General features: G+C 46.4%; 59 protein-coding genes, 1 other RNA gene and 1 pseudogene (1 of these 61 only partly in view). 15 read left to right on the forward strand and 46 right to left on the reverse strand.

The genetic code is table 11. The features are described from left to right. Positions 1–93, forward strand: a 93-nt coding sequence (locus ICN30_RS07685) for an IS3 family transposase (RefSeq protein WP_216217838.1), incomplete at its 5' end; no start/stop codon positions are given. Positions 94–154: 61 nt separating this feature from the next. On the opposite strand, the gene ICN30_RS07690 is transcribed toward ICN30_RS07685, so the two are convergent. The 15 genes from ICN30_RS07690 to ndk form a co-directional block, all read right to left on the reverse strand. Next, complete coding sequence (locus ICN30_RS07690; protein ID WP_216274547.1) at positions 155–658, reverse strand: hypothetical protein; 504 nt, start codon at positions 656–658, stop codon at positions 155–157. 93 nt (positions 659–751) lie between these two features. Then, positions 752–2,965: a malate synthase G gene (locus tag ICN30_RS07695; RefSeq protein WP_216274549.1), complete on the reverse strand. Its 2,214-nt coding sequence runs from the start codon at positions 2,963–2,965 to the stop codon at positions 752–754. A 62-nt stretch (positions 2,966–3,027) separates the two neighbouring features. After that, on the reverse strand, positions 3,028–4,368 hold the full coding sequence (locus tag ICN30_RS07700) for an adenylosuccinate synthase (protein WP_216274551.1): 1,341 nt from the start codon (positions 4,366–4,368) through the stop codon (positions 3,028–3,030). 51 nt (positions 4,369–4,419) lie between these two features. Further along, complete coding sequence (locus ICN30_RS07705) at positions 4,420–5,583, reverse strand: ATP phosphoribosyltransferase regulatory subunit (RefSeq protein ID WP_216274553.1); 1,164 nt, start codon at positions 5,581–5,583, stop codon at positions 4,420–4,422. 18 nt (positions 5,584–5,601) lie between these two features. Next, on the reverse strand, positions 5,602–6,474 hold the full coding sequence (gene hflC, locus ICN30_RS07710; protein WP_216274554.1) for a protease modulator HflC: 873 nt from the start codon (positions 6,472–6,474) through the stop codon (positions 5,602–5,604). Then, complete coding sequence (gene hflK, locus ICN30_RS07715; protein ID WP_255533167.1) at positions 6,474–7,982, reverse strand: FtsH protease activity modulator HflK; 1,509 nt, start codon at positions 7,980–7,982, stop codon at positions 6,474–6,476. Before hflK ends, hflC begins: the two co-directional genes overlap by 1 nt. Next, entirely contained in the window at positions 7,975–9,249 is a 1,275-nt protein-coding gene (hflX, locus tag ICN30_RS07720) for a GTPase HflX (RefSeq protein ID WP_370623586.1), read from the reverse strand. Before hflX ends, hflK begins: the two co-directional genes overlap by 8 nt. Beyond that, the gene (gene hfq / locus ICN30_RS07725; RefSeq protein ID WP_114653200.1) at positions 9,209–9,451 is read right to left on the reverse strand and encodes an RNA chaperone Hfq; all 243 of its coding nucleotides are present in this window, start codon (positions 9,449–9,451) and stop codon (positions 9,209–9,211) included. The genes hflX and hfq overlap by 41 nt, the downstream gene beginning before the upstream one ends. 194 nt (positions 9,452–9,645) lie before the next feature. Continuing rightward, positions 9,646–11,010 carry a ribosome biogenesis GTPase Der gene (der, locus tag ICN30_RS07730; protein ID WP_216133455.1) on the reverse strand — a complete coding sequence of 455 codons (1,365 nt, stop codon included), beginning with the start codon at positions 11,008–11,010 and terminating at the stop codon, positions 9,646–9,648. After that, complete coding sequence (gene bamB, locus ICN30_RS07735) at positions 11,007–12,161, reverse strand: outer membrane protein assembly factor BamB (RefSeq protein ID WP_216274556.1); 1,155 nt, start codon at positions 12,159–12,161, stop codon at positions 11,007–11,009. Before bamB ends, der begins: the two co-directional genes overlap by 4 nt. Further along, positions 12,161–12,820, reverse strand: coding sequence for a tetratricopeptide repeat protein (locus ICN30_RS07740; RefSeq protein ID WP_216274558.1), 660 nt, complete (start codon positions 12,818–12,820; stop codon positions 12,161–12,163). Before ICN30_RS07740 ends, bamB begins: the two co-directional genes overlap by 1 nt. Positions 12,821–12,867: 47 nt before the next feature. Continuing rightward, complete coding sequence (gene hisS / locus ICN30_RS07745) at positions 12,868–14,205, reverse strand: histidine--tRNA ligase (RefSeq protein ID WP_216274560.1); 1,338 nt, start codon at positions 14,203–14,205, stop codon at positions 12,868–12,870. Positions 14,206–14,249: 44 nt separating this feature from the next. After that, positions 14,250–15,518: a flavodoxin-dependent (E)-4-hydroxy-3-methylbut-2-enyl-diphosphate synthase gene (gene ispG, locus ICN30_RS07750; RefSeq protein WP_216274562.1), complete on the reverse strand. Its 1,269-nt coding sequence runs from the start codon at positions 15,516–15,518 to the stop codon at positions 14,250–14,252. An 18-nt stretch (positions 15,519–15,536) separates the two neighbouring features. Continuing rightward, positions 15,537–16,775 (reverse strand): 23S rRNA (adenine(2503)-C(2))-methyltransferase RlmN, encoded by a 1,239-nt coding sequence (gene rlmN, locus ICN30_RS07755; RefSeq protein WP_255533168.1) that lies wholly within the window; start codon positions 16,773–16,775, stop codon positions 15,537–15,539. Between the two features lie 46 nt (positions 16,776–16,821). Continuing rightward, positions 16,822–17,247, reverse strand: coding sequence for a nucleoside-diphosphate kinase (gene ndk, locus ICN30_RS07760; RefSeq protein WP_046330292.1), 426 nt, complete (start codon positions 17,245–17,247; stop codon positions 16,822–16,824). Positions 17,248–17,541: 294 nt separating this feature from the next. On the opposite strand from ndk, the gene ICN30_RS07765 reads away from it, so the two are divergent. Then, on the forward strand, positions 17,542–18,243 hold the full coding sequence (locus ICN30_RS07765) for a Bax inhibitor-1 family protein (RefSeq protein WP_216274565.1): 702 nt from the start codon (positions 17,542–17,544) through the stop codon (positions 18,241–18,243). 76 nt (positions 18,244–18,319) lie between these two features. On the opposite strand, the gene rlmD is transcribed toward ICN30_RS07765, so the two are convergent. The 12 genes and pseudogenes from rlmD to dnaX all read right to left on the reverse strand — a co-directional run bounded on the left by rlmD (position 18,320) and on the right by dnaX (position 28,147). Continuing rightward, positions 18,320–19,747 (reverse strand): 23S rRNA (uracil(1939)-C(5))-methyltransferase RlmD, encoded by a 1,428-nt coding sequence (gene rlmD, locus ICN30_RS07770; RefSeq protein WP_216274675.1) that lies wholly within the window; start codon positions 19,745–19,747, stop codon positions 18,320–18,322. Then, complete coding sequence (locus tag ICN30_RS07775; RefSeq protein ID WP_216274567.1) at positions 19,740–20,561, reverse strand: 3'-5' exonuclease; 822 nt, start codon at positions 20,559–20,561, stop codon at positions 19,740–19,742. The genes rlmD and ICN30_RS07775 overlap by 8 nt, the downstream gene beginning before the upstream one ends. An 8-nt stretch (positions 20,562–20,569) precedes the next feature. After that, a complete protein-coding gene (locus tag ICN30_RS07780; protein ID WP_216274571.1) occupies positions 20,570–21,340 on the reverse strand; it encodes a peptidoglycan DD-metalloendopeptidase family protein in 771 nt (256 codons plus the stop codon). Continuing rightward, positions 21,337–21,960, reverse strand: a pseudogene (locus ICN30_RS07785) (protein-L-isoaspartate(D-aspartate) O-methyltransferase); the annotation flags it as partial. The pseudogene ICN30_RS07785 and the gene ICN30_RS07780, both read right to left, overlap by 4 nt. Before the next feature lie 29 nt (positions 21,961–21,989). Next, complete coding sequence (gene surE / locus ICN30_RS07790; protein ID WP_216274572.1) at positions 21,990–22,784, reverse strand: 5'/3'-nucleotidase SurE; 795 nt, start codon at positions 22,782–22,784, stop codon at positions 21,990–21,992. A 222-nt stretch (positions 22,785–23,006) separates the two neighbouring features. Next, the gene (locus ICN30_RS07795) at positions 23,007–24,425 is read right to left on the reverse strand and encodes a carbohydrate porin (RefSeq protein WP_216274575.1); all 1,419 of its coding nucleotides are present in this window, start codon (positions 24,423–24,425) and stop codon (positions 23,007–23,009) included. A 169-nt stretch (positions 24,426–24,594) separates the two neighbouring features. After that, positions 24,595–24,792 (reverse strand): ParD-like family protein, encoded by a 198-nt coding sequence (locus ICN30_RS07800; RefSeq protein ID WP_216274577.1) that lies wholly within the window; start codon positions 24,790–24,792, stop codon positions 24,595–24,597. Then, complete coding sequence (locus ICN30_RS07805) at positions 24,792–25,061, reverse strand: type II toxin-antitoxin system RelE/ParE family toxin (protein WP_216274580.1); 270 nt, start codon at positions 25,059–25,061, stop codon at positions 24,792–24,794. The genes ICN30_RS07800 and ICN30_RS07805 overlap by 1 nt, the downstream gene beginning before the upstream one ends. Continuing rightward, the gene (locus tag ICN30_RS07810) at positions 25,045–25,269 is read right to left on the reverse strand and encodes a DUF6290 family protein (RefSeq protein ID WP_216274582.1); all 225 of its coding nucleotides are present in this window, start codon (positions 25,267–25,269) and stop codon (positions 25,045–25,047) included. The genes ICN30_RS07805 and ICN30_RS07810 overlap by 17 nt, the downstream gene beginning before the upstream one ends. 200 nt (positions 25,270–25,469) lie before the next feature. Further along, entirely contained in the window at positions 25,470–26,093 is a 624-nt protein-coding gene (recR, locus tag ICN30_RS07815) for a recombination mediator RecR (protein ID WP_216133499.1), read from the reverse strand. Between the two features lie 25 nt (positions 26,094–26,118). After that, positions 26,119–26,442, reverse strand: coding sequence for a YbaB/EbfC family nucleoid-associated protein (locus ICN30_RS07820; protein ID WP_046330302.1), 324 nt, complete (start codon positions 26,440–26,442; stop codon positions 26,119–26,121). A 40-nt stretch (positions 26,443–26,482) separates the two neighbouring features. Then, complete coding sequence (dnaX, locus tag ICN30_RS07825) at positions 26,483–28,147, reverse strand: DNA polymerase III subunit gamma/tau (RefSeq protein ID WP_216274584.1); 1,665 nt, start codon at positions 28,145–28,147, stop codon at positions 26,483–26,485. Positions 28,148–28,179: 32 nt separating this feature from the next. On the opposite strand from dnaX, the gene ffs reads away from it, so the two are divergent. The 3 genes from ffs (at position 28,180) to ICN30_RS07840 (ending at position 29,207) form a co-directional block, all read left to right on the forward strand. Then, positions 28,180–28,277: signal recognition particle sRNA small type (gene ffs / locus ICN30_RS07830), an RNA gene on the forward strand. A gap of 290 nt (positions 28,278–28,567) precedes the next feature. Then, on the forward strand, positions 28,568–28,900 hold the full coding sequence (locus tag ICN30_RS07835) for a type II toxin-antitoxin system RelE/ParE family toxin (protein WP_216863412.1): 333 nt from the start codon (positions 28,568–28,570) through the stop codon (positions 28,898–28,900). Beyond that, the gene (locus ICN30_RS07840) at positions 28,893–29,207 is read left to right on the forward strand and encodes a helix-turn-helix domain-containing protein (RefSeq protein WP_370626614.1); all 315 of its coding nucleotides are present in this window, start codon (positions 28,893–28,895) and stop codon (positions 29,205–29,207) included. The genes ICN30_RS07835 and ICN30_RS07840 overlap by 8 nt, the downstream gene beginning before the upstream one ends. A gap of 1 nt (position 29,208) precedes the next feature. On the opposite strand, the gene ICN30_RS07845 is transcribed toward ICN30_RS07840, so the two are convergent. Further along, positions 29,209–29,793: a hypothetical protein gene (locus ICN30_RS07845; protein ID WP_216274588.1), complete on the reverse strand. Its 585-nt coding sequence runs from the start codon at positions 29,791–29,793 to the stop codon at positions 29,209–29,211. After that, on the reverse strand, positions 29,762–30,391 hold the full coding sequence (locus tag ICN30_RS07850; protein ID WP_216274589.1) for a nucleotidyltransferase domain-containing protein: 630 nt from the start codon (positions 30,389–30,391) through the stop codon (positions 29,762–29,764). The genes ICN30_RS07845 and ICN30_RS07850 overlap by 32 nt, the downstream gene beginning before the upstream one ends. Before the next feature lie 395 nt (positions 30,392–30,786). On the opposite strand from ICN30_RS07850, the gene ICN30_RS07855 reads away from it, so the two are divergent. From ICN30_RS07855 to ICN30_RS07870, 4 genes are read left to right on the forward strand one after another with little or no spacing between them, the layout of a single operon-like run. Further along, a complete protein-coding gene (locus tag ICN30_RS07855) occupies positions 30,787–31,161 on the forward strand; it encodes a type II toxin-antitoxin system RelE/ParE family toxin (protein WP_255533169.1) in 375 nt (124 codons plus the stop codon). After that, positions 31,158–31,445: an XRE family transcriptional regulator gene (locus ICN30_RS07860; RefSeq protein WP_216274591.1), complete on the forward strand. Its 288-nt coding sequence runs from the start codon at positions 31,158–31,160 to the stop codon at positions 31,443–31,445. The genes ICN30_RS07855 and ICN30_RS07860 overlap by 4 nt, the downstream gene beginning before the upstream one ends. Positions 31,446–31,472: 27 nt before the next feature. Next, positions 31,473–31,736 (forward strand): HigA family addiction module antitoxin, encoded by a 264-nt coding sequence (locus tag ICN30_RS07865; RefSeq protein ID WP_216274594.1) that lies wholly within the window; start codon positions 31,473–31,475, stop codon positions 31,734–31,736. Between the two features lie 30 nt (positions 31,737–31,766). Beyond that, entirely contained in the window at positions 31,767–32,423 is a 657-nt protein-coding gene (locus ICN30_RS07870) for a putative quorum-sensing-regulated virulence factor (RefSeq protein ID WP_216274596.1), read from the forward strand. A 27-nt stretch (positions 32,424–32,450) separates the two neighbouring features. On the opposite strand, the gene ICN30_RS07875 is transcribed toward ICN30_RS07870, so the two are convergent. The 10 genes from ICN30_RS07875 to ICN30_RS07920 form a co-directional block, all read right to left on the reverse strand. Further along, the gene (locus tag ICN30_RS07875) at positions 32,451–32,993 is read right to left on the reverse strand and encodes a TIGR00645 family protein (protein ID WP_216274598.1); all 543 of its coding nucleotides are present in this window, start codon (positions 32,991–32,993) and stop codon (positions 32,451–32,453) included. A gap of 86 nt (positions 32,994–33,079) precedes the next feature. Then, a complete protein-coding gene (locus ICN30_RS07880) occupies positions 33,080–34,072 on the reverse strand; it encodes a hypothetical protein (protein WP_216274600.1) in 993 nt (330 codons plus the stop codon). Between the two features lie 48 nt (positions 34,073–34,120). Next, positions 34,121–35,269 (reverse strand): hypothetical protein, encoded by a 1,149-nt coding sequence (locus tag ICN30_RS07885; RefSeq protein ID WP_216274602.1) that lies wholly within the window; start codon positions 35,267–35,269, stop codon positions 34,121–34,123. Between the two features lie 9 nt (positions 35,270–35,278). Further along, positions 35,279–35,959: a hypothetical protein gene (locus ICN30_RS07890; protein WP_216274604.1), complete on the reverse strand. Its 681-nt coding sequence runs from the start codon at positions 35,957–35,959 to the stop codon at positions 35,279–35,281. 73 nt (positions 35,960–36,032) lie between these two features. Further along, complete coding sequence (locus ICN30_RS07895) at positions 36,033–36,527, reverse strand: hypothetical protein (RefSeq protein WP_216274606.1); 495 nt, start codon at positions 36,525–36,527, stop codon at positions 36,033–36,035. Positions 36,528–36,645: 118 nt separating this feature from the next. Continuing rightward, complete coding sequence (locus ICN30_RS07900; protein ID WP_216274608.1) at positions 36,646–38,886, reverse strand: AAA family ATPase; 2,241 nt, start codon at positions 38,884–38,886, stop codon at positions 36,646–36,648. 80 nt (positions 38,887–38,966) lie between these two features. Then, positions 38,967–39,119 (reverse strand): hypothetical protein, encoded by a 153-nt coding sequence (locus tag ICN30_RS07905; RefSeq protein WP_216274610.1) that lies wholly within the window; start codon positions 39,117–39,119, stop codon positions 38,967–38,969. Between the two features lie 244 nt (positions 39,120–39,363). Continuing rightward, positions 39,364–40,569 (reverse strand): YafY family protein, encoded by a 1,206-nt coding sequence (locus tag ICN30_RS07910; protein WP_216274612.1) that lies wholly within the window; start codon positions 40,567–40,569, stop codon positions 39,364–39,366. 5 nt (positions 40,570–40,574) lie between these two features. Then, a complete protein-coding gene (locus ICN30_RS07915; protein WP_216274613.1) occupies positions 40,575–41,315 on the reverse strand; it encodes a hypothetical protein in 741 nt (246 codons plus the stop codon). Positions 41,316–41,326: 11 nt separating this feature from the next. After that, positions 41,327–41,587, reverse strand: a complete 261-nt coding sequence (locus tag ICN30_RS07920) for a hypothetical protein (RefSeq protein WP_216274615.1) — start codon at positions 41,585–41,587, stop codon at positions 41,327–41,329. Between the two features lie 114 nt (positions 41,588–41,701). On the opposite strand from ICN30_RS07920, the gene ICN30_RS07925 reads away from it, so the two are divergent. Then, positions 41,702–43,201 carry a DUF2779 domain-containing protein gene (locus tag ICN30_RS07925; RefSeq protein ID WP_216274617.1) on the forward strand — a complete coding sequence of 500 codons (1,500 nt, stop codon included), beginning with the start codon at positions 41,702–41,704 and terminating at the stop codon, positions 43,199–43,201. Between the two features lie 149 nt (positions 43,202–43,350). On the opposite strand, the gene ICN30_RS11655 is transcribed toward ICN30_RS07925, so the two are convergent. The 5 genes from ICN30_RS11655 to ICN30_RS07945 all read right to left on the reverse strand — a co-directional run bounded on the left by ICN30_RS11655 (position 43,351) and on the right by ICN30_RS07945 (position 47,064). Continuing rightward, positions 43,351–43,482 (reverse strand): hypothetical protein, encoded by a 132-nt coding sequence (locus tag ICN30_RS11655; protein WP_255533170.1) that lies wholly within the window; start codon positions 43,480–43,482, stop codon positions 43,351–43,353. 194 nt (positions 43,483–43,676) lie between these two features. After that, entirely contained in the window at positions 43,677–44,978 is a 1,302-nt protein-coding gene (locus tag ICN30_RS07930) for a Y-family DNA polymerase (protein ID WP_216274620.1), read from the reverse strand. Beyond that, entirely contained in the window at positions 44,975–45,463 is a 489-nt protein-coding gene (locus ICN30_RS07935) for a LexA family transcriptional regulator (protein ID WP_216274622.1), read from the reverse strand. The genes ICN30_RS07930 and ICN30_RS07935 overlap by 4 nt, the downstream gene beginning before the upstream one ends. A gap of 243 nt (positions 45,464–45,706) precedes the next feature. Further along, entirely contained in the window at positions 45,707–46,207 is a 501-nt protein-coding gene (locus tag ICN30_RS07940; RefSeq protein WP_216274624.1) for a DUF1993 family protein, read from the reverse strand. 38 nt (positions 46,208–46,245) lie between these two features. Further along, positions 46,246–47,064 carry a tetratricopeptide repeat protein gene (locus ICN30_RS07945; protein WP_216274626.1) on the reverse strand — a complete coding sequence of 273 codons (819 nt, stop codon included), beginning with the start codon at positions 47,062–47,064 and terminating at the stop codon, positions 46,246–46,248. Between the two features lie 133 nt (positions 47,065–47,197). Between ICN30_RS07945 and ICN30_RS07950 the strand changes: the two genes are divergently transcribed. Further along, positions 47,198–47,398 (forward strand): hypothetical protein, encoded by a 201-nt coding sequence (locus tag ICN30_RS07950; protein WP_216274628.1) that lies wholly within the window; start codon positions 47,198–47,200, stop codon positions 47,396–47,398. Here the strand turns inward: ICN30_RS07950 and ICN30_RS07955 are convergent. Together ICN30_RS07955 and ICN30_RS07960 are read right to left on the reverse strand one after the other, a co-directional pair. Further along, positions 47,391–50,897 carry a UvrD-helicase domain-containing protein gene (locus ICN30_RS07955; RefSeq protein ID WP_370626615.1) on the reverse strand — a complete coding sequence of 1,169 codons (3,507 nt, stop codon included), beginning with the start codon at positions 50,895–50,897 and terminating at the stop codon, positions 47,391–47,393. The genes ICN30_RS07950 and ICN30_RS07955 overlap by 8 nt on opposite strands. Next, complete coding sequence (locus ICN30_RS07960) at positions 50,894–53,878, reverse strand: PD-(D/E)XK nuclease family protein (protein WP_216274631.1); 2,985 nt, start codon at positions 53,876–53,878, stop codon at positions 50,894–50,896. Before ICN30_RS07960 ends, ICN30_RS07955 begins: the two co-directional genes overlap by 4 nt. 119 nt (positions 53,879–53,997) lie before the next feature. Here ICN30_RS07960 and trxA point away from each other — a divergent pair, with 119 nt between their 5' ends. From trxA to ICN30_RS07980, 4 genes are all read left to right on the forward strand, one after another. Beyond that, on the forward strand, positions 53,998–54,324 hold the full coding sequence (gene trxA, locus ICN30_RS07965; RefSeq protein WP_062309025.1) for a thioredoxin TrxA: 327 nt from the start codon (positions 53,998–54,000) through the stop codon (positions 54,322–54,324). Between the two features lie 235 nt (positions 54,325–54,559). Continuing rightward, complete coding sequence (gene rho / locus ICN30_RS07970) at positions 54,560–55,822, forward strand: transcription termination factor Rho (protein ID WP_015421283.1); 1,263 nt, start codon at positions 54,560–54,562, stop codon at positions 55,820–55,822. Between the two features lie 146 nt (positions 55,823–55,968). Next, positions 55,969–56,313 (forward strand): type B 50S ribosomal protein L31, encoded by a 345-nt coding sequence (locus ICN30_RS07975; protein WP_015421284.1) that lies wholly within the window; start codon positions 55,969–55,971, stop codon positions 56,311–56,313. Between the two features lie 104 nt (positions 56,314–56,417). Then, positions 56,418–57,450, forward strand: the 5' portion of a protein-coding gene (locus ICN30_RS07980) for a glycosyltransferase family 39 protein (protein WP_216274633.1). 695 nt of this gene lie beyond the right edge of the window; only the first 1,033 of its 1,728 coding nucleotides appear in the window; the start codon lies at positions 56,418–56,420; its stop codon lies off the right edge, out of view.

A 57,450-nucleotide genomic window follows, 5' to 3' on the forward strand; every position in this document is an offset into this window, starting at 1 on the left:
TATATCCACTACTACAACCATGATCGGATCAAGCAAAAACTAAAGGGATTGAGCCCGGTGCAATACCGAACTCAATCCCTTCTGGTAACCTAATCAAACTGTCCAACTTTTGTGGGTCAGTTCATTTGTATGGAGGCTTTTTCTTTTATAAGAGTTAGCGTTTGATGTAATACCCATAGACACAACGTGAGCCGCCTCGAGACGGGTTGTGGGTATCTTCAATAACTCCATCAATTACCGCACTTAAGTGCTTAGAAACCTTCACAATTAGCCTGCCTGAGGGTAGCTCATTGGCCAGCATATGCACTTGGCAACCAGCTCCAACTTTCATTGTGGGGACCCAATCAAAGCCATGGCTCAGAATATAGTCATGAAAGACATTGCGGTGATTGCCATTACGAGGTGAAGCGCCCTTAGCATTGAGCCTTCTGGCCAACTTATCGTTTCTTTGTTCCGCATAGGCTGCATTAGCGGCACGAAGATCTTCATAGACCTGCATGTACGGCAACTCAGCTGCGATTGCGATAGCACGAACCACGCAGTCACCAGCCCCGCCCTTAAAGCCTGCTGCTTCCCTACCCCCATCATTGAGCCGAAAGCCCAGTGCTTGGCCACGAGCTGTGACCAGCCTGGCAAAAGGATTTAAAAAACTAAACATGGGATGGCTGAGAACTTAAGTAAGTTGCGGGCAAAAGAAAAATGGACTTGCCTCGCGACAAATCCATTTCTTTTGGAAGCAAAGAGCTAAAAATTAAGCGTGTGCTTTCTTCACTTCCAGGCGCCATGCATGAAGCAAAGGCTCGGTATAACCATTCGGCTGCTCTAGACCCTTGAAAATCAGATCGCTAGCTGCTTTATAGGCATAAGAGTCTTTGTAATTCGGCATCATTGGCTTGTACAAAGCATCGCCAGCATTTTGACCATCAACTACTTTAGCCATACGCTGCAAAGTCTCGTTCACTTGAGCTTCAGTCACGATACCGTGTAATAACCAGTTAGCAATGTGCTGACTTGAAATACGCAATGTCGCGCGGTCTTCCATCAAGCCTACGTTATGAATATCAGGCACCTTAGAGCAACCAACGCCTTGATCAATCCAACGCACTACATAACCCAAGATACCTTGGCAGTTGTTATCCAATTCTTGCTGAATTTCTTCCTTAGACCAATTGGCTTTTTCTACCACTGGAATGGTCAACAAATCATCAATCAGGGCTTCAGCTTCAGCAGCTGTATCCAACCGTTCCATCTCTTTTTGCAATTGCGCTACGTTAACTTGATGGTAGTGCAAAGCATGCAGTGTTGCTGCCGTTGGTGAAGGTACCCATGCAGTATTTGCGCCAGCCTTAGGATGAACGATCTTCTGCTCAACCATGGCTTTCATCAAATCTGGCATGGCCCACATTCCTTTACCGATTTGAGCACGGCCACGCAAACCACAATCCAAACCAGCTAGAACGTTACGACGCTCGTAAGCGGATAACCATTTGCTGGTCTTCATATCGCCTTTGCGCATCATTGGGCCTGCATGCATTGCTGTATGCATCTCATCGCCAGTGCGGTCGAGGAAGCCAGTGTTAATAAAGGCAACGCGCGCACCTGCTGCAGCAATCGCAGCTTTAATGTTGGCGCTCATACGACGCTCTTCGTCCATGATGCCCAGCTTTACAGTGTCTGCTGGCAAGCCGAGCAATTTTTCAACACGGCCAAAGAGTTCACCAGCAAAGGCAACTTCTTCAGGGCTATGCATTTTTGGCTTAACGATATAAACAGAGCCTTTACGTGTATTGCCGATTGCCTGAGTTGCAGGACGGTTAATGTCATGCAAGGCGATCAATACAGTAACCACTGCATCCAAGATACCTTCGTAGATTTCTTTACCGTCGCCAGTGATGATCCCTGGGTTAGTCATCAAGTGACCAACGTTACGAAGGAACAACAAAGAGCGGCCATGCAAAGTCACAACGCCGTCTTTAGCATCAACAGCGCCAATGCCGGCAGTGTATTTACGATCTGGATTTAATGTGCGAGTAAAGGTTTTGCCACCCTTACTCACTTCTTCTACTAATGTACCCTTGAGAATACCTAGCCAGTTTTCATAAGCAACAACTTTGTCATCGCCATCAACAGCTGCAATTGAGTCTTCCAAATCCAAAATGGTAGAGAGAGCAGCTTCGAGTACAACATCGTTTACACCGGCAGCATCGCTAGCGCCAATTGTTTTGCTCTTATCGATTTCAATATCAATGTGTACGCCGTTATTACGCAACAGCACTGAGGAAGGCGCAGAAGCATTGCCTTGATAACCAACGAATTGCTTTTCATCAGCAAGACCTGTTTTGCTGCCGTCCTTCAGGCTAACAACTAATTTATTGCCATCCACTGTGTACGCAGTAACATCTGCATGCGAACCTTTAGCCAGCGGTGCAGATTGATCTAAAAATTGGCGGGCAAACGCAACAACTTTTGCACCACGAATCGGGTTATAGCCACCAGCTTTAGTAGCACCGTCATCTTCAGAGATCACGTCTGTGCCGTAGAGGGCATCATACAAAGAGCCCCAACGTGCATTAGCAGCATTTAATGCATAGCGCGCATTGAGAACTGGAACCACTAATTGAGGGCCGGCTTGAAGAGCCAATTCATCATCCACATTCTTGGTAGTGCCCAGAACTTTGCCTGGCACTTCATCTAGGTAACCGATTTCTTTAAGGTGCTTGCGATAAGCAGGCATATCTTTGATTGGACCAGGATTAGCTTGATGCCATTTATCCAGATCCAATTGCAAGCGATCGCGCTTAGCCAACAAAGCTTCGTTCTTGGGACCTAGGTCTTTAACAATTTCGTCAAAACCTTTCCAAAAGTCGGCACTTTTAATACCTGTACCAGGTAGGACCTTATCCTCAATGAAACGATATAACGGTGTAGCCACTTGCAGGCTATTACATTGTGTACGTGCAGTCATCTATAAACCCCAAAACAAATATATAAATTAAATATACAAAAGCTAATTAAGAAAATATCTTATTAACCTTTGAATGGATGTTGCAGAAGAATCGTTTCATCACGTTCAGGTCCTGTTGAGACCATAGCGATCGGCTTTCCTGCAACTTCTTCGATACGACGCAGGAACTTCTGTGCCTCTATAGGGAGTTTGTCCCATTCACGAATACCAAAAGTAGTTCCCTTCCAGCCTGGGAAATCCTCATAAATCGGCTCACAGCGCGCAACAGCTTCAGCGCCACGTGGCAATACATCTAATTTCTGACCGTCAAGGGTGTAACCAACGCAAAGACGAATAGTCTCAAAGCCATCCAACACATCAAGCTTAGTGATGCATAAGCCAGATAGGCCGTTGATCTGAATGGAGCGCTTCAATGCAGCAGCATCTAACCAACCAGTGCGGCGTGGACGGCCGGTAACGGAGCCAAACTCTTTACCTACTTCAGCCAAACGCACGCCAACCGGGTCTTGCTTGGCTGGATTATCAAAGTCATACAACTCACTTGGGAATGGACCTGCACCAACACGTGTGCAATAGGCTTTAGTAATGCCCAAGATATATTGCAATGAATCTGGACCAACGCCAGATCCAGCAGCTGCATTACCAGCTACGCAGTTGCTTGAAGTGACGTAAGGATAGGTACCGTGATCGATATCGAGCAAAGTTCCTTGCGCGCCTTCGAATAATAAGTTTTGACCAGCCTGCTCTGCTGCATATAAAGCGCTAGAGACATCAACTACCATTGGCTTAATGCGTTCTGCATAAGACATGGCTTCTTCTAAAGTCTTTTGGAAATCAACTGGCTCAGCACCGTAGTAGTTTTTGAGCATGAAATTGTGATATTCCAAGTTCTCACGCAATTGCGCGGCAAACTTTTCTGGATAAAACAAATCTTGTACACGTAAGGCGCGACGAGCAACCTTATCTTCATACGCTGGTCCAATACCGCGGCCTGTAGTACCGATCTTGGCATTGCCACGTTTTTTCTCACGCGCATGGTCAATCGCTACGTGATACGGAAGAATTAATGTAGTTGCTTCAGAAATCTTCAAACGAGATTGAACATCCAATCCTGCAGCTTCTAGCTCACCAATTTCTTTAAAGAGCGCTTCTGGAGAAAGTACTACGCCGTTACCAATGTAGCAAATCACGTTCTTATGCATGATTCCAGATGGGATCAAGCGCAGAATTGTTTTCTTGTCGCCAATGATTAAAGTATGGCCAGCATTATGTCCACCCTGAAAACGTACGACTGCTTGAGCATGGTCAGTTAACCAATCTACTACTTTACCCTTGCCCTCGTCACCCCACTGGGTGCCAATGACAACGACGTTACGACCATGAGCTTGTTGCTTTGAAGACATAATGAAATCCAAAAGGTAATTACAGAATTAGTACGTTATTAATAAAGCGAGTTATTTCTTTTTCAGCTCCCATGAGCTGCCCTGCTTTACTAGCTCACGATCACAAATATATTCAGCAGTTTCTACAGCGTCGCCATCCATTGCTTGAATGACTACTTCACCAGCATTGCGCAATTCAGCAATCTTGCTAGCCAGGCTTGCGTCCACAATCCAAGGCGCTACGATGGCAGGCTTCCTTTGCGCTGTAGGTGCAAGATTGGCGAGAGTCAATAAATCCATTGAAAAGCCAGTAGCAGGACGAGGACGTCCAAATGCTTGGCCAACATGATCGTATCTACCGCCACGTGCTATTGGTTGCGGCAACTTATCAACATACGCCGCAAACATCACACCGCTGTGATATTGATATCCACGCAAATCAGCCAAATCAATACTGAGTTCAACCTGATTAGGCAAGGCAGCAGTTGCAGCAGCAAGCTTTTCTAATTGAGCCAGGGCTTCATCAATCAACTTGTGTTTTGGCAAAGACTTTTTAGCGTCAGCCAACACTTGTACGCACGGACCGTTTAATTCTGTGAGAGCCATTAAAGCTTCAGCAGATTTAGTCGGCAGGCATTTAGCCCAAATAGCCAAGCGGGGTCGATCTTTACTCTGTAGCAAGCTATAGAGTGCCTCAATATCGCCCTTCTCAAGACTTTGTCCATCCAGAATTCCGGCGAGCACACCAGCATGAGATAGATCTAGATAAACCTTGTTCAAGCCAGCAACACTTAATGTCTGCAATAACAGGGAGACTGCTTCAAAATCCGCTTCCCAACTTGCGCAGCCATAAATTTCGGCGCCGAGTTGTAATTCTTCGCGAGCGGAACTACCTACTGGGGTACGAGCGTGTGCAATAGAACCTGCGTAGCAAAGACGGGTTACGCCTTTGCGATTCAGTAAATGGGCATCAATGCGAGCAACCTGTGGGGTCATGTCCGCACGAAGGCCTAATGTGCGGCCAGATAATTGATCGACCAATTTGAATGTTTGCAAATTGAGATCAGAGCCAGTGCCAGTAAGTAAAGAGTCGAGGAACTCCAGAATCGGAGGAGCAACCAGCTCATAACCATAGGACTCATACAAATCCAGAATGGCACGACGCAGAGACTCTACCTTACGAGCCTCGGCTGGTAAAACATCAGCAATATCTTCAGGAAGTAACCAACGATTCATGATCTGAAATATTCACTTTCAATTTTTTTTGTGCAAGAACTTAAAGAACTCGCCATTAGGCTCAACCACCATGACATCCTTCTTATCTTTGAAGGAGCTGCGGTAAGCCTCAAGACTTTGATAGAACTGCGCAAACTGTGGATCGCGACCAAACGCTTCTGCATAAAGTGCGGTGGCCTTTGCATCGCCTGAACCTTTAATCTTTTGTGCATCACGATAAGCTTCAGCCAAAATCGTGTCACGTTGACGCTCAGCATTTGCTCGAATCTTGTCGGATTCTGCTGCGCCAGTAGAGCGGAGCTCATTGGCAACGCGCTTGCGCTCTGCTTCCATACGGCGGTAAACAGAGTCACTAATCTCAGCAAGTAAATCTACGCGCTTGAGTCGGACATCCACAATTTCTACGCCGATATCTGAAGCATCATCAGCCACCTTCTTGCGTATGCCCTGCATTACCTCTTCACGTTGATCAGAAATCAACTCACGTACGGTACGTTTGGTGAACTCTTCGTTTAAGGCGGAGCGAACTAACTGGGTTAGGCGATCTTGTGCCAAGCGCTCATCACCCTTAAAGCTGATGAAGAATTTACGCGGATCAACAATGCGCCATTTCACATACGAATCCACTAAGAGATTCTTCTTTTCGGCAGTAATAAAACGCTCTGCCTCAGGGTTATCAATTGTGAGAATACGGCGATCAAAGAAACGCACGCTTTCGAATGGAGCTGGATATTTGATTTGCAAGCCAGGTTGCTCGATTACACGAACGATCTGACCAAAAGCAAACACAACAGCAAAGTTGCGTTGATCAACAATAAAAATGCTGGACGCTAGAACATAGGCAAGAGCTATTAATCCAGCAATGCCAGCTAGGAGACGATTTGCATTCATTATCTTGCCTCCCGATCACGACTACGTAAGCCATCACGTTTATCAGCAGTATTTGCAGATCCAGAACTCGGAGCGGCAACACTAGGAGAGCTTGCAACTGGCGCTGCAGGATTACCTGTTGCCCCACCCACTGTGACAGATCCAGTTGGTGTAGTCGCAGGCGCTTGGCCTGTTGCTACTTGAGTACTTTCAGCGCTCACTTGAGCGACCAACTTATCCAATGGGAGATACAGGAGGCTATTGTTTTTAGTGGTGTCTACCAATACTTTAGTGACGTTGTTATACATCTCGCGCATGCTGTCGATATACATACGATCACGCGTTACGCCAGGAGCTTTTGCGTACTCCACAAACACTTGTTTAAAGCGTGCAGCGTCACCTTCAGCTGTAGCCACTACACGCGCCTTATAACCCTCAGCCTCTTGAATCAAACGAGCTGCTGTACCTTTGGCACGCGGAATAATATCGTTCGCATAAGCCTGACCTTCGCTCTTTAAACGCTCTTGGTCTTGCCCTGCTTTTACAGCATCATCAAACGCGGCTTGTACTTGCTCTGGCGGCTGGACGTTTTGAACGGTCACGCTAGTAACGTAAATACCAGTCTTATAACTGTCCAAGATTTTCTGAATCGAGTTTGCGAGATCAATGCCAATCTTCTCGCGCCCTTCGTACAAGACGGTATCCATCTTGCTACGAGCAACGATTTCACGAACGGAAGTCTCTGCTGCTTGAACCACTGTGGCATCAGGATCGCGATTATTAAATAAATAATCAGTAGGATCTTTTAATCTGTATTGAACAGCAAAGCGCACATCAATAATATTTTCATCTTCGGTCAACATCGAAGAATCTTTTTGATTGGTTGCCTTAATTAATGTTGGGCGACCGACTTCTACAGATCTCACGCCAGATAAATTAACTGTCTCTTGAGATTGAATTGGCCAAGGCATACGCCAGTTAATACCTGGCTTAGCGGTGTAATCGTATTTACCAAAGGTAGAGATCACTCCAGCTTGGCCTTCTTGAATAATGAAGAAGCCACTAAAGATCCAAACTAAGAGTACGCCACCAGCAGCCAATAAGACGGTAGCTTTGGATCCAAATGGATTTGTGAAATTGAAATTAGGTGCACCCATACCGCCACCACCATTACCGCCGTTGTTACCACCACCATTACCACGCTGAGATGGCGGAGGAATGTCAGTGCTATTCGGTTTGTTAGTAGGTTTGCTTGATGTTGCGCCGGGTTTTTTCTTGCCGCCAAAAATACCGCTGAGGCGGTCATTGAAATCACGCCACAATTCATCTAAATCTGGAGGGCCATCTGACTTAGCTGGCTGTTTGTTTGGCTGGACTTCTACCGGCTTTTCAGCATCTGGATTACTCGGTTCAGCTTGAGGGGATTGATCACTACCCTGCCCACCTTTGGCATCTTTGGATCCACTGCCTGGTTGACTATTGCCCCAGCCTGGATCATTGACCGAAAACAGCTCAAGAAATTTACGCATCGTTTGGTGAATATTTTCGGTTGGGAATCGGGTTAAATTCAGAAGTCTCTGGTCGTTCGGGTAAAGGAGCTAAAAACTCGTCTGGGTCCATTTGGACCTTGGCACGATTCTGCTCGACCCTTATTCTATCAGTCATTTGAGAGCATTCGGCGAGGGCTGAACGCAATAAATCCAGGCCTAGGCCAGTCTTGGCAGAGAGGAAAACCTGGCTCGGAATTCCCTCGGAATCGCGGACTAGGACTGCGCCCTCCGTAAAGGTCTGCGGCATCTGGTCAATCTTGTTCATCACCTCAATACGGGGGATGTCATCCGCACCAATTTCCCGTAAAACAGCCTCCACTTCAGCCTTTTGCTCCCTGGCAACCGGGCTACAGGCATCAATAACGTGCAAAATCAGGTCCGCATGGATGGTTTCGTCCAAGGTGGCCCTAAATGCCTCTACCAATTGGTGGGGTAATTCGCGGATAAATCCAACCGTATCGGAGACCACAATGGATCCTACGCCATCTAAATGGACCTTTCGGGAGGTGGTATCCAGGGTCGCAAATAGCTGATCTGCGGCATATGTCCCTGCTTTTGTCAGGGAATTAAACAATGTGGACTTACCAGCATTGGTATACCCAACCAGGGATACTGAAAAGACGTCCTTGCGGTTACGTGCCCTTCTTTGGGTTCTTTGCTGGCGCTGGAGCTTCTCAAGCTCTGTTTCCAGACGCTTGGCTTTAGTTGCCAGCATCCGTCGATCGAGCTCCATCTGGGTTTCACCCGGGCCACCGCGTACACCGATACCGCCACGCTGACGCTCCAAGTGACTCCAAGCGCGCACTAAACGGGACATGCGATAGCGCACCTGAGCGAGCTCAACCTGAGTTTTTCCAATATGACTTTGGGCTCTTTGACTAAAGATATCCAAAATCAGGCCCGTGCGGTCCATGACATGAAAGCCAATGTGGCGCTCGAGATTGCGTTGCTGTGTTGGGGATAGCGGATGGTTAAAGATGACTAATTCGGCACCTTGCTCTTCCATCACTTTTTTGACTTCATTTGCCTTACCTGAACCAATGAATAAAGCTGGATCAGTTTTGCCCTTGCGAGCAATCACACTAGCTGTAGGTATAGAGCCGGCGCTGTCAGCCAAAAGGCTGAGCTCTGCCATGCTGTCCGCAAAATCCTCGCGGCCTGTATCGACGCCTACTAGAACGGCACGAGCCGCATCTACACCTGTTTTATACAGAGCTAACTTCTTCCGTACGGAACTCCACTGCACGAGCGGGAACGATCGTGGAAATGGCGTGTTTGTAAACCATCTGGGTCACGGTATTGCGCAAAAGGACTACGTATTGATCAAAAGATTCAATATTGCCTTGCAGCTTGATGCCGTTAACAAGATAGATGGAGACAGGAACATGCTCTTTGCGCAAGGCATTGAGGAAGGGATCCTGTAGCAATTGGATTTTGCTGTTATTCATACTGCTCCTTATTGATTTTTATAAGCTGCTTCTATTTTGGGAGTCTTGCTTTTTTTATTAAATAATCTACTGCTTACTGCTACTTACTGCTGCTGTCTACCTCCAACATAAGGGGTCTGATATTGATAAATCAAGCCCCTCCGCCTAAAACATAGTTAAAACAGAATTAAAACTGTACCGCCATTTCTATCTTTTTACTTCTTTTTGCCTTTTTTGCCTTTGTCCGCATCAACATAGGGGTTTTTGGCTGTATTCATCTGAATACGCAATGGGGTACCGCGTAACTTGAAGACTTCTCTAAAACGACCTTCCAAGTAACGTTTATAGCTATCAGTAACACCGCTCAATGAGGTTCCATGAATCACCACAATCGGAGGGTTCATACCGCCTTGGTGGGCATAGCGTAATTTTGGACGACCCATACCCACGCGCTTAGGCTGCTGATGCTCAATAGCCTCTTGCAAAATACGGGTGAGTTTAGGTGTTGGTAATTTCGCCATCGCTGCAGCGTAAGCGAGATCAACGTCTTTAAACAACTCTTTGAGGCCGGTGCCCTTTTTGGCTGAAATTGGATGTACGTTTGCAAAATCCAGGAAGCGCAGTTTTTGGGCAATCTCTAAACGCGCACGCTCTTTAACGTAGGCGTCTAAACCATCCCATTTATTAACAGCAACAACCAATGCACGGCCTGCTTCCACAATAAAGCCAGCGATGTGTGCATCTTGCTCAGAAATATCCTGCTGGGCATCGAGCATCAAGATCACCACATTGCAATCGGCAATTGCTTGCAATGTTTTTACAACCGAGAATTTCTCAATCGCTTCAAATACTTTGCCACGACGACGCAGGCCCGCAGTATCGATCAAGATGTAAGGCTTGCCGTTACGCTCGAAAGGAACTTCAATTGCGTCGCGCGTTGTTCCTGGCATATCAAATGCAATAACACGCTCTTCACCGATCAACTTATTGATCAAAGTGGATTTACCAACGTTAGGACGACCTACTACCGCAATTTTCATTGGGCGATTCGGATCGTTTTCTAATTCTTCAGGCTCTGGCTCTGGAATCCCTAATGAATCCAAAGCATCATCGATCAAACCACGAACACCATCACCATGCGCTGATGAAATCGGAAACGGTTCGCCAAGACCCAACTCATGGAAGTCTGCAGTGACAACGCCAGCTTGCATACCTTCGGTTTTATTTACCGCCAGGATGACTGGTCTGCCAGTCTTGCGCAAGAAATCAGCAATCACACGGTCTTGTGGTGCCATACCCAAGCGGCCATCCACCAAGAAAATAATGATGTCGGATTCAGCAACAGCTTGCTTGGTTTGCTTGGCCATCTCGGCAACGATGCCGGTCTTGGCTACCGGCTCAAAACCGCCAGTGTCTACGCAAATAAATGCACGCTCACCAATACGACCTTTGCCGTAGTGACGATCGCGAGTTAAACCCGAGAAGTCAGCAACCAAAGCATCACGGGAGCGCGTTAAGCGGTTAAAGAGCGTCGATTTTCCAACGTTAGGTCGACCGACAATAGTGATTACTGGATTCATTTTGGACTGTACGCCGCTAGTTTGCCACCTTGAGATTGAACCAAGATGAGGCCATTCACCGCAATCGGTGCGGCTGTGATTGGACTACTGTCATGACGAATGCGTGCCAGCATTTCACCATTCGCTTGTGAAAGTGCATGCACATAACCCTGTGCATCACCAACGAGTAATACCCTGCCCACTGCCATTGGCTCACCAACATCTCTAAATGTTAGCTGCGTGTTTTCCCACACTTGTGAGCCATCCTTGACTGCAAATGCAGTGACATACGATTTTTCATTGGAGGAGAAAACCAGATCAGGACTTTGTGCTGTACCAGTAAAGCTTGAGTAGTCCTTAAACCATAAAAGGTTTCCAGTACGCGCTTGACCGCAACCTACGCGACCTTGATAAGAAACAGCGCAAATAATTTCGCCTTCCATACTTGGCTTAGCGGTCACATCATTAAGGCGCTCAATTTCAGAGAAGCCTTTTGGAAAAGAAACTGGAGTCTCCCAAACCAAACCACCATTGGCAATTGCAATCATGCCAAAACGACCACCAGCAAATCCAGTCACAATCACTTCATTGCCAATCGCAAGCATGCCGTAGCCTACACGCAATGACAGTGCAGATTGTTGACGTTGATAAGTCCACTTACGAACACCAGTCTGAGCATCAAGACCAACAAAGCGATTATCTAAGGTGCGGATGATAACCACGCCACCAGCAACAACTGGCTCGGATAGCACTTCACTGCCAACGCTGACGTTCCAAATAGGCTTACCAGTGTCATCATAGGCATAGACCGTACCTTTAGTGGTGACTACAGCCGTGGTACGCCCGTCAGACCCAGGGCCGATAGATAGGCGATCCGGCACGGATACTTCCCAAACTTTTGCACCGGTACGCAAATCAATCTTAGCGAGATTGCCACGATGCGATGCTGCATAGACCGCATCACCTGCAACTGCAGGATGAAAGTTAAATGACTCAGATGATCCGACGCTGGTAGACCATACAGGAGTTAAGTCAAATTGATTGGTAACCGGGACGAGCTCAGCAGGCTTGCGTACACGTGAGCCACCAGAACAAGCTGTTAAGGCCAGCACTACAGAACCCAATATAAGGGTTGTAGTTGCTAGTTTTGCTACAAGTTTGCAATCCATCATCACTGAGCTACTCCTCCGACGGCATCCAATTTAACCTTCAAGAGACGACGTGCCTCTTCAGGGAATTCTTTTGCATCATTCAACTGCTTCCATGCAGCTTCATAACTCTTACGCGCATCTGCAGTGTTCTTTTGAGCTAAATACCAATCGCCGCGACGCTCTAACCACAATGCCTCAAAACCTGCGACAGGCTTTTCTTTCAGAATGGTATCCGCTTCCGCAAAATCTTTTTCAGTACCCTGCTCTATCAGCTGCGCTATCAAACGTAATTTAGCTAAGGCCAGATAACCCTGGTCTGAAGAATTCTTAGCAGCCCAACGTAAATAATCCATAGCCTTTGCTGAGTCACCCGCATCAGATGCAATTCTCGCAGCCACTAGGCTGGACATTGCCGCATACGGCGTGCCAGAGAACTGCTTCTGCAAATCATCGGCAGCACGCAAGGTTTGATCTTTATCACCCTTGTTAATCGCAGTAACCATGGTCTCGTATAACTGAGATGCGGCTGCGGCCTGGCTAGTACGCCACCATTGGTAACCGCTATAGGCTGCATAAGCAAATAAAGCAGCAGTCACAACACCAGTAATCAGGTTGCGATACTTTTGCCAGAATGCTTTAAGTTGATCTACTTGTTCTTGTTCTTCTAGGTCTAAAGGCATGTCAATCCAAGCTAATAAATACAGTTTTTAATATTAATGTCTTAATTCTATTCGGTGGCGCCAACTATGGCATCAATTACAGCCTCCACAACGCTATCTAGCGCTACAGCCTTCTGTTCACCGCTGCTACGAAGATCCTTGAGCTGAGCCTCATTTTTAGCCAATTCATCCGGTCCAATAATGACCGCATAAGCCGCCCCACTCGCATCCGCCTTCTTCATTTGGGACTTAAAGCTGGCAGTTTGGCCATCTGGAGGGCAAAAGAGGACAACATCGATACCGGCGTTACGAAGGCGCTCAGCAATGATCATGGCAGCAGTCAAGGTTTCGCCACCTTGGTGAATGACAAAGGCATCGCACTGAGCCTGTGGCTCTGGTAAGGATCCAGAAACCTTCATCAACTCCAAAACCCGTTCCATACCCATAGCCCAACCGCAAGCTGGAGCAGCTTTACCACCCATGCGCTCGATCAAGGGATCATAGCGACCACCACCAGCAATCGTACCCTGGGCACCTAACTCTTCGGTAATCCACTCAAAAACAGTCAGGTTGTAATAATCCAAACCACGAACCAAACGGGGATTGATCTTGCAGGGAATATTGTTTGCCTTGAGCAATGTCTTTACTGCGTCGAAATGCTTGAGTGACTCTTCACCCAAGAAATCCAATAACTTTGGCGCGCCTTCAATCAAATCCTGCATTGCTGGATTTTTAGAATCCAAGATACGCAATGGATTGGTTAGCAAGCGACGTTGGGAATCCTCGTCGAGCTGTTCTTTATTTTTCTCAAAGTACGTTACCAAGGCGGCACGATGCTCAGCACGCTCGGGAGCTTGTCCTAAAGAATTAATCTCTAGACGTACGGCCTTCAAGCCGAGCTCATCCCACAGGCGTTGACCCATCAAAATGATTTCAGCATCAATATCCGGACCAGCAAAGCCCATCGCCTCAATACCAAATTGATGGAACTGGCGATATCGACCACGCTGTGGACGCTCATGGCGGAACATTGGCCCCGTGTACCAAAGACGCTTTGGTCCTTCATAAAGAAGATTGTTCTCAACTACGGCACGAACTACGGCAGCAGTTCCTTCTGGGCGCAATGTGAGTTGCTCACCATTCAGGCGATCCTCAAAGGAATACATTTCTTTTTCAACGATATCGGTTACTTCACCAATGCCGCGTTGAAACACTGCAGTCGCTTCCACAATCGGAGTGCGCAAGAACTCATAGCCATAGGCGCGAGTGAGATCGCGCAAGACGTGCTCTAAATGCGTCCACTGTGCAGCATCCGCTGGCAAAAGATCATTCATGCCGCGAACGCCATTAATTTTTTGGATCTTTTGTGTTTTAGCTGGATTAGCTTGCTTAGCCTGGTCAGTCATGGTGTGCGCTTCAGTTCTTCTTTGTTGTTCATTTTTTGCTTCATTTATTTCGGTGCGTAATTCTGATTCACGTACTCATCCACAATCACCTGAAACTCTTGAGCAATGTTCTCACCACGCAAAGTCTTTACTTTGATGCCATCTACAAAGACAGGGGCAGCCGGAGTCTCGCCAGTACCGGGTAATGAGATGCCAATATTCGCATGCTTACTCTCGCCTGGGCCATTCACGATACAACCCATGACTGCAACATTCATTGCTTCAACACCTGGGTGGGTTTTTTTCCAGACTGGCATTTGTTGACGCAGGTATGACTGAATGTTGGCAGCCAACTCTTGGAAGGTCGTGCTTGTTGTTCTTCCACAACCAGGACAAGCAATCACCATCGGCGTGAAATTACGCAATCCCATGGTTTGCAAAATTTCTTGGGCAACAATAATTTCGTTCTCGCGTGGCGCACCAGGATCCGGAGTTAAAGAAACCCGAATCGTGTCACCAATACCCTCTTGCAACAAGATGCCCATTGCCGCCGTTGAAGATACGATCCCTTTACTGCCCATGCCTGCTTCTGTAAGACCTAAATGCAATGGGTAATCAGAGCGACGTGAGAGGTCGCGATACACAGCTACTAAATCTTGCACATTACTTACCTTGCAAGACAGCAAAATTTGATTGGGGTTCATGCCGAACTCCACAGCCTTTTCTGCAGACTGCAATGCAGACTGAATCAATGCCTCAATCATGACCTCTTGTGCAGTCTTGGGAACAGGCAAAGCTGCATTGCTATCCATAATGCTAGCAAGCAAGTCTTGGTCTAGGCTACCCCAGTTCACACCAATCCGAATTGGCTTGTCATATTTACAAGCGGCTTCGATCATTTGTGCAAATTGTGGATCGCGCTTAGCGCCCTTACCCACGTTACCTGGATTGATGCGGTACTTAGATAAAGCTTTGGCGCACTCTGGGTAGTCGTTTAATAAAGTGTGGCCGTTGTAATGGAAGTCGCCAATCAATGGGACCAAAACATCCATCTTGTCCAACTGCTCACGAATGTATGGCACTGCTTCAGCTGCTGCTGGCGTATCTACCGTAATACGTACCATTTCTGAGCCAGCACGTGCCAACTCTTTAACCTGAATCGCGGTACCGACCGCATCTGCAGTATCGGTATTGGTCATGGATTGGACGCGTACTGGCGCATCGCCACCAATCGTAATGATGTTTGTTTTCCAGGCAACGGTTGCCTGACGAGTAGCCCTCTTAGGCGATGGGCCTAAAGGCAACTTTGGAAGATTGTGAGATGAATTACTCATTGGACTTGTATTGTGAAATCAGTCGTCTAATCTTTTGAGCCACTGCACTGGGTGCTCGGCTTGATACTCTTGCTCTTCTTCATCTTCGAGCTCTTGGGCATCATCCTCTAAATCATGCTCTATTTGCTTGTCATGTACTGCACGCTCACGCACTCTTGTGCGATCAACTACGTCACCTGCTAACTGGCCACAAGCAGCAGCAATATCATCACCACGGGTTTTACGAACAGTGGCCACCATGCCGGCGTCTAACAATATGCTGGCGAAAGCATGCACACGTTGCGCTGTTGAACGCTTCAATCCAGATTCTGGGAATGGATTAAATGGAATGAGATTGATCTTGCACTTGATGTTCGCCAATAAGCGCACCAACTCTTTTGCCTGAATATCAGAGTCATTCACGCCATCGAGCATGCAGTATTCAAAGGTTAAGAAATCCCTTGGGGCAAAAGGCAAATACCGTTCGCACGCAGCAAGCAATTCTCTTAAGGGATATTTTTGATTTAGCGGGACAAGTTGATCCCGCAGTTTGTCATTCGGCGCATGCAATGACACGGCCAAAGCTACTGGGCAATCTTGCGCCAAGCGATCAATCATCGGCACAACGCCAGAAGTGGATACGGTCACACGGCGACGCGATAAACCATAAGCCCTGTCATCGAGCATTAAACGCAAAGCAGTAACGACGTTGTCATAGTTCAGCAAGGGCTCGCCCATGCCCATCATGACCACATTCGAGATCACGCGACCGGTGTGCTCCCAGCCTGGTGTTGGGTATTTCTCAATCCGGCGAATGGCATTCGGATCAGTACGGAGTAAATGCTCTGCAAACCAGAGTTGGCCAATGATTTCACCGGCGGTGAGGTTACGCGAGAAGCCTTGATGCCCAGTTGAGCAAAAACGGCAATTGACTGCACAACCTGCCTGGGAGGAGATACACAGAGTGCCACGATCATCCCCAGGAATAAATACAGACTCCACAGCATTACCAGCACCAACGTCTAGCAACCACTTGCGGGTGCCATCTGCTGCATGCTCATCTTTAATTACCGGGAGAGAAAGGACTTCTGCTTTATCGAGCAGGGTTGCTCTAAAGCTTTTTGCTAAGTCACTCATGTCATTAATGTCAGAAACACCGCGTTGGTGTATCCATTGCATGAGCTGCTTCGCCCTAAAGGGCTTTTCATTCAACCCCGCGACATACGCTGCCATTTGGTCAGCGTCAAAATCTAAGAGATTTACGCGCGGGGAGGTCAATGCGCCTACTTATGTATTAAATAGGTTATTCGTTAGCAATCGTGGATTAACGATTGAAAACGTTCATGCCAGCGAAGAAGAATGCAACTTCGACAGCAGCAGTTTCAGGAGCATCAGAGCCATGAACAGCGTTTGCATCGATGCTGTCAGCAAAATCAGCACGAATAGTGCCTTTGTCTGCCTTCTTAGGATCAGTAGCGCCCATCAAGTCACGGTTCTTAGCAATTGCGCCTTCGCCTTCTAATACCTGAATCATTACAGGACCAGAAATCATGAAGCTCACCAAATCTTTAAAGAAAGGACGTGCAGCGTGCACAGCGTAGAACTGCTCAGCTTCAGCTTGTGACAAATGCGCCATTCTGGACGCAACAATCTTCAAACCAGCAGATTCGAAACGGTCATAGATCTTGCCGATTACGTTTTTTGCAACAGCATCAGGTTTGATAATTGAAAGGGTGCGTTCGATAGCCATGTAAAACTCCAATAGTGATTTCAAAGATTTTGCTGAAATTAGCGCCAATTTGGACCCAGGGTGAACTTCTGCCCTATTTCCTACAACGCGCCAGGAATTCAGCGACCCCCGAATTATACATCGCCTGACCGTATTTACCCTGATCTGGGCGTAGCTAAGCTATTGAATTTACAGGGCATAACCCTTCGATTTGTAGTTCTTTTCATGGGGGGCTTGAAATTACCCCATTTTGTCTATACTTACTGTCAACAGCCCCTTGTGGGCTCGTGTATTAACTATGAAAAAGGAGTCAATATGAGTGATCTGAACTCTTACGGCTTTGGGCAAACAGGCTCGATTAGCACCCCACAGATACGCAACCGCGTACTACGCAATACCTACGCCCTTTTGGCGCTCTCAATGGTCCCTACTGTCATTGGCGCATGGCTTGGCGTTGCATTTGGGCTTAACTTCATGGCGAGCAACCCTTTTATGGGTTTCATCGTCTTTATGGCAATCGCCTTTGGCTTCTTCTGGGCAATTGAGAAAAACAAAGACACCGGAGCTGGTGTTCTGCTGCTTTTAGGTTTTACCTTCTTCATGGGCATCATGATGTCCGGCCTGGTGGGCTACACACTCAATAGCTACAGTAATGGCGCTACCTTGATCATGCTGGCTTTTGGCGGCACTGGTGCAATTTTTGCTGTGATGGCAACCATTGCTACTGTGAGCAAGAGTGATTTTTCAGGCATGGGCAAATGGTTGATGGTTGGTGTACTGCTCTTGATCGTGGCTTCATTGGCCAATATCTGGTTGCAGTTACCTGCTCTGATGTTGACTGTGATGGTTTTAGCAATCGCGATCTTCTCAGCATTCATCTTGGTTGATGTTCAACGCATCATTAATGGTGGCGAAACCAACTACATCATGGCTACTTTAGCTATCTACCTGGATGTCTATAACGTCTTCACCAACTTGCTCGCACTTTTGGGCATTGTGGGCGGCAATAGAGACTAAGCATTACTTCAAGCTTCAATAGAAAAGGCACCCGCGGGTGCCTTTTTCTTTATATTGATACTGACCTCTTAAGCTCTCAAGGCCTTTCAAATACCGCCATCGACTCCACGTGTGAAGTGTGAGGAAACATATTGACGATGCCTGCACTCTTGAGAACGTAGCCTGCTTGATGGCAAAGGATCTCGGTATCTCTGGCTAAGGTCTTTGGGTTGCAGGAGACGTACACAATGCGCTGGGGCGGGAGATCACTCCCCTGCTCATGCAATAAGGCTAGTGCTTGGCAGATCTCCATGGCGCCTTCACGCGGAGGATCCATCAACCAGCGCTCAGCCCTACCCCATGAGGCAATGGTTTCTGTTGTCACTTCAAACAAATTGCTTTGCATGAAGCTCACTTTATCTGCGAGCTGATTGTGTTCGGCGTTGGCTTTAGCTCTGGTGGTCAGACTTTCTAAGCCCTCGATACCTAATACGGTTTTTGCCCTTCTTGCGAGCGGCAATGTGAAATTACCAATGCCGCAGAACAAATCGAGCACTCGATCAGTTGCTTGAACCTCTAAGAGGCGAATCGCCCTGCTGACCAATGCACGGTTCATCATGTGATTCACTTGCGTGAAATCCGCCGGTTTAAATGGCATCTCGATTTCAAACTCAGGAAGGCGATAGCAAAGCTTGTCCGTTAATGGATAAAACGGCGCAACGGTTTCAATGCCTTTAGGCTGCAACCACACCCAGACTTGATGGGTATCCGCAAAGTCTCTGAGTAACTGTTCGTCGGCTGGCGTTAGTGGCAGAAGGTTTCTGAAAACCAATGCAGTGACTGGCTTTGCTTTTTTTGGATCATCTGAATTGGGATCCTCAGGTTCGCCTACAGCAATCTCAATTTGCGGCATCCGATCGACAATGGATAGGCCCATGACCAATTTACGCATTTCTGGCAGCAGATCAGAAACATGTTTAGGCAAAATCTCACAAGCAGTCATGTCAGCGACATAACCACTCTTGCCCTCATGAAACCCAATCAGTACAGTGCCTTTTTTGATCGAGCGATTGACCGCACTTAAGCGCGCGCGATGACGGTACTCCCAAGCGGGACCACCCATAGGGCGAAGAATTTCTTCGGGGGCTACTTTTGCTATGTGCTTTAGATCATCCTCAAGTACACGCTGCTTCATTGCAACCTGCGCCCGTATATCCAAATGTTGCATAGTGCAACCACCGCAAACACCAAAGGCTTTGCATTTAGGCTCAGCTCGAAATACTGCAGGCTTAAGGATGTCGAGTACTTTTGCTTTGCTGAAACGGGCTTTGTCACGGGTAATGACATAAGTGACGAGCTCAGTTGGCAATGCCCCCTGAATAAAAATGACCTTGCCGCTTTGGCCCTCTGCAGCCTCTTCCTCATTCGGCGCTAAGCGCGCAATGCCTTGGGCATCTAGATCAAGGGAGTCAACTCGTACTGGCTCAGTCACAACGATATGGACTGGCTTTTCTCCTCTACGCATCGGGAGCGAAATCCAAGAGATATTCTTGCCACTGCTCGCCATGCGGCTCTTTAGATTCTTTTTCTAAATAGGCTTTAACGAAAGTGATTTCTTCTTTGTACTCTTCTAATGAGAAGCCACCACGCATCAACTGAAAACGGCAGTACATCAGATAGGTATTGACGACGTCGGTTTCACAATAGCGACGAATCTCATCGATCCTGCCTTCTTGATAAGCAGGCCAGACTTGACTGCCATCCATGCCCATCTTGCCCGGGAAACCGCAGAGTTTTGCCAAGCCATCTAAAGGCGCATTGGCGCGACCATTAAATTTAGCCAAGAGATCCATCAAGTCGAGATGACGCATGTGATAACGACTGATGTAGTTATTCCATTTGAATTCACGGCTATCGTTTTCTTGACTCTCGCCCATCTCCCAGTAGCGCGGTGCTTGCACATGGTTTGCTAAGGCGCGGTAATGCAAAACCGGCAGGTCAAAGCCGCTGCCATTCCAAGACACTAACTGCGGGGTGTATTTTTCAACGAGCTCAAAGAAGGTCTGAATCAATACCTTCTCATCATCTTGCGCAGTACCTAGTGTGCCAACCTTGATTTGGGGTGAGCCGTCCTTGGTTGTCCTGCGTATGACGCAAGAGATAGCGCAGATACGTTGCAGATACAGCGGCAAAAACTCACTGCCTGTCTTTTCCGCACGTTCAGCCATCGCTTTAGCGGCGACTTCACTATCAGACAAGGTGTCGGGATAGCCATTGAGACGACGCAATCCCGCAACATCAGGAATAGTTTCAATATCAAAGACAAGTACGGTTGCCATACTGGCGATTACTGCAGATACGGCGTAGGATTTACTGGCTTGCCATTCACGCGTAATTCAAAGTGGAGTTTTACTGAATTGGTATCGGTATCACCCATCTCCGCAATCTTCTGACCCTTCTTCACTGCATCACCCTCTTTGACCGAGAGTGTGCGGTTATGAGCATAGGCTGTGAGATACGTGTTGTCATGCTTGATGATGACGAGGTTGCCGTAACCACGCAAGCTATTGCCAGCGTAGACCACCTTACCATCTGATGCTGCGGTAATGGGCTCGCCTAGCTTGCCAGCGATATCGATTCCTTTAGTCTTTTCACTGAAATCTTCGCTGACCTTGCCTTTGGCTGGCCATGACAAACGAATACCAGGCTCGGCAACGATTTCTTTAGGATTTTCTTTAGGAGTATCTACTTTTGCCGCATCGGCTTTTGGAGTGTCGCCAGCAGTTTTTGGAATGGGCTTAACAGTAATCTTGCTGTTGGCTGGTGGCTTTACCAAAATGAGATCCCCTACTTCAATCTGGTTGGGGTTCGACATATTGTTCCACTGCGCTAAATCCCGTGGAGACTGTCCGTTATCCAATGCAATCCGCGCCAAAGTATCACCACGCTTGACGCGATAGTAGCCCGGAGGAGTTGGCTCATTACTGCCACCACTGCGATCAACCACATTCGCTGGCTTCGCTCTTGGGGTAGTTGAGCAACCCACATTGATCACCAAGGAAGTCATGGCGACTAGCAATAAGAAGTATTTAGATAGGAGATTCATAGGGATTTTCATACTACCCCTGATTGTAAGGGGACAAAAAAGACCTCGTCCAGAACGGTCCTTTGATAGCGCTGGGAGCTCATCCGCTCAACCATGATCAATTGCTGCTCTTTCTCATTTTTGGCAACCGGAGCCACTAGGCGTCCACCAATAGCCAATTGATCCAATAATGCGTCTGGAATCCCCAAACCTGCAGCCGCCAGAATAATTCCATCAAATGGGGCAGCCTGCGGTAGACCCAAGATGCCATCGCCATAGATCAGGCGCAGGTTCTTAATTCGAAATGGGCGGAGTTTCTCTCTAGCCATGTCGTGTAATGGACGAATTCGTTCAATTGAATACACCTCATCCGATAGCAAGCTGAGCACTGCCGCCTGGTATCCGCAGCCAGTACCGATTTCCAATACTTTTCCCAAGGTCTGTTTGGGCTTGTGCAAAAGCTCGATCATGCGCGCCACTACCGATGGCTTGGAAATCGTTTGTGAATGTCCAATCGGTAAAGCAGTATCTTCATAAGCCTGAGGATGCATCCCTGCATCCATAAATGCATGACGGGGAACGGTAGCAATAGCTTCCAATGTTTTACCGTGCTTAACCCCAGCTGCGAGCACTTTCGCAGCTAAGGCTTGCCGATGGCCAGCATTACGCTCCGCTGCTGGTCTCAACCGCGCGTCCAGCCATTAGCGCGCATGCTAGCTAAGCGAGCATGATGTGTTAAATCCAATTGCATCGGCGTGATCGAGATGCATCCCTCATCAATTGCATGAAAGTCTGTGCCTTCAGAGCTATCTTTTGCATGCCCTGCCGCTCCAATCCAATATATGTCATCACCACGTGGGCTTTTTTGAACTACTACCGGCTGCGAATGATGGCGATTGCCCAAACGGGTTACACGCCAACGAGATAAATCAGCGTAAGGACGATTGGGGATGTTGACGTTGAGCAATGTGGCGGCACCTTCAGTGTGGCCCAACTTGGATGCCAACATCTGCGCGACGATATCGTGCGCAGCTTTAGCTGCATCCTCGATGCGATTCCAACCCTTATCAATCTGGGAAAAGGCAATGCCAGGAACTCCAAACATCACACCTTCCACTGCAGCAGCCACGGTGCCAGAGTACAAGGTGTCCTCGCCCATATTCTCGCCTTGATTAATGCCAGAGACCACGAGATCCGGTTTTTCATCCAAGAAACCTGTCATCGCAATATGGACGCAGTCAGTTGGAGTGCCGTTAATAAATAGAAAACCATCACGCTCGCCACCAGCCACACGATGAATCGATAGTGGTCGTGAAAGCGTTAAAGAATTGGAGGCGCCACTGTGATTTTGCTCAGGGGCAATGACTGTTACTCGCCCCAATGGACGAATAGCATTAACCAAGGCCAAAAGACCGGGGGCAAGGTAGCCGTCATCATTTGAAATGAGAATGTGCGGCTGTTTTGTATTTTCACTCATAGTATTTTTAATGCGATCCCATCACTTCTACTTGACTCATACTGTTTCCAGATGAGCGCTTTAAAGCCTAGATTCGCATCCCTTGGAACAGCTCAATTACGCAAAATAAGTTAACGACTTCACTTTTATTGATTATAGGGGTGCACAGGCGCAAGGAACCCCCAAAAAACACATATCTAATTGATTTTTATAGCCTAATTAGGCAGGGTCAGCCCGAAACGATTAAAACTCGGCATGAATCCTAAAAGATAGGATATTTACTGGTCCACGGGCAGAGTTATAGGCTGGGTTGATGATGTGCTGAAAGTTCAAGCCGGCCAGAACGTTCTTGATCACGGTGGCGTTGTAATAAACCTCGCCGATCCGCTCTGGTGAATAGGAAATCGTCTGACTTGGGCTAGCGTAGTCACCAATAAAGTAAGAAACGCCACCTGCCTGCAGGTAAGAACGGCGATAGCTGGATAGGCCGTTTTGCATCATCGAGATTCCAATGCTGTCATTGGGGCGCTTCCAACTTGTGCCATTCATACCCAAACCAACTGATAGTGAATTATCGGCTTCAGTAAAAGACATGGTCTCTGTATGGCCATCGGAAGTAAAGGCGCGGCCATAAATGCCAAGATCCCTTGTTAGAGCTTGCTCACCATGAATACCAATACCGGTTTTGATCTGCATATTGTTGCGGACGTTATTAATCGCTTGAGTGCCTTGGCGAGCATTTGGGTCCTGATCAATGTAATTGGTAGCGTCAGAGAACCTAGCCAACATCATTTTGTTGCGATAAGCCAAAACGCTGACCTTACCAGGCAGATCGGCAATATTGTGCTGACGCTCTACCTCGACTTGATCGCCGTAAGTATTAAAGATTTGCCAATTGAGATCACGGCCATTGGGGGATTTCGGTGCAAGCATGCGTGAGGCACGCATCACCCAGTTATCGAGATACCACTCCCCTGCCAAGCCCCAGCTGTAGCCACGTGCGTCGGCTGCATAATCATATGCCAAGTAGGTCATATTGCCCCAGTTCATGAACTGAATGCGGGGGTCTTTAGCGTATCGGCTATCGTCAAAAATATCGAGCGTAGAGAACTGGCCGCCAGTGAGCACTACGCGGTTGCTACTGACTGTTTGAGTAATTTGATTGGCTTCATTCTCAAGAACGACTTTGTCACCCTCTTGATTGATCGTTTGACGTACAAAAGCACGGGCAGAATAAAACTTGGCTTGTACGCCATTGGCTTTAGTAGCTTCACCGTTGGTAAATCCACCTAAACCTGCTAGATCGGAGAATGGAATACCAGATACAACTTCTGGATTGAAATAGACATCGGTATTCGGTGCAATTCGTGCGCCCATGAATAGCGTGCCAGACCAGGTGTAGCTCATCGACTTCTGGGAGCTCAAACTATTTTCGCCAGCGTATGAGGATGTGAAATTGTTGTAACGCTGATTAATGTAAGTGGTTTGACCGTGAAGATTTACGGGCATGCCCCACAAACTTCCCTCGGTTGGCAGATCATCAATTGGCGAGGCAAAGCTCGCAACTTGATCTGAGCCTGAGCCTGCTTTTTGAGCGAGCGCAGTCGTGCTGCAAATAGCAGCAAACAAGCTCAACAGGAGAAGATAGGATTTGTGGGTCATTCACAATTTCGCATTACTTAGCATCAATGGCCAATGAAAACTAAGGGCCAGATCTACCGGGGTAACAAACAAGACAACTCAGATAGGCACGGCGTGAGATTGAAGCTCAACTGGAGTGCAGGCCAAATTATCCCCAAAAAGAGGCAATTTACCTAGAATTTATGTCGATTTAGTGACGATTGGGCTGCTGGGCTTGAGCATTGACGATATCAAGCAACATTTGACCGGTTAATTCGGAATGGTCTTCAGCAGATTTTCCTAAGCGAACCCAATACTCAATTTGTTGAGAGGAGGATCTTCCGGCAACCTTGCCAGCATCCCTAGCTTGCATCACTAGACCCTGAGACAACCTAATCACTTTGGGCATTATTTATATATATGCTTTCGATCGCCAACACTCAAGACGAGAATACTAATTTCCTTATCCTGAATAGAAGCAATAATTCGATAATCTCCGACCCGGTACCTCCAGTAGTCTCCATACTCCTTGCCCTTTAAAGCTTCACCCAGAATTCTTGGATCAGCCTGAACGGCAAGTCTCTTTCTGCAAAACTCAAAAATTCTTTTGGCTACCTTTGGATCAAATTTTCTTAATTGTTTTTCTGCTGATGGGGAAAACTCAATCAGCCAAACCAAGATTTCGCTCCACTTGGTCCAATGGAATAGCTTTTACTTTGCCACTTTTCAACGCCTTCATACTCTTATCAGCAAGATATAAGTCTTCTAAATCTTCCAGGTAAGCCAGAATCGCTTCGCGGGCATAGAAGGTTTTGGTTCTTCCAGTTGCTTTGGCCAAATTATCAAGTCTCAATTCAATTTCCTTGGGTAATCGTATTGCCAGCATATAGCCTCCTAGTAATTGCTATACAAGTATAGCAATTATGACGAATTTGTAGGGGCTACTGCAATGGCAATTATTTAGTTAAGAGGGTTGGGTAAGAAAGATGTCAAAGTGATTGAGCATCTTTAAAAAAAGTTACGAAGAAGTATTTTATTGAAGCAGTGCTCAGCATTCAACGCTATTGGCAAAAGGGTTTTAGAGGGCTACCCTACTGTTCGACGATCCATCAGCGCCCTGGCTAAGGTTCCCGCATCGACATACTCCAGTTCACCACCCACCGGAATACCTCTAGCGATTCTGGTGACTTTGATGCCTTTGGATTTGAGTACTTCACCAATGTAGTGGGCTGTGGCCTCACCTTCACTTGTGAAATTCGTTGCCAGAACGACTTCTCTAACTGGCACTCCAGTATCGGGAGATTCAATGCGATTGAGTAATCGATCGAAATGGATTTCATTGGGACCCATGCCATCAAGTGGCGAGATGCGGCCCATCAATACAAAGTAATTACCTTTAAAGCTCAGTGTCTGCTCAACCATCACTTGGTCAGCAGGCGTTTCCACAATGCACAGTAAAGATGGATCACGACGATCATCATTACAAGTTGCACAGATTTGGGTTTCGGAGAAGGTATTGCAACGGGCACAGTGCCCTACTGTCTCTACAGCCTCACCTAATGATTGGGCAAGTACAGCCGCACCATTGCGATCATGCTGAAGCAAATAAAAAGCCATGCGTTGTGCTGACTTTGGCCCTACTCCAGGCAATACGCGCAATGCCTCGATCAACCGACCGAGAGCATCTTGTGGAGCTTCTTGACGTGCCATTAAATAAACAGTTTTTTATTAATGATTAAAAAGGCAACTTAAATCCAGGGGGCATTGGCATGCCAGCAGTAGCACCAGACATCACTTGTGAACTAGCAGCTTCTACTTGTTTGAATGCTTCTGTATAGGCAGTAACTAATAAGTCTTCAAGCATTTCGCGATCATCCATTGCGCCTGGATCGATTTGCACGCGTTTCATTTCGTGTTTGCCAGAGATAGTGACTTTAACCAAACCACCAGCTGCTTGGCCAGTGACTTCTAGCGCAGCCAATTGCTCTTGCGCTACTTTCATTTTCTCTTGCATCTGCTGGGCTTGTTTCATCAAACCAGCAAGGCCACCTTTCATCATCGCTTTATTTCCTTGTATCAAATATTGTTAAATCTGACAATTAAAGAGGCTTAACAGAACCACCGACTACTTTGGCTCCAAACTCTTTTTCTAATTGCTGAATAAATGGATCTTGAGCAATCATCTGCTCTGCGTTTTGTCTTTTCTCTTGATGAATCTGAGCATCGACTTTAGCTACTGTCTTGCCTTCAACTTCACCCTTCTCTATTAATACTTTGATCGGCTTGCCGAAGTGTGCACTTAATGCATCAGCGAGACGACCAACAGAAGCTTCTGAAGCCAGCTGAGGCATCGGCGTCACAACCGTAGCGCGCACGCCTGCTGGTGAATCTTCCCAATCTTGTAACTCTGTCTGAAACGCTAACTGCTGAACCAAACCTTTAACCGGCAACTGACGCATCAAGGCATGCCAGTCTGGACGATTGGCTGCAGATGCAGTGGCTGCTGGTGCAGGAGCTGTTGGAGCTGAAGCGGCAGGCTTAGCTGCCATAGGTGCTGGAGCAGATGCTGATCTTGCTGAAGCAGCTGTTTGATTTGCTGGTGCTGCTGGTCTTGGGGCGCTTGCTACTGGCGGCGCTGAATTCCCTACCCTGCCTGGAGTTTCATTTCCGGGACGAAAGGCCAGCATGCGCAGGAGCGTCATGGCAAAGCCAGTTTGTTCATCGGGAGCAAGCGATAAATCTGGACGACTAGTAATGCTAATTTGGTAGAAGAGTTGCGCTTCTTCTTTTGTGAGCGCACCAGCTAAGCGATGAATTTCTGCGGCTTCAGGCCAATCTTCTAAAACAGATTCTGGAACAATTTGTGCGGCAGCAATTTTTTGAATGAGACTTGATAAATCTGCAAGTGCTAATGAGAAAGACATACTGCGCTCACCCATCTCATTAGAGATAGCTAGCAATGTCGCACCATCTTTTGCAATCAAAGCATCCAGAATACGAATGAGATAAGCATCATCCAATGTGCCGAGCATGCCGCGCACAGCTTCTTCAGATACTTTGCCAGCTGCATATGCAATGGCTTGATCAGTCAGCGATAAGGCATCACGCATGGAGCCTTGTGCTGCTTTTGCCAAAACACGCAGTGCATTGGTTTCGCAATCCACTTTTTCTGCGGCGAGTACTTTTTCTAAATGCTCAACGATAAGTGGGACTGGCATTTGCTTGAGATTGAACTGCAAGCAGCGGGACAGAATGGTTACCGGAATCTTTTGTGGATCAGTAGTCGCAAGTATGAACTTCACATGTTCAGGCGGCTCTTCGAGCGTCTTGAGCATGGCATTAAAGGCATGATTGGTGAGCATGTGCACCTCGTCAATCATGTAGACCTTGTAGCGCGCATTACTTGGTGCGTAGGCTGCCTTCTCTAGTAGAGCGGCAATATCATCTACTCCGCGATTACTCGCAGCATCCATCTCGATATAGTCAACAAAGCGTCCGGCATCGATTTCTAGGCAAGCTGGGCATTTGCCGCAGGGTTCTGAGGTCATGCGACCTTGGCCATCTTCACCGGTGCAATTGAGGGCTTTGGCCATAATTCGGGCGATTGTGGTCTTTCCGACCCCGCGAGTGCCTGTAAATAGCCAAGCGTGGTGTAGTCGACCCTGGTCTAATGCATGGGTTAATGCCTTAACCACATGGTCTTGTCCTACCAATTGGGAGAAAGTTTTAGGGCGCCACGAACGGGCTAAAGCCAATGCTGTCATGTATTACATTCTAACAAGCTAAAATGGAATCGGACGGGCCTCCCCGCATGGCGGTTTGGATAACCTGGTCAGGTCGGGAACGAAGCAGCCAAACCCAATTCTGTCAGTGCCGGGGGTCGGGCTCGTCCACCCTCCCATATAGATTTTTTGCTTAAGCAGACCGCTTAACGAATAAGGCTTCCCACACTATTGGCCAACCAAACGCCAAGCCTCTACTCGCACTATTCAAAGCTCATTTTCACGCAAAGCATCGCTCTTCATTTTTTAGCATTCCTACAGAACAATCAGCCTTTCCTGATACCAGCTGACACCACTGACTTTTAAGCTTAGAGCCAGCTTCTTAACCTAAAGCGCACCATTTAAAACCACTTATGAGCAAATCAGCGATTGCAATAAGTTCACATATATGAGAACATAAATTTGGCCATTTGGACCATTCTGTACTTCAATGAACGAACAAAAGCGGAGATTCTTGCTTGGCCGGTAGGGATCCTTGCGGATTACAGGCGACTACTGGAATTAATGGGGCAATACGGGGCGGATTTAAGACTGCCCCACTCAAGAGCAATGGGCGATGGTTTATTTGAAATTCGCTGCAAGGGAAGCGAAGGAATTGGGCGGGTTTTCTACGGAATGATGATTGGCAAAAAAATCATCATCTTGCATAGCTTCATCAAGAAAACTCAAGAGACTCCGGATAAGGAAATTAAAAAAGCGCGAAAGCGATTAAAAGAGGTAAATGAACATGGTTAAGCACAAAGATATATTTTCCCCCGTCCCACATAGTCGTAAAGACGATGAAAAACTATTTTCCAATCCCTCTTTTAAAAAGGCGTGGGATGCACTCGAGGAAGAGTATGCCGCCCTCGCTGAATTATTTCAGGCTCGCAAAGAGGCTGGATTAACGCAAGAGCAAGTAGCGCAAATTATGGGGACGACTAAAAGCGCTATCTCGCGTCTCGAATCATCGATTCGGAGTGATAGTCACTCCCCTTCTTTCTCAACTCTGCGTAAGTACGCCAATGCTTGCGGCAAGAAACTGATGATCAAGATGGTGTAGATCAAGAGTCATTTTTTGAGTAGCCCAGCTCTTTGAGCTTCTTCGAGAAGGCAGCTCTACCTTCTGCCTCTGAAACAATCTTTCCATTGACAGACCAAATGCCACGTCTCAAATCAGCGGCGGCAATTTCGGGGGCATCATCAGGATCAATGCATGGTTCTGCATTGAATATCGATCTGTATAGATAAGAACACTCCATCAATAGCGCCATGGCTTGCTTAATCGCCTCGCTCAACATAGTATCGCTGACGATATCCCCCGAATAATCAATCACGTTCCGGTGTTTGCGCAACTGATCCAATGTAATCAAGGTAGATGAATCAATCCCTATGGTGTGCACCAAACTTTGAATAATGGTTTGATGGTGCCCTGGCTTACTGGTAAGTACTCTGTAGCCGTGCGCTTGCATTGCTGCACTTGAGGACTGAGTGATGGATTTGTATGCCAGATCAAAGCGCCCTTCATTGCTGAGCTCCATGACTTGTGCATCCTTCAAGCTAGCTTGAGAAGCCTCTAATAAACGTTGAATGCTAAGTTTGTCACGCTCAATTGTGTCAAGCGTTACCCCGATGAGATTTTTTAACAAGTTGTGTGTCTCCATTGATGAGCAGATCATGCTCATTGCCAATGATGTATAGCTTTGGTTTGCTTAATACATCACGGATGAAGGCTCCATTATCTTGTATGAGCTTTATCCAATCCTTACCAGTAAAGAGCTTGGGGTTAATTTCTCTTCCGAGCGTTTCCTGATATGGGTGGAGGGTTGCAACGACATCAGCAAACTCAAGGTCACCAATAATCATGATGTCGACATCACTACCTATAGTGGATTTACCCCCTGCAGTAGATCCAAATACAAATGCACATTGAATCTGCTTCTCAAGAGGTAACAGTCCCTGTAGAAGAACATCTACTAGGCCGCTGGTTTTTCTCAGAATGCTCGCCAACTCTTCGAAGATAGGGCATGAGCGATTCGCTTGGTAATGGGTTTGGTTGCCGATCTTTTTTACCGTCACTAGCCCTGCTTTTTCCAGCTTAATCATTTCGCGTTGCAAAGTTCCTGGCGTGGTTCCGGTTAGGCCTGCGATCTGACGCAAGTAATAAGCCTGCTCTGGATGCAATAGAAGTAGGCTCAATACGCGACTGCGGTATTGACCAAAGAGGATGGATGTAAGCGTAGTCATAGGCCATATATTGCCTTATTGTCGCTTTATTAGCAACATTAGTTGCTTATTTAGCAACTAATGTTTCTTCCGCAGAAGAAAGCTTTATTACAAAATCCTTAAAACCCTGAGGATGCCCCAAATCATCCAAATAATCAGCAAAACCAGGACTACTCGGGAATCCATTACCAATCTAAATAGTCTTTGCTGCTTGTGTCTACATTCAATCGCTAGGTGCATTCCCAATCCCCCGGTAGTCATAAAGATTCAGCGTAGAGGTTTAGGAAGTCAATGAACAGGGATTGGGGATGATTTGGGCGTATGAATAGGCCGAGTTCTCTCCTCTAACCAACTGAGCTATTTATTCAAAATTGCGTACTTTCCTACAATCTTTTCAGTAAAGGATGATGTAATATATGTACCATAATTGGTACGCTACTTGGATGAGACATCCCATCCTAGAAGTTAACTTTTATGGAACCGAACATGGAAATGAGCCAGTTAGAGAATGGCTTCAGTCATTAAGAGGCATTGATAAAAAACGTATTGGGGAAGATATCAAGACTGTTCAGTTTGGATGGCCATTAGGAATGCCCTTGGTAAAACATCTTAATGGGGATATTTGGGAGGTTCGAATCAATCTCAGCAAGAGCATCGCCAGAGTGATGTTTGTATTAGATGCAAGTTCAATGGTGCTGATTCATGGATTTATTAAAAAGCAGCAAAAGACTTTAAAGTCCGATTTAGGTCTGGCTAAAGATAGGGCAAAGAAATTAAGGGGGCACTCATGAAGAAAAAACACGTTGGCAGTAGCTTTGATGATTTCTTAAAAGAAGAATCAATTTTTGATCACTCTAGTGCAGTGGCAGTCAAAAGAGTCATCGCCTGGCAAATTGAACAAGAAATGATCAAGCAAAATCTTACCAAGACTGTGATGGCAAAGAAAATGCATACCAGCCGAGCAGCCCTCAACCGCTTACTTGATCAATCGGATACTAGTCTCACACTGCTGACATTAACAAGCGCTGCATCCGCACTTGGAAAAATGATTAAGTTTGAAATGAAAGCAATTTAAGTTTTATTAAGGATGGTTTAGAGAGTTATGAATAAAAGATCCCCCACCCACCCTGGCGCTATTCTGAGAGAGGATGCATTGCCCACTCTAGGAACTTCTATTGCCGAGCTATCCGAGCATCTTGGTGTAACTAGAGAAACATTAAATGCTGTTCTTACCGAAAAAATTTCTGTCACGCCAGAGTTTGCGCAAAAGCTGGGTACCTTTTTAGGCAATGGGCCTCAGCTATGGATTGAAATGCAATCCAAATATGATCTTTGGCAGAGACAAGCCAAACTCAAGGCACAATAGCCAATCAACTACCTTTAGGTTAAGAAGCCCATGCCCCAAGCTATTATTTTTGATGTAGAAGCAACTGATAAGAACGATGCCGTCATCATTGAGGCTGCCTCTTTAGACGTCACCTCTATTAATCCCCTTGCGGTCAGTAATCCTTGGGTGCAGCGTTATAACCCTGGTAAACCAATTAGCTTGGGTGCTTTAGCAACTCACCACATCATGGATGAGGAATTGGTTAATTGCCCCGCTAGCAGCTCTTTTAGATTACCTAGTGGCACTAAATACATCATTGGTCATAGCGTAGATTTTGACTGGGAAGCTATTGGTAAGCCTGAGGTCAAGCGTATTTGCACCCTTGCTCTCGCTCGTAGCCTTTGGCCTGACTTGGATAGCCATACCCAAAGCGCTCTGCTCTACTACTTTGAAAGAGCAACTGCTAGAGAGCAATTGCGTGATGCCCATAGCGCATTAGCAGATGTATGGATCTGCTCCAAGATTCTGGGACAGATCATTGATCGCTTGCACCCTGCTTCTTTAGATGCTTTGTGGGAAATGTCTGAGAAGGCTCGCATTCCGACGATCATGCCTTTTGGTAAACACAAAGGTGAACTGATTAGTCAGGTGCCATCTGACTACAAGCAATGGATGCTTCGTCAGGAAAACGTCTCTGAATACCTTCGCAAGGCCTTGCAGGCCTAAATCTTTGCTGGGTTTTTTACTGTAGCTTTAATGTTGCTTATGCGCTGAGGTAACTAGCTTTTCTGTATAGGCAATCGCTACAGCTGACAACACAAAGGTAATGTGGATTAAGGTTTGCCACATTAAGGTTTTTTCATCATAGGAAGCTGCATTGATGAAAGTCTTCAGCAAATGGATTGATGAGATACCAATGATGGCGGTTGCTAGCTTTACCTTGAGTACACCGGCATTCACATGGGATAGCCATTCTGGCTGATCTGGATGGTTTTCTAATTCCAAACGAGAAACAAAAGTTTCCCACCCGCCAACGATGACCATGACCAACAGGTTGGAGATCATCACTACGTCGATTAATCCCAGCACTACCAACATCAGGGCAGTTTCAGTCATGGACTTGTCTGCCATCATAGTAATGAGGTGAACGAGCTCTATCCAGAACTGCCAAACATAGACACCTTGGGCAACTATCAATCCCAGATAGAGTGGTGCCTGCAACCAGCGGGACATAAATATCCAGCGTGGCAGTGGACGTAGTTTTTTATCTATGTAGGTTTGCTTGTCTTCAGTCATAAATTTATTTTATCGGTATTTATGATATTTCTTATCGCTCGCAAATACCTAATCAATGCAGGGGAATACACCCTGCTGAAGCAGATTTAGGCGAATCTGAGCTCTATTTCCACGCCAAGGTCTTTAACTAGTTCCTCGTAGTAATCGCTCCACTGAGCCCAAAGGACTTCCCATTCAGATTGGGTAATTTGAATGTAAATTAGAACCTTTTTGGTGCTGCGGCATTTATCCCGCACATGAGATAAAGCCGTTCCCAAAATATCACCAACAGACCAGGTGCCCACTTGTTTCACCACAACGAGCAAGTTTGATTTGCAAACGTTATATGCATCAGAAGGGATGACATTCCAATCCCCCTGGAGATTCGGCAAATCGCCCGTAATCATAATCTTAGCAAGAGTTTGTGCAATATTTCCCGGCAATTGAATGTTTACAGGATCGCGTCCTGAACCAGCAGTATTCATTTTCTTAATTCCTCTGGCTGAGGCATTCAAACCCTTATCTAATTCACCTAAAACGGTTTCCTCAACCTTGGCCGGGGACCAAGAATCATGACCTTGGTGCGCGATCGCGATATAGACATCCTCCAACAAGTCTTGTTGGAATTGCTCATCATTGAATCGCAAGTTATATGCAGAAATATTATTGTCGTAACGTTCGATAGCGTGGCCAAGCCAACCCCCGGTATGACTAGTACTACTCTCGCGTATTGCCAACATTTTGCGCGCATGGTGAATGAGGCGACCCTTATCAAAAATTCCATTGCGCAGCCCGCCTTCGGTGATTCCAACATATAGGATTGGATACCGCGTACTGATAACCGCATAAATTAAGTGATTGAGATTGGCCATGGAAACAAAATCTGCCATGGCTTCGGGGGAGCCCGCAACATCAATGCCCGGCTTTAGTTTTAGCGGGCCGATTTTCAATCCAGAACCCACGCCATCAGGCTTAGTAGAGGCGCTCGATCCCGATGAAATAGATACATAGGCTTTACTCCAAGCAGAATCAAATGAGCCTGAGACTTTAACATCGCAAATACTGTCTAATTTATAAAAATCGCTAAATTGAAGCGTCATGGTGACCTCGGATTAATGTTTTTCTAGTTCTAATTTATATAACTTTTACTATATTACTTGAGACCCCTGCTTCTCACATTGGGCTTGAGGCACCACGTTGATTTCAATGCTCTCCATAGCATTGAGCAATTGTGACTTCGTATTGCGGATAGGCAGACTGAAGGTGGTGTTGACCTTGAAATCCCCATAGATTGAAAAATCAGCGTCTGGTGTATGGGAGGCAAAAAACTGCCCTGTTGGATAGCCGTACTTTTCAGGTCGATATACCCCAAAAGCCAGGCTCTCCCCAAAGAAAGCTCCACTGAAATAGGGGATACTTGCACAAATACTATAGATAGCTTCACCTGCGGCATTTTTAATGGTTATCTGTACAGATGGTTTGGTATTCACCATGCGCTCTTTTAATGACTCAGCTTTTTTAATATCTGTATAGGCTGCATAAGTAGTAAACCAATCGCTTTGACGTTTTAATGAAATTACCGAGGGCCAAGCTCTCGCATAACGTTGATTAGCAGCATCAGCACCATTACGGGTACGAACTAGCACCTCATGCATAGCGTCAAGATACTCCCGGCTCCACGAGATCTCTACCGGCACCAGGATTTCTGCATCACGATTAACCATGCGCCAATTAGCTTGCCCCATATTGATGACAAAAGACTTTTCGGGGAAGTCATTACCTACTGCAGCAAGCAAGCGATCTCCCTGCACTCGTTCCTCTAAGACCGACTGATATTGCGAAGAGGCTTTGGCACCGTTAATAGTGCCACCCCCTTTGCCAATGACAAACAAGCGATTGGCAATCTTGCTCTCTGCAACCCAAACATCCATCACAAGCTTAGTTTTACCGTTAAGATCCTCTTCACTAATGACTTTATATTCATCTACATACCCCGATGAATATAAAGTAATGTCACTGCGGATCACCTCCTGATTTTTGACCTGCGTCTCAGTCAATACAAGCGTACCAACCGCCTGATTTACTGCAAATCGTAAACCCTCCTGCTTCGCTTGTTCGTGGGTCTGCCCGCTAGCCTCTACACGTAAGTAATACATGCGTTGAGTGTTTTTCACTAGCCATTGACCTGCCGATACAGCCAATCCAATAGGGTTTATTGCAAATATATTCTGCGCTACGCCATTGATACCATATAGGGATACGAACACAACAACTAGAAGTTTTACGAGCTTGCTCATTAACCCCTCCTATTTCATGAGTGCGCGAACATAGCTAGCACTTGCTTGATCTTTTTTGCTCCACTGGTATACCGCTACATACTGCTTTCCACCATCCAACACCTCATCACGCACTTTGCGAACTGCAGTCAAGCGCCCTTGCGCCAGCATAGAATTGACTGTGCTCACCAGCGTTTGATCAACGGTTTTTGCAATTCGCTTATTGGAGCCCTCCTGGGATTCAGATGATGGATTGGGCGAAGGGATTGTTTCAATTTGCTTCTTAGTTAGAGTCGTGGAACCGTCGACCGACTGAAACGACTTGCTTGAGTCATCATTGGCTATATCCAAGGCTTTACTCAGAATCTCCACTTTCTTATTGGAGCTCACACTTTGGCCATAGACAAACTTCACCAACTTATCCATGGCATCCGCCTCCGCAATGACTGTGTAGTTACCCTTCCATACTGGGGCTTGGCCGAAGACCTCAATACGATCAACATTTCCAAAGCTGGTGTAGAACACCTTAACCCCCTCGTCAGAAAAATCAACGCTGACCTTGGCGTCCTTGATGTTGCCCATCTCTTGAGTCTGTCCCGCAGCCTGATATTTAGATTGCTTGGCGTCACCAATAGATGAGCAAGCACCCAAGAAGAAGGCAGCAGTTACGGTAATTACAGCTTCAATAGTGCGTTGTGAAATACGATTCATGGCCTTTACTCCGGTAATGGTTAAATTTTTAGTGTTGATGCATTAATGGCGTTGAAGCTAATTACTTTTCAGCTTATGCGGCCAATAACAATATGGGGTGCACTTGATCGGGCAGGCCTCCAAGCTTGGCCAACTTCATTTTTGCTAAGGCGGCCACCTTCTCTGAAAAGAGCTCCGGGAAATCCAGCACAATTGCTTCAGCTGATAGATGAAGGTGGCGCGAGTTAGCAAGAATCTCTAGATTTTTACTGGGCTTAGCATCTGATGTGATGCGATGAATGGTTTCAATCACCCCATGACGCTTTAGCATTTGCTTAGTGCGAGTTAGCGGAATACGCTGCACATTGAGATAGCTAATACCCTGAGCAACTCGCTCCAATACTTCTGCTGGCGCATGGTCTGGGGCAATATCAGCTGGTTGGTATACGTACAACTGAAACTGCTCTGCAATCGAGCTAAAACCAAAGTCCTGCGCTGCTTTGATAATCTTTTTTAAATCCTTCTTATCAATCTCACCACGCTGAGCCTGAGTCAATAAGTTTCCAAAATTGTATTTACGAGCTTTCATTTTTATTAACTCCTTTTCATTTACCGAGCCATCAGAATATCAATTAGAAATGACAATATTTGTCACTTTGATAATTATTTGTAAAATAATTATCAAGCCCCATAAAGGCCACCAAGGCCTAAGCAGCAGCTAGAAAACCAATCTGACGCGAGTGGGAGGATTTTTTAACTCCGACTGCTTTAACCAACACTTGAAGCGCGTCATTAGCAGACTGGAGTTTAAGAAAACGATTTTGGCGACCTAATTGCTCGAAATCTCCCGGAGTTAAGTTACGTAATTCCTGAAAAGGAAGCTTCACACCCTCGGGGTCTGGGAGCTGCAATTTTTCGCAAGTTGCCATAAACATTTTCCAGGCTTGCTCTTGCTTCATGAAGTCAAACTTGAGGCTAATGTCAAAACGACGTAAGGCAGCCTCATCAAGGTTATCGAATAAATTTGTAGAGGCAATAAAAATACCTTTGAAGCTTTCCATTTGAGTCAGCATTTCATTCACCATGCTGATTTCCCAGCTTTGCTTCGCCTGAGTGCGTGCAATTAGGAAGGTATCAACCTCATCAAACTGCAGTAGTGCTTTTTGACGTTTAGCCATAGCAAATGCCCCTGCAATTTTTTGCTCGGTTTCGCCAACATGCGAGCCCAATAGATCTGAAGCCTTCAAAACAATATGGGTAATTCCCAGTTGGTCAGCCATCCACTTACCAAATGCAGTCTTACCCGTACCGGGAGGACCCCACGCACAAATACGAGCCTCACGAGTTTGTGCCACCCCATCTAATAGATTCTGAATATCTACTGTAGAGTTCACCATATCCGGCTTAAAGCCTAGTCCAAGCGATCCAGTATCAAAAGTTTGGACCTGAGACGCACCCTGGGCCTGTAGTTTGTCGTTAACCAGCATCAGCGCCAATTCGTTGCGCTCAATTGCTGTTTTATTTTCAGCCAGAGCCTTGACTACCTGAGCCGTCTTTGCGACCAGCGCAGGTGAAGTATTCTTATTTTTAGCGATATCCCCAATAATTTCTTTACCCAGCACTTCACCGCACATCTGAGTGAGCATATTGCGACGTTGTGCCTCATCTGGAATGGGCATCTCAAAACAAATATCAAAACGACGAATATAGGCCTGATCAAATGAACGTATTGAATTTGCCACCCAGATTGCCGGCAAAGAATTATTTTCTAGAGTCAGGTTAATCCAGGATTTTTGAGCCATGGTGGCCTCATCATCTGCTAACGGACGAGAGCGACCAGTCAAGACCTCTTCACACTCATCAAATAAAACGATCGTGCGACCCTGCTGAAACAGGGATTGCGCTGCACGATAGCTGCGCAAACGACGGATTGGGGTAACTGGATTTCCCGCTAAATTGGTAGCAGCCACCTCCATTAACTCACAACCAAGCTCTTTGCTAAGCAACTTAGAGAACTCGGTCTTACCAGTTCCTGGACGCCCATAAATGAGCACATTGACACCCGTTTTACCCTTGGAAATTGCATCCTCTAAATAGGTCTTGAGAGCTGATGCGCGCTCTGCAATATGGTCAAAGTCACCCATCTGCAATGAGCCGTCATCCACTGGGCGGACATAGGTTTTAATCAATTCACGCACATTACGCTGGTGCATTACTGCGCGCTTCGCAAACGTCCATGTTATTAAGTCTACGCGTGAGCGAACGCTCCCCTCCCCACGATGATCCAATGAAATGAGCCCAGTACGAATGAGGTTGGATTGTTCATCCAAAACTGTCTCTAATTCAGTACTTTTAATTCCAAGCATGGGCGCATAAATTTTCGGAATCGAAAATGCAGATACAGATTCCCCAATCAGATCGGTACACTCTTGCAAAATGACTTCACTATGAATCAAGATAGTCAGACCCAAAACCTGCTTATCTAGCTCGCTTAAATTCGCCATCTCCGCCAAAGCATTTAGGTTGCGTGCAAGATGCTTTGGCAAGGAGTAGGCCGCCCCCAGCTCTCCCTCCCAGACCGAAAGGATTGTCAGTAAATTAGCACGCAGCTCAGCTAAATCACGTTTTTTGGAATAATCCTCGAAGTTTTTGAAACCCAAAAAACTGTACAACTTCGTGCTGCAGAATGTATAGGATGACTTCAGATTATTTAAGGCGCTGGTATTAAGCAAGGTGCGCAATAGGACGACGCGTAACCATTGCGCATACTGGATATCCCCATCGATCAAATCCTCTATTTGTTCCTGCGCCATCTCATCAATGGATAGATATTTCTCTTTTTTTGCTTTTAGCAGGCGCTCTTGACGCAATGCAAGGTGCTCCGCAGCACTTGGCTTTTCATCCTCAAGCTCAGGCGAATTGGCATTCATCAGTTGATCAAAATCCATTTGTATTTCTCCATTAGTTGACTGTTTAAATCCCTTCCCAGGGAGCGATTCCGGGAAGGGGTGCTACACACAACAAACACTCACCTAATTTCTTTGGGGAAATACACAACGTTCCCGTCTCCAAACTCCATCTCTAGATTATTTTTGGCTTCAATGGCAGTAGTTGCCATGACTTCGATTTTTTCCAGATGGCATCCACCACCACGACGCACAGTTGCTTGAAACATTTTCATTTGAAAACCTTTCCAATTGATTGGGATAAATTGAATACTGCCATATATAAATGACATTATTTGTCACTTAAACTGATTACTTGAAAATACTTAATTACCCGAGAAAGGGCTTTGGAATCTATGAATTATTTGATTGATGTCCCAATCAAAACCTCTAGGAATGAGTGGCTTTACCCACGAGTGTGTACTTTATAAACACTCTTAGGCTCACTGAATGAGCCTATTGGAAACAATGGAAAGTTAATTAAGAGTAGTTAGCTAATGCTCTTTTTAGATCGTACTCAATCCGATCGCGAATGAGTTGAGGCTCTATTACCTTAACAAATGGGCCTAGACTGCGTAACCACCATACAAGCTCCTCTTGAAGCAACAGAGTGACAGTCACAAGCGACCAATTCTCTTTGGATTCATCCTCCAAAGGAGATTCGCCTTTTATTTTTTCCCATCGATCAATAATTGCGTAGCCTGCTGGGGAAATTACCTGGTCATGACCAATCGGGGTTTCATTTAATATCCCCGCCGTTCCAGAATCGACTAACAATTTCAGCCTAATTGGCTGACCATAGATGATTGGCTTTCCTTGCTTATCGTGCGATGCGTATTTAGGCTGTGCAATCCCGCGATCCAACTGTGCTTTAATTTCTGCACGTGAAGCTGGCTGAAATCGCTCTGGGGATATTCTTGCTGAATCAACTCTATTTAATAAATAAGATCGTAAATTAGGTTGCGTAGGTGATGTAATAAGCAAGTAGGTTCTAGCCCCCTTCTGTACTAGGGCTTGAGGGAATACTACCCCCCTCAGCTTACCGCTATAAACAATTTCTAGACTCTGCTCCTGTAGCAATGCCTCATGAATGACTTTTTCAACATCCTTGCGAATAGCTCTCTTTTTGAATGAAATCCAATCAGGGAGGCGCTCTATCTTATCCAGCCATTTCTTTGCCTTAAGTTCTGCCTGCCTGGGAGTTGCTGATGTTTTCTCAATTACTCTTTGTTTTGCCTCATCCATTGCTAAAGAAAAATAAGGATTCAATGTCTCACTGACGGTTGACGGCATCCAAGAGGTACCTAGCTTTTGCAGCATACCGAACGCAATCATCTCATTTTCCGAGAGACCCGCAAGCTTAAATGGCGCACCAGACTCGTCCCAAGAAACGCCCTTTCTAGTGGAAATAATTTTTTCTCTCTTCAGCGTATTAATTGCCCTACTTAAAATCTCAAGATCTCGTTGGACATAGCGCAAAAAAGAGGTTGGCGAGACTTGAATATCATGCCCAAGGCTATGGCGTTTATACAAACGCTCTGCTATCTCCTTCTTGCTAATGGAGCGACCTGCTGTTGGAATTGCTCTTAAAACATCCCAGCGTCGCTGAAGGACGCGAAGTGCCTCTTTCTCCTCCGGAACCTCTTGGGTGGGATCGAAATCCTCGGCTATCTTTTTCTTTGCCATATGCGCTACTCCGCTCTTCTATTTAATCTTGCAACTACCGATTTACCTGCAGCTAGATAACGCTCATATCGGTGCTCCTGGCCCTCATCGCAATACCCATCAGTTACCCGCTCATACCCAGGCCATGACTCACCCTCTGTTGCTAGATACAAATATCGTGGCAATTTCTTAGCCGCTTTATAGAGAAGGCAGTCACCATAAAAAGTTGCGAACTGAAACCCCCAAGGTCCATGATCTTGCAACACTACGATATTCGGATATACCTTTGCTTTTTGTAGGGCTCGATAAGCCTGAATACCTTCGGCCCTAAGGTAAATCAGGTGAAACTGGATCTCTGGAAAAAACGCGCGCAATCCAAAAAAGTTTTGATTCTCAAGCGCATATTCCTGCGCGTAATCAGGCGTAGATGCATAAAAGCTGTCATTTGGATTGGGGAAGAAATCTGAATACTGAAATGCGCCAAAATCTGCCGGTAATAGATCATTAACTAGCACTACATTAGTTGAATACAGACGCTTGACTCGATCAATAAGTTGCTCGATGACATCAGGTGTAATGTTGATGTCGACATAGATTGCAGTTGCGAGTGAATCAAAAGGGGCTTGTCCAGTAGCAGATCGACTTCTCAAGATCAAATCCAAGGGTCCCGTATCCGTATATGCGCCAGGATAATAAAGGCATGCTGATTCCACAGGATTACCCCAGCGATTACCGCCGGCTTCATGCAAATATTTGATAGGCAACATTTAATAGACTCTCATTTGCCATAGAAGGAGGTAATGTCAAATGCGATATCCTTCACCTCCCCTGATGGTAGTTTGATTGTGAGGATGTCGATCTCCACCGGATCGCCTCCTTTATTGGGGTTTCGGGTCGTTACTCTTTGGCGCAACAATTCCCACCCCACTCCAAATTCGCCATAAATTTGATCAATGTATTCATATTCAGCGCAAATTCCGGACTCGGTATCTAGCGCCTCAATCACAATCAATTCACAATTATTTACATTCAAAGGCATGAGCACTCTCTTGTCGGATACACATAAATATAGAGTCTAATCTGAATTAATGACAAAAAGTATCATTTATATTTGATTTAATAAGATCTACATAACGCCAATGGATAAATACCCATGAAATCAAATATCGGGACAAAGCCCTATACCCTGACCAAGTCCAAGGTAATTTCAGGGCTTCAATGCCATAAAAAGCTCTGGCTTGATACGAATAATCCGATTAAGCAAGAATTACATATTTTCTATATCGGGAATCGCTTTGGAGAATTTGCGCGCACCCATTACGGCACTGGAGTCGACTTAACAGGCAATCTGGATGCAACATCTGCCGCAGCAGAAACACAGGTCGCAATCAATAACCCCTTGATATCGATCATCTATGAGGCAGCCTTTTTGTATAACGACACTCTAGTGCGTGCCGATGTTCTGCGCCGAAACCCCGAGGGGTGGGAAATGATTGAGGTGAAGTCTTCCACAAGCCTAAAGGAGGAGCATATAAAGGATGCCTCCGTACAAGCCTATGTTGCAAAAGGCTCCGGCCTTAAGTTAAATAAAATTCAGATAGCTCATATCAACAATACCTTTGTATATCAAGGCAAAGGTGACTATGCAAAGCTGATTACCGAAGTTGATATTACTAGTGAGGTAACAAAGAAGATTGATTCAGTATCTCAATGGATTTCTGAGCTAAAGCCTTTCGCAACATTTGGTGCTGACATACCCGAAGTGGCCATGGGACCTCAATGCACTGAACCGTACAATTGCCCACACCAAAATCACTGTAGCGCCCCCCTTCCAAAATTAGCTGAAGTACCCATTTCCATTCTTCCCAACTCTGGCGCAGCTCTTGCAAAGAGTTGGGCGACTAAAAAAATATACGATCTTAGAGATCTTCCAGAAAGCGCACTTCCTAACCCTAAACATAAGATTATTCAACTGGCACATAAGTCTGGATCGACGTGGATCTCCCCCGAGATCAAATCTCAGGTAAATAATTTTGAGTGGCCCCGCTATTTCATGGATTTTGAAACTGCACAGCAAGGCGTTCCACTGCTGGCTGGCACCAAAGCCTATGACGCGCTTCCTTTTCAGTGGTCAATTCATCGCTGGGATAATTCCGATCAAATCCTCAATGTTGATGATGGCCTTGGCTATCTCAAGTTTTATGACCCCAATATGGATCGCGAGTTTCTTGAAACCCTCCTGAGTGCAGTTGGGACAAAGGGGCCCATCTTCGTTCATAACGCTTCATTTGAGCGCTCTAAACTTCGTGCCTTAGTAAAGCGCCCTACTTGTACGGATCTTCATGTCCCGGTTGAAGCGTTGATCGCTCGCATTATTGACACTCTAGATATTGCACGTGATGGCTTTTACTCACCAGTCATGATGGGGTCCTATTCCCTAAAGGACATCGTAAAGGCGATTCCTACGACAGTCGACTATTCGAGCTCAAACGGTTTAAGCGGCGGTGGTGATGCACAAATTGCCTGGTTTAAATGCACCGATCCGAGCATTTCTTCATCCGAGAAATTGGATTGGGAGAACAAGTTGAAACACTATTGCGCACAAGACACTTTAGCGATGTACGACTTTATTAAATATATTGCCGAAAGTTAAATGAAAAAGGATTGAGATTTTTTTGATCCCAATCCTTTCCAACCTATCACTGGGGAATTAAGAATCCGTGATTTCCTTATTCCCCCACCAGGCCTGCTGCTTTTTCTTTAGCGCTTCTGATGCGCCTTTTTGCTGATTTTTAATTTGCCTTACTGATACTTACGGCTGAATATTTGAGTATTGCTACGCTCGTTACGCTTGGTGCTTTTCAGTACTGCGCAGTAAGACAAGATCATGATGATTGCGAGTGAGATGCCGTTGAAGTTATTGATTAGTTCCATTTGATTTCTCCTGATGTGTATCTAAGTTAATTTGGTTTTGCTTTTTTTCTACTGCTGTTTTGCTGCTATGTATTCAGAATATGGGCTTAATAGCTCACGAAATGAGCTAGTAAAATTAGCTGCGTTATTTGTTGTTTTTTATTCATCTTTTTCATCGTTTTTTGCCTGTCATTTGCCTGTTATTTGCTAGCTCTTTAGCGCACTACTGGCAGCTCATCCCACTGCGTGGTGTAGTTTGGCGATCTATTGCCTGATCTCATTTGCCAGTCTTGCTTGGTTCCAGATGCTGCGGTTTTGATAGCGGCATTACCAAAGCGACTATTGATTGAGTCCATCGCTTTCATGAGTCCAGCAGACTTGCCTTTGACCTCAATGTCATCAAATAGTGATTGCTGCATGGTGGGCTTGTCAGCCAAGAGATTGAGAATGACGCCTGCTTTCTTGTACTTAAAGCCTGCCTTGTAGATTTGCTTTAGCCCCTTTAATGCAGCGCTTGTGAGGGTTAAGGTGTTATCACTCGGATCGCTCAGAACCACCGTGATGCTTTGATGGTGTTGTGGCTCAAATGGCTTATGTGGATTGGTTTGCACAAAAATAGTGAGTGCGCCCGTGACTGACTTTTGACTTCTGAGTTTCTCGGCGCCTCTTGCGGCATGCGTAGCAACAGATTCAGCCAACTCTTCCATTGAAGTTACCGGCTTACCAAAACTTCTTGAAAAAATAATCTGTTGTTTAGCTGGGGCCACTTCTTCGAGCTGCAGGCAAGATACGCCACGCAACTCGTAGCAAATACGTTCAATTACCACACCAAATTGTTGGCGCATCGCTTGTGGTGATATCTGTACCAAATCAAATACGCTATGGATCTTGAGCTCTTTGAGCTTCTTGGCAGTCTTGCCACCAATGCCCCATACCTCACCTACCGCCGTCTCTGCCATCCATTGGTAGAGCGCTTCTTTAGACATGGAGCTGATGTCACACACGCCAGCAAACTGAGGATGTTTTTTAGCTAGGTGATTAGCCAACTTAGCAAGGGTCTTGCTAGCGCCAATACCAACACATACAGGTAAGCCTGTTGTGTCTTTAACATCTTGCTTAATGATTTGACCTAAGCTAGTTGGGTCAGCATATTGCTTGAGCACTGTCTCGATTCGCAGAAAGCTCTCATCAATGCTGTAGACCTCGAGATTGGGCGTGAACTTTCTTAAGACTTCTACTACCCTGCCGCTCATATCACCATACAAGGTGTAGTTTGAGGAATAAGCTTGGATGCCATGTTGCTTAGCTAGATCTTTCATCTGAAACCAAGGTGTACCCATCTTCACGCCCAGCGCTTTAACTTCAGCGCTACGTGCTACTGCACAACCATCGTTATTGGATAACACTACCATTGGCACATCTTCTAACTTAGGGGCGAATACGCGCTCGCAAGATACGTAGAAGTTGTTCACATCCACGAGTGCGAAGAGTTGATTGGTTTGACCGGCTTGGTTCATACGGATCTCCCGTTTCTGCTGCTTGCGTGGCTGTACTTGCGCACTACTCCAACGACCACACCCCAGATTTGGAGTTCACTGTTCTCGTTAAAGGTAATGGGCTCGTAATTTGGGTTCTCTGGCTGGAGCTCGGTTTTGCCGCGCAATTGATACAGGCGCTTGATGGTGTACTCGTCATCTACTACGGCAACAACGATATCTTTATGTTTTGGCTTGAGGGCTTTATCGACCACCACCTTGTCGCCATCACAAATACCCGCACCCATCATCGAATCACCCTTAACGGTGAACATGAAGGTGGCTGGCTTGTTTTGCACGAGGTAGCTGTTTAAATCGAGACCTTCCTCTGCGTAATCCGCCGCTGGACTCGGAAATCCCGCTGAAATGCGGTGACTCAGGAGCTTGAACTCATAGGCGCCATGAGCAGCCAAGGCTTGTGGAGCCTGGCTTAAGGTCGCTTTTGGGGAGGTCATCTGAGTCGTCATAGGTATTAATATACTGTATGTTTATACAGTATATGTAAAAACCTTAAAAATGACGCTCTTTTTGTTGCTTTTGAGCTATTTGCTTAAATATTGAGCAATAAAAACCACCCGAAGGTGGTTGAGGCGATTAACAAAAAGCAAATGCCAGGATGGCTGGATCATCTAAGAATGCATTAGAGGTATAGATACTTGCCCGATACAGCCAAGCATACCCCACCTCGATGAACTCGATGACTCGCTCCATTAGCCGAGGTAATCCGCTTTACCAAGCTCAACACCGTTGTGACGCAAGATGTTGTAAGTCGTCGTGATATGGAAATAGAAGTTTGGAATGATCCAAGTCAATACGTATTGCTCACCTACGAACTCAAAGCTCCACTCTTTAATGGAGAACTTAATCTCTTTTGCTTCGGTGCCATCGATCTGCTCTGGCTTAATGCTATCCATAAAAGCGATTGTTTTGGCAATGCGCTCTTTTAATTGAGCAAGCGTACTTTCGGTATCGTCAAATTTAGGCGCTTCAACACTAGCCAAACGCGCCAAACCAAACTTCACTTGATCACAAGCAATCTGCACCTGCTTTGCTAGAGGAAACATATCCGGAAATAAGCGCGCCTCTACCAAGACCTTGCCATCGATTCCTTTTGCGGCTGCATGCTCTTCAGCCTTCGTCAAAATGGTAGTCAAGTTGACCAGCATTTTCTTTAACTGAGGAACCGATGCTTGGTACATGGAAATTGCCATAAATACTTTCTTATATAAATTACTGGATTGAGAGCGGATTAAACATCGCTCATGAAATCGCCACCACCACTGTCATCCCATGAACTAGCGCCACCATCATCCCAAGAGCTGGCATCACGTACGCCAAAGTTTGGATCTAAAGATGCTGGGCCACCAACCTGATTCAAGTTAGGGTTAGAGCCGGCATTGGAATGGCCGTTATCGTGACCACCCATAAGATTGCTTGCTAGCGCTTGACCAGCATACATACCGGCACCCAATGCAGCGCCAGTTGCAAGGCTACCCATCAAGCCACCACCCATACCGCCGGCTGGTGCTCCAGGGTAACCAGGGCCACCGGGATAGCCAGCTGGGCCACCTGGAGTTCCAGGATAACCAGCGCTTGGTGCGTTATAGACCTGCACTGCCTCAGCCTTACGACGTCTCATCACAATCATGACGCCAATTACCAAGATCGCAATCAGACCCCAAAAGAGTGGATTGCTAAAAATGGATGCCTGACTGGCAGCAGGTGCAACTTGAGTACTAGCTAATTGCATCTGAAGTTTTTGTACAGACTCAGGCTGAGCAAAAGGCAATCCAGGGGCTAAGTTTTGCGCTTTGATGAAATGGTTGCGCGCTGCTTCTAACTTACCTTCTTTAAGATAAAGCTCGGAAGCTACGTAATGTGCTTTAGCGCTATTAGGATGGTTTTGCAGAACCTCTTGCATCATGGCATCGGCTTTAGCCATCTGCCCAGATTGCACAGCTTGATATACCTCAGGCAAAGTTGCCTCGGCAAATGCTGCGTTGCTAGTTAACAGTAGCGCTGCCGCAAATACGCCAACGAATAAATTAATTACTTTACGAATTTTCATCAAGACTCCTTGTAGGATGTTTCGTGTGAATTTCATTATCCCTAGTTTGGGGATTTTTGCTATTCCCTACTTATATAGGGTCTTTAAGGGGAATTTCAAGGGGGTAAAGCTTGAAATTAGCTATCCTGGGCACATGAAAAGAATCATTAGACACAGCGCTGCAGAAGATGCGGCAATCACCAAAGCCGCAATGGAAGATCCAGACAATATGCCATTCACTGATGAGGAATGGGAGAAAGCCAGGTCCACAATGGTTCGCGGTTGCGGGAGCTTCATGAATCACAAAGCCAATCAAGCAATCGCCACAAAAACTAACACCCCCAAGCTTAAGTAATTTCTTTAACTTCACCCTTTGAGGAGATTAAAAAGGCCTTGTTTGGCTTATCCGGACGTATTCTGGCCAACTCTTGTTTATAGTTATTGAGCTGTGTACGGTATTTGTTGTGGGCTTCGCTACCTTCTTCAGGAATAGTGAGCTTGTAATCAAGAATAGCCAAGTGATCATCAAACTCTACTAGGCGATCCAAGCGGAAGCTTCTGCCATCCAGACTCACAACATCAATCTCATTCCAGGCTTGTATCCACTGATTTTGCGTGAGATATGGCTGGAGCTCTTTGGCATTAAGGACGGTATTCGCTTGATCTAAAGCTTTGTTTGCCAACTCATTGCTAATGCCAAGCCAGCGAGCTATTTGATCTGCGCTCATGGATTCCGGAGCTGCTGCCCCGGTTTGATGGGTGAGGTGCTCTAGTAGGCGGTGAAAATGCACGCCCTCTTCCAATATTTTGGAGTTATCTGGCGCGCCATAATCATCCTGGAAGACTTCAAGTGTCACACCACTTTCAATATCTTTGAGCAGCTGCTCATAACTCGCTATAGCGGCACCCCAAGAAACCTCAAAGTCATCCATCATGAAATTGCTTGAATTAACTGTCTTCTGACCTGTTGGAGTTGGAGCTTGGTTTTTTAGTGGTGCGGGTTGATCTTCAAGAATGTTTAATTGACCTAGCATCGCCCTGCCATACCAAGACTTCTCATCTAGGCCTATAGGATTTTTTGCGGTGGGTGCTTTTGCCACACCACTAATCCAAAGCCCCTGCTTTGCTCTAGTCATTGCAACGTACAGCAGATTCCAATTCTCATTCTTAGCTATGAGCAGTTCGCGTTCACGTACTTCGCTACGAGGATTGGTTAGGGTGGCCGAGGTGTACATCGACAAATGACTAGGACTTTCGCTCTCGGGCGGCCAGTCCAATAAGACGCCACGATGATCCGCCTTGCCTTCAGTATGGTTAGCGTCCAGCATGATCACAAATGGCGACTCCAAGCCTTTTGCCCCATGAATCGTCATCATACGAACGCGCTTGTTTTTATCTTCCTCAGATAACTCACTCTCTTCATCGAGCTCAACGAGATCCGCTTCCGCTTCAACATCACCCTCATCCGGGGTTTCATCATCATCGCCTCGGCGGATGGTGTTGATCTCCTCAATAAATCGACCCAAGCTTGGGTAACGGCCACCATCCTGATTGAGCGCCAACTCGAGGAAGGCGTCGAGATTTGCTAAGACTTGTGCGCGGGCAATCTCTTGAGAGGCGCTCGCATATTTAATACGTAAATCACTTTCTTGATAAATGCGATCGAGCAAGTCATGTACTGGCAGGCGCTCGCCTAGCATGCGCCAATGCTCTAAATAGCGTGCCGCCTGCATCAAGCCCGCATCCGGACTATCTTGCAAAGCATCCCACCAAGAGCGATATTGATTAGATGCCATTGACTTGCTGAGGGTCTGCATTTGGCTTTCGGTAAACGCAAAGATCGGGCTTCTCAACACCTGTGCGAGCGGCAAATCGTGGCGCGGCGTTACCAAGACAGTTAAGAGCGCAATGAGATCGTCAACCTCTAGAGTATTGAGTAATCCACCCAGTCTTGAACTCTCGAATGCTAAGCCTGCCTCACGCAGAGCGCGCTCAAATTGCGGAAGGTACTTGCGGCGTTTAACCAACAATAAGAAATCACTCTCCCTTGCCTTGCGCCAGACTTCTTTACCATTGATGCGATCAGCTACAGGGCGCGTCTCAATGAGGTTCTGTATTAATGCGCTGACCTGCTGCCCCTCAACATAGCGCTGAGTGACATCGGCAGTTTGTCTCGCATCCACAATCGCCTCTTCAAAGGCGTTACCAGCTCTTTGCTCCAACTCTTCGGCTTCGTATTTCACTAAAGGCAATAAATACGCTTCACCCTCATTTGAATATGGCGCATCTGCAATATTTTCTGATGGGGCTTTCCACAAGGTGTTTTGCACTGTAAATGGATATGACTCTGGCAATTGCTCAGTGCCAAAGATCTGATTTACTGCTTTGTTAATTTTTGGCGCATTACGGCGGGTAGTGTTTTGATTCAATGCAGCTGCATTCATTTCTTTTACCAAGAAGGCCTGCGCATCATTAAATAATCTCGGGTCAGCCCGACGGAATCGGTAAATCGATTGCTTCGGATCCCCTACGATAAAGACGGTGGGCTTAGATTCATCCTGACCATAACCCTCTAACCATGCTCGCAGAATTTGCCACTGCAAAGGATTGGTGTCCTGGAACTCATCCACCAAAATATGTTTGTACTTCGCGTCTAATCGAGACTGTAAATAGGCTGCATTAGCAGCGTCCGCCATTAACTGACTGACACCGATCTCTAGATCATCAAAGTCCCTCACACGCATAGACTCTTTAGTCATATTCACGTGATCCAACATTGCGGTACTCATTGCGAACCATGCTTCATTCAGAGCATAGGCTTCTTGCTCCTTTTTCCAGGCAACAAATTCTAAGAAAGCTGTTGCCCAAGCTTGCTTATAAGTGACATGCTCTAGTTCGAGATCTTGCTCGCCCTCTTTTTTGAGATATTTCTTGAGATCACCGGCAGCTTTGTCATTCGAGGTGCGATTGGTGTCGTCTTGAGTCAAAAATACGGATTGCAATATCGCTGCAATTTCCATCACATCCCCACCACTAGCCTTAAGGTTGATGGCGGTTTGAATAATCGGCGCATAGGCCATTTCTGTGGCGCTACTATTGCTAAAGCAGCGATGCAGAAACTCTAAATCCGCTTTAGCGTTGATGGCATTCCAAATATTATTGAGTGGATTGTCGATCTTCAGTCTGGGCAAATCAGCTTTGAGCTTCTCAATTGGGGTAGTGCCATGCGCTTTGCAAGCTTGCGAGAAAAATGTCCAAGCCCCTCTTTGCTTAAAGAGACTGTAATTGCTCATCAGGAACTTCTGAGTTTCACTTGCACCAAGTGCCTTTAACAAGGTGTCGTAATGCGCTTGAATACCTTCAGGTAAATTGCCCCACCAGTCATCCAAGCACTCGTCTTGCAAACGCTTTGCGTCTTCTCGCAAGCTAAAGCCAGGTTGTATGCCAGTTGAAATTGGCGCTGCACCTAAGAGCCTGCCAAACCAGCCATGGAAGGTGTCAATCACGATTCCCTGCGGGCTTGCCAGAACTTTGGCATAGAGGGATTTAGCGGTAGGTAGCAATGCCTTTGCCGCATCAGCACTCAGGCCGCGCTCAGTTAAATACCCAATCAGTTGCTCATCACTTGATTGAGAAAATTCCTCTAACAGGCGATAAAGGCGATCACGCATCTCTTGCGCTGCTTTACGAGTAAAAGTGAGCGCGAGGATTTCTTGAGGTTTTGCCCCTGCTAACAGCAAGCGGACCATGCGAGTAACTAACAGCCAAGTCTTGCCACTACCTGCGCAAGCAGACACGATCACTGAGCGATTGGGATCGCAAGCAATATCAACTGGGAACGTAGACTTACTCACCACATCCCCTTTCTGCAAATACCCCTAGCTTCGCAATACTGGCAAACGCTATCTGGTGCGAATGCTTTGAGCGGCTTTCCGGACCAGAGTGATTGCACATCTTCAGTGATTTGTTCAGAAAATTCTTGCATGAGTTCTGGCATTTCTGAAATAACGACAGAACGCTCAGCTTCATCCCCACCCTTTTTTACATCGGCCTTTAAAGCAACCCACTCGGCTGCATTGACAGCGCGCCCAGGGATCTTCTTGCTCTCATTAGAAGCTCTGGCATAGATCAATAACTGCGGATCATCTAGAACCACCTCGGATCGCCACTCAACTTTAGTGAGACTCTGGTTCTTATAGTCAATCACTGATGCAGCCTTAGGATCATGAATACTCACATCAAAGCGATCCGCATAACCCTCAATTCGAATATGGCGCTCATTTCCATCTACATCAGTGAATGGCAAATCAAAGCCGACTTTCACTTCAGCATCGTAGAACTGCCAACCTTGAGCCTCACGATCTAACTGCCACTGAATTAAACTTGGGATTTGTTTTTGCCAATCTCTTAAAACACCTAAGACTCTGGCATCACCTTCAATCAAGCGCTTGAAGACCTGCTCTGATATGAGTGTGAGTTGATCTTGCATCCAAGCGCGGCGTAGCTCTGGATCGGCGGTGATTGGTGAAGCGGACTTTTGCGCCTCGCTTTTCATAGCGTGATAGAAATTGCGCAAGATTTTATGGAGCGTTTGTCCAGCTAGCGAGGCATCAAAACCTTCTTCAAAACCTTTGAGCTTACGCAAGCCTAGTAAGCTGCGAACGTAATATCGATAAGGACAGTCACGCAATGCCTTGTAAGCACTTGGACTCATCGAGACTGGCATTGGCAGATCTGAATCTAATGTTGCGATCGCCATTTGTGATGGAGCCGCTGCACCACTACGAGGTGCAAATAGATTGGCGGCATTTTGCGCCTGCCAATTCGGTAAATCTATTTGGAGTCTCTGAATCCAGGCGGATGGTCTTAGCGGCTCCCCACTCTTGCTCTTACTTTGCCAAAGGAGATCAACACCGGGGAATGAGATGAGTAGTTGAGAGAGATCTCGCGCCTGCTGAATAAACTGCGCCTCAATGCTGGATCCACCCAAGAGTCGATTTAAAGCATCCGAGAAAAATAATGGCGGCTCAGAAAATGCAGGAAGTTGCTGTTCATCACAACCCACCATAACTACAGATTCAAATTCTCTAAAACGGGTGGAGCTCAATGGCAAGATGCTCAGGCTGGCTGCAGCACTCACACCCTTCTCTTCATACGAAGATTCTTCAATGACTGTTTTTAATAAGCTGAGCCATTCATTAAGGCGCATCGAAATTTGCTGATGCTCAACATCAAAATCAAATGTTTCCAGGAGTTCAAGCAATTGTTTGCCAGCAGAATCTTTTTCTAAGCCCTGAGTCATTCCCATTTGAATCAGGTCATCCATCAAATATTGATGGGCTAGAGCGCAATTAATTTTGATTCCACGCCAACGATTGAGGCGACCACGAATGGATTGCAGCAGTTCTAGCAAAAGCGGATTAGGTACAGCAGAGCCATGCGCGACCGATCCCTCGGTCGCCATATGAAAAGTTTCCCAGCCAGATTTAGCCTGGCTAGCAATCAAAATATCTTCGAGCTGTGCCACTAATCCATTTAAAGATTCTGCGTCACGCGTACTGTTGGAGTTAAGACACTTTCCAAGATCTAAGAATGGGTTTTGCAAAAACTCCAATAGATCAGCTGCACTCGGACCTTCGGACGGTGCACGCAATAATTCGAGCCAGCTATTGAGCGCTGCTGCTGCCCTTGTAGTCGATAGCTTCCAACCCGTTTCATCTTGTATCTTGAGAGATGGGCCTAGACGTGCCAGTAATGCACGCGCCCTTCTGGCAACGAGGCGATCTTGCGCTACTAGGGCGATATTGGTTTTGCCATCGATAAGTTGCTGCTCAATGGTTTTAGCTGTTGCCCATGCCAACTCTTCAAATCGCTTGGCGGCAATGAGGTGCCAATGCTCTGGATGGGTATTGCTGATATTAGCTTGGATGGTTTGCAACTTTTGCTCTTCAGGAATCTGAGGGCTTAATGCTTCCGCCCAAAGCGCTACTGATTCCCAGTTCATCGTCACTTCAACTGCTGGCGCGAACTGCGCATAGTCCGCTAAATATCCTTGAATAAGCTGCTTATCAATCGGAGTTGGGTCTGCAGTCTCCACCCAAATCAAAGGTCTTGTATTTGCCTGTGAAGTTTTCTTAGCAGCCTCAAGATGGGCGGCCATAGCAAATTGCTTTCTGAAGGCAGGATCACTTGGGCTGGTGATGAACCTCCAAAATGTCAGCAGCACTTGCGCCTCTTGATCCACTACTTTTCTTGCAAGTGCTGGATATGCCTGCCCAATGGTGCGATCCAATAATGGTTCAAGGGTTTCAATCCAAGATTGCGTATTTTGAGTAATGAGCTCTTCTTGATTTGAGATCAGCTGATGTAGCTCTTTTTGAAGGCTTGGCGCTATAGAGTTCGATAAGGTATCGCAGGCTGCGATGATGGCCTGAGCCAATCCCCATGAACCTGCCTCGGTTTCTGCTTTAAACCAGGATTGCAACTGCTTATGTTTGCGCAGAGTGGCATATACAGATAACCAACGCTCTAGATCGGTCTGCTTCTTGGGAAACTTCCAGGCGCCTGGTGCCGCTTCTAGCCAGTCGTTAAAACTCATGACTTGGGGCAGGAAGGCAATCTGATTTGGCAGATCTTTAGGCCGATACTTTTCCAGGGCAGCTCTCACCCCCATTAATGGGCCTGCAGTACTTAGCACCACTAAGGGGCGCTGGTTTGTTTGCTTTGCACAATTCCAGATACCCTCGGCGAGCGACTTCAGAGCACTGGCATTAGGCGCTATTGCCCAAGAATGTGGCTGCTTTTGCGCATTTAGGGTTGGGAATGGGTGCGGCATTGAAGGTGGTTCTGGGGCTGGTTTTTTAGTATTTAGGCAGAAAGTGTGGCTTATTGCTAATATAAGCGTTGTAGAGCAATAACTATATAAAACTAAATAAGACTAATTAAGGAATTTTCATGAGTGCCGGCATCAAATATGTAACTGACGCTTCTTTCGAGCAAGACGTTCTCAAGTCCGATAAACCTGTTCTCCTCGACTTCTGGGCTGAGTGGTGTGGTCCTTGCAAGATGATCGGACCCATCCTTGAAGAGCTGGCTGGTGAATACGGCGACAAGATCCAAATCGCTAAGATGAACGTGGATGAGAACCAAGGCGTTCCTGCCCAGTTCAATATTCGTGGCATTCCTACATTGATCCTCTTTAAGAACGGCACTGTTGCTGCTCAAAAAGTAGGCGCTTTGGCTAAATCCCAGTTGACTGCGTTTATTGATAGTCATCTGTAAATAGTCCTTGATCACAGGTTCACTGGGTGAGCCTGTGGTTTTCAGCGGTTTTTAGTGTAGTATCTATTTCAACGCACTTTCAGTGCCCCGATTTTCGGCAATATTCCCAGCAATTTTCCCTCCCCCTCTTTTTTAGCAAACTCCCCAAAATTCTGTTTTTCCAATCTGTCTGATGTCCATCTAGACAGCGATACCCCAAAACACATCTACATCCTTATTTACACCCGAGAACCACATGCAATTATCTGAACTCAAAGTACTCCACGTATCCGCTCTGCTTGAAATGGCAGCCAGCCTGGAGATTGAAAATACACAACGTATGCGCAAACAAGAGTTGATGTTTGCCATCCTCAAGAAGCGCGCCAAGGAAGGTGAATCCGTTTTCGGTGACGGTACTTTGGAAGTACTGCCTGACGGTTTTGGTTTCTTACGCTCCCCAGATGCCTCTTATATGGCTTCTCCGGACGATATTTATATTTCCCCTGCACAGATCCGCCGCTTTAACCTGCACACTGGTGACAGCGTTGAAGGCGAGGTTCGCACCCCTAAAGATGGCGAGCGCTACTTTGCATTGGTGAAGGTAGACAAGATCAACGGTTTGCCTCCTGAGGCTTTAAAGAACCGCATCATGTTCGAGAACTTAACGCCTTTGCACCCAAACCGCGTTGTTCAATTAGAACGTGACATCAAAGCTGAAGAGAATTTAACTGGCCGTATCATCGACATGATCTCCCCGATTGGCTATGGCCAGCGTGGCTTGATCGTGTCTTCACCTAAATCCGGTAAGACCGTAATGATGCAGCACATCGCGCATGCGATTTCTGCGAACAACCCAGATGCGATCTTGATCGTGCTGTTGGTTGATGAGCGTCCTGAAGAAGTTACTGAAATGCAGCGCTCTGTACGCGGTGAAGTCGTTGCCTCTACATTTGATGAGCCAGCTGTGCGTCACGTGCAAGTTGCCGAGATGGTGATTGAAAAGGCTAAGCGCTTAGTTGAGATGAAAAAAGATGTGATCATCTTGCTTGACTCGATTACCCGCCTGGCTCGCGCTTACAACACCGTCATCCCTTCATCTGGAAAAGTACTCTCCGGTGGTGTGGATGCAAACGCATTACAACGTCCAAAGCGCTTCTTCGGTGCCGCGCGTAACGTTGAAGAAGGTGGCTCACTCACCATCATCGCTACTGCCTTGATTGAGACTGGTAGCCGTATGGATGACCTTATCTACGAAGAGTTCAAAGGTACCGGCAATATGGAAGTGCACCTTGAGCGTCGTTTGGCTGAGCGTCGTGTTTACCCATCGATTAACCTCAACAAGTCTGGCACCCGCCGTGAAGAGTTGCTGGTTAAAGCTGAAAACCTCCAGAAAATCTGGGTTTTACGTAAATTATTGGCCGATATGGACGATATTGAGGCGATGAACTTTATCGTTGATAAGCTCAAATCCACCAAAAATAACGGTGAATTCTTCGATTTAATGCGTAAGGGCGGCTAATTTACGCTCTCAGAGACGGTAAAAGTGCGCTTTGTTGTTGATTTCATGGCATAATTTCGCCTTTACCGCTTTAATAATTTGCATTTAACTTGGGTAAGTATTTGGGTCTCTGGACTTAAACGGCTGCCTGCTAATAGGACTTAATAATGAAACCTGGCATTCACCCCGAATATCGTGAAATCGTCTTTGTAGACGTTTCTAATAACTTCAGCTTCAAGACTCGCTCCACTATGTCTACTAAAGAGACAATCAAGTGGGAAGACGGCAATGAATATCCATTGGCCAAGATCGAGACTTCATCTGAGTCACACCCTTTCTACACTGGTACCCAGAAGATTATGGATACTGCCGGTCGTGTTGAGAAATTCCGTCAGAAGTTCGGTACTAAAGCTGTTGCTAAAGCAACTGGCGATGGCGCTGCTAAAACAGCTGAGAAAAAAGCTGCTGCTGCAGAAGCTAAAGCTGCTGAAAAGCCAGCTAAGAAGAAGTAATAGGCTTACTCTACAAAGGGGCTGGGGTTTGGATATTCACTATTCACCCTCCCCTGCGAGATAATCAAGGCAGCGTTTGCTGCCTTTTTTATTGCTAGTTTTTTATGGTCAAACTCACCGCCGCCGCCACCACCTCCATCCCACGCATCATTATTTTTGCGTTGACTTTGGTCTATGGTTTTGCCGGCCTCTTTGCGCGCGATCCCTGGAAGAATGAAGATGCCATCGGATTTGGTGGCATGTGGACTTTGCAACATGGCAAAGCACTCGACTGGATTGTTCCGCATCTAGCTGGGCGCGACATCTCGCTTGGCTCACCCTTTCCTTATTGGCTAGGCGCCACCCTGATGGATCTATTTGGTCCATTGATTGGCGCAGCTAATGCTGCACGCCTTTACGCCGCAGTTTGCTTCTTCGCTTCTGCATTGGCTATTTGGTACGCGACTTATCTATTAGGTCGTCGTCAAGAAGTTCAACCGATGGTCTTAGCAGTTGGCGGTCAGCCTGGGCGTAAAAACTATGGCATGACTTTGGCTGACGGTGCACTATTGATTTTCTTGGCCTGCGTCGGTCTTGCACAACGCGCGCATGAGACTACGCCAATGATGGCCCAACTCATGGGCATCAGTATTGTTTTGTATGGCACAGTACGTGGCCTAGATAAACCCTGGCAAGGTGGCTTATGGACTGGCCTGGGCATTGCCATCGTTGCACTTTCGAGTAATCTCACACTCAGCCTCATCATTGTCAGCTCCACCATCATTGCAGTCATTGCTAGTAATGCGAAGTTGCGTTTTCGTTGGACTTTAACCAGCACGGTTTTAGGTCTAATTGGTTTTGCAATTTGGCCTGCGCTTTGGTATCTGGGCAACCTCACTCCAGAGTGGCGTCATATCGCCGAAGAAGGCTGGCGCAATATGCCGGAGATGCGCGCAACGCCTTCTATTGAATCCCTCGGATTTTTGAGCGTTAACTTCTGGGCTTATGCCTGGCCAGTATGGCCATTAGCCATCATCTCCCTCGCCCATTGGGGTCGAGTCAAAGCTGCGGGTCAATGGCGTGCACCACACCTTTGCATTCCGCTGAGCTTATTTATTGGTTGCTTGATTTATGTTCTGTTCAGACTGGAAGCCAATG

Source organism: Polynucleobacter sp. 31A-FELB (genome assembly GCF_018882405.1).
Taxonomy (GTDB): Bacteria; Pseudomonadota; Gammaproteobacteria; order Burkholderiales; family Burkholderiaceae; genus Polynucleobacter.

Excerpts from the sequence above, each read along its gene's own strand:
- ICN30_RS07690 (WP_216274547.1), bottom strand. The coding sequence starts at position 658 with ATGTTTAGTTTTTTAAATCCTTTTGCCAGGCTGGTCACAGCTCGTGGC.
- ICN30_RS07695 (WP_216274549.1), bottom strand. The coding sequence starts at position 2,965 with ATGACTGCACGTACACAATGTAATAGCCTGCAAGTGGCTACACCGTTA.
- ICN30_RS07700 (WP_216274551.1), bottom strand. The coding sequence starts at position 4,368 with ATGTCTTCAAAGCAACAAGCTCATGGTCGTAACGTCGTTGTCATTGGC.
- ICN30_RS07705 (WP_216274553.1), bottom strand. The coding sequence starts at position 5,583 with ATGAATCGTTGGTTACTTCCTGAAGATATTGCTGATGTTTTACCAGCC.
- hflC (WP_216274554.1), bottom strand. The coding sequence starts at position 6,474 with ATGAATGCAAATCGTCTCCTAGCTGGCATTGCTGGATTAATAGCTCTT.
- hflK (WP_255533167.1), bottom strand. The coding sequence starts at position 7,982 with ATGCGTAAATTTCTTGAGCTGTTTTCGGTCAATGATCCAGGCTGGGGC.
- hfq (WP_114653200.1), bottom strand. The coding sequence starts at position 9,451 with ATGAATAACAGCAAAATCCAATTGCTACAGGATCCCTTCCTCAATGCC.
- der (WP_216133455.1), bottom strand. The coding sequence starts at position 11,010 with ATGAATCCAGTAATCACTATTGTCGGTCGACCTAACGTTGGAAAATCG.
- bamB (WP_216274556.1), bottom strand. The coding sequence starts at position 12,161 with ATGATGGATTGCAAACTTGTAGCAAAACTAGCAACTACAACCCTTATA.
- ICN30_RS07740 (WP_216274558.1), bottom strand. The coding sequence starts at position 12,820 with ATGCCTTTAGACCTAGAAGAACAAGAACAAGTAGATCAACTTAAAGCA.
- hisS (WP_216274560.1), bottom strand. The coding sequence starts at position 14,205 with ATGACTGACCAGGCTAAGCAAGCTAATCCAGCTAAAACACAAAAGATC.
- ispG (WP_216274562.1), bottom strand. The coding sequence starts at position 15,518 with ATGAGTAATTCATCTCACAATCTTCCAAAGTTGCCTTTAGGCCCATCG.
- ndk (WP_046330292.1), bottom strand. The coding sequence starts at position 17,247 with ATGGCTATCGAACGCACCCTTTCAATTATCAAACCTGATGCTGTTGCA.
- ICN30_RS07765 (WP_216274565.1), top strand. The coding sequence starts at position 17,542 with ATGAGTGATCTGAACTCTTACGGCTTTGGGCAAACAGGCTCGATTAGC.
- rlmD (WP_216274675.1), bottom strand. The coding sequence starts at position 19,747 with ATGCGTAGAGGAGAAAAGCCAGTCCATATCGTTGTGACTGAGCCAGTA.
- ICN30_RS07775 (WP_216274567.1), bottom strand. The coding sequence starts at position 20,561 with ATGGCAACCGTACTTGTCTTTGATATTGAAACTATTCCTGATGTTGCG.
- ICN30_RS07780 (WP_216274571.1), bottom strand. The coding sequence starts at position 21,340 with ATGAAAATCCCTATGAATCTCCTATCTAAATACTTCTTATTGCTAGTC.
- surE (WP_216274572.1), bottom strand. The coding sequence starts at position 22,784 with ATGAGTGAAAATACAAAACAGCCGCACATTCTCATTTCAAATGATGAC.
- ICN30_RS07795 (WP_216274575.1), bottom strand. The coding sequence starts at position 24,425 with ATGACCCACAAATCCTATCTTCTCCTGTTGAGCTTGTTTGCTGCTATT.
- ICN30_RS07800 (WP_216274577.1), bottom strand. The coding sequence starts at position 24,792 with ATGCCCAAAGTGATTAGGTTGTCTCAGGGTCTAGTGATGCAAGCTAGG.
- ICN30_RS07810 (WP_216274582.1), bottom strand. The coding sequence starts at position 25,269 with ATGCTGGCAATACGATTACCCAAGGAAATTGAATTGAGACTTGATAAT.
- recR (WP_216133499.1), bottom strand. The coding sequence starts at position 26,093 with ATGGCACGTCAAGAAGCTCCACAAGATGCTCTCGGTCGGTTGATCGAG.
- ICN30_RS07820 (WP_046330302.1), bottom strand. The coding sequence starts at position 26,442 with ATGATGAAAGGTGGCCTTGCTGGTTTGATGAAACAAGCCCAGCAGATG.
- dnaX (WP_216274584.1), bottom strand. The coding sequence starts at position 28,147 with ATGACAGCATTGGCTTTAGCCCGTTCGTGGCGCCCTAAAACTTTCTCC.
- ICN30_RS07840 (WP_370626614.1), top strand. The coding sequence starts at position 28,893 with ATGGTTAAGCACAAAGATATATTTTCCCCCGTCCCACATAGTCGTAAA.
- ICN30_RS07850 (WP_216274589.1), bottom strand. The coding sequence starts at position 30,391 with ATGACTACGCTTACATCCATCCTCTTTGGTCAATACCGCAGTCGCGTA.
- ICN30_RS07855 (WP_255533169.1), top strand. The coding sequence starts at position 30,787 with ATGTACCATAATTGGTACGCTACTTGGATGAGACATCCCATCCTAGAA.
- ICN30_RS07860 (WP_216274591.1), top strand. The coding sequence starts at position 31,158 with ATGAAGAAAAAACACGTTGGCAGTAGCTTTGATGATTTCTTAAAAGAA.
- ICN30_RS07865 (WP_216274594.1), top strand. The coding sequence starts at position 31,473 with ATGAATAAAAGATCCCCCACCCACCCTGGCGCTATTCTGAGAGAGGAT.
- ICN30_RS07870 (WP_216274596.1), top strand. The coding sequence starts at position 31,767 with ATGCCCCAAGCTATTATTTTTGATGTAGAAGCAACTGATAAGAACGAT.
- ICN30_RS07875 (WP_216274598.1), bottom strand. The coding sequence starts at position 32,993 with ATGACTGAAGACAAGCAAACCTACATAGATAAAAAACTACGTCCACTG.
- ICN30_RS07880 (WP_216274600.1), bottom strand. The coding sequence starts at position 34,072 with ATGACGCTTCAATTTAGCGATTTTTATAAATTAGACAGTATTTGCGAT.
- ICN30_RS07885 (WP_216274602.1), bottom strand. The coding sequence starts at position 35,269 with ATGAGCAAGCTCGTAAAACTTCTAGTTGTTGTGTTCGTATCCCTATAT.
- ICN30_RS07890 (WP_216274604.1), bottom strand. The coding sequence starts at position 35,959 with ATGAATCGTATTTCACAACGCACTATTGAAGCTGTAATTACCGTAACT.
- ICN30_RS07895 (WP_216274606.1), bottom strand. The coding sequence starts at position 36,527 with ATGAAAGCTCGTAAATACAATTTTGGAAACTTATTGACTCAGGCTCAG.
- ICN30_RS07900 (WP_216274608.1), bottom strand. The coding sequence starts at position 38,886 with ATGGATTTTGATCAACTGATGAATGCCAATTCGCCTGAGCTTGAGGAT.
- ICN30_RS07905 (WP_216274610.1), bottom strand. The coding sequence starts at position 39,119 with ATGAAAATGTTTCAAGCAACTGTGCGTCGTGGTGGTGGATGCCATCTG.
- ICN30_RS07910 (WP_216274612.1), bottom strand. The coding sequence starts at position 40,569 with ATGGCAAAGAAAAAGATAGCCGAGGATTTCGATCCCACCCAAGAGGTT.
- ICN30_RS07915 (WP_216274613.1), bottom strand. The coding sequence starts at position 41,315 with ATGTTGCCTATCAAATATTTGCATGAAGCCGGCGGTAATCGCTGGGGT.
- ICN30_RS07920 (WP_216274615.1), bottom strand. The coding sequence starts at position 41,587 with ATGCCTTTGAATGTAAATAATTGTGAATTGATTGTGATTGAGGCGCTA.
- ICN30_RS07925 (WP_216274617.1), top strand. The coding sequence starts at position 41,702 with ATGAAATCAAATATCGGGACAAAGCCCTATACCCTGACCAAGTCCAAG.
- ICN30_RS11655 (WP_255533170.1), bottom strand. The coding sequence starts at position 43,482 with ATGGAACTAATCAATAACTTCAACGGCATCTCACTCGCAATCATCATG.
- ICN30_RS07930 (WP_216274620.1), bottom strand. The coding sequence starts at position 44,978 with ATGAACCAAGCCGGTCAAACCAATCAACTCTTCGCACTCGTGGATGTG.
- ICN30_RS07935 (WP_216274622.1), bottom strand. The coding sequence starts at position 45,463 with ATGACGACTCAGATGACCTCCCCAAAAGCGACCTTAAGCCAGGCTCCA.
- ICN30_RS07940 (WP_216274624.1), bottom strand. The coding sequence starts at position 46,207 with ATGGCAATTTCCATGTACCAAGCATCGGTTCCTCAGTTAAAGAAAATG.
- ICN30_RS07945 (WP_216274626.1), bottom strand. The coding sequence starts at position 47,064 with ATGAAAATTCGTAAAGTAATTAATTTATTCGTTGGCGTATTTGCGGCA.
- ICN30_RS07950 (WP_216274628.1), top strand. The coding sequence starts at position 47,198 with ATGAAAAGAATCATTAGACACAGCGCTGCAGAAGATGCGGCAATCACC.
- ICN30_RS07960 (WP_216274631.1), bottom strand. The coding sequence starts at position 53,878 with ATGCCGCACCCATTCCCAACCCTAAATGCGCAAAAGCAGCCACATTCT.
- trxA (WP_062309025.1), top strand. The coding sequence starts at position 53,998 with ATGAGTGCCGGCATCAAATATGTAACTGACGCTTCTTTCGAGCAAGAC.
- rho (WP_015421283.1), top strand. The coding sequence starts at position 54,560 with ATGCAATTATCTGAACTCAAAGTACTCCACGTATCCGCTCTGCTTGAA.
- ICN30_RS07975 (WP_015421284.1), top strand. The coding sequence starts at position 55,969 with ATGAAACCTGGCATTCACCCCGAATATCGTGAAATCGTCTTTGTAGAC.